The 57,671-nt window shown below is 31.2% G+C and carries 73 protein-coding genes (1 of these 73 running past the window's edge); 8 read left to right on the top strand and 65 right to left on the bottom strand.

Annotated features, from left to right (window positions below; genetic code table 11):
• Positions 1–3: 3 nt before the first annotated feature.
• Genes A500_RS22170 through A500_RS21270 form a run of 3 tightly spaced genes read left to right on the top strand, consistent with a single transcriptional unit; the run spans position 4 to position 922 of the window.
• Complete coding sequence (locus tag A500_RS22170; protein WP_479723490.1) at positions 4–237, top strand: DUF6198 family protein; 234 nt, start codon at positions 4–6, stop codon at positions 235–237.
• A 34-nt stretch (positions 238–271) separates the two neighbouring features.
• Complete coding sequence (locus A500_RS21720) at positions 272–406, top strand: hypothetical protein (protein ID WP_278245120.1); 135 nt, start codon at positions 272–274, stop codon at positions 404–406.
• A gap of 33 nt (positions 407–439) precedes the next feature.
• Positions 440–922: an HAD hydrolase-like protein gene (locus tag A500_RS21270; protein WP_341349951.1), complete on the top strand. Its 483-nt coding sequence runs from the start codon at positions 440–442 to the stop codon at positions 920–922.
• A gap of 48 nt (positions 923–970) precedes the next feature.
• On the opposite strand, the gene tnpA is transcribed toward A500_RS21270, so the two are convergent.
• Positions 971–1,399: an IS200/IS605 family transposase gene (gene tnpA, locus A500_RS09680; RefSeq protein ID WP_016207400.1), complete on the bottom strand. Its 429-nt coding sequence runs from the start codon at positions 1,397–1,399 to the stop codon at positions 971–973.
• A gap of 292 nt (positions 1,400–1,691) precedes the next feature.
• Between tnpA and A500_RS09685 the strand changes: the two genes are divergently transcribed.
• Positions 1,692–2,027, top strand: coding sequence for a hypothetical protein (locus A500_RS09685; protein ID WP_016207401.1), 336 nt, complete (start codon positions 1,692–1,694; stop codon positions 2,025–2,027).
• Positions 2,028–2,564: 537 nt separating this feature from the next.
• On the opposite strand, the gene A500_RS09690 is transcribed toward A500_RS09685, so the two are convergent.
• From A500_RS09690 to A500_RS09890, 43 genes are all read right to left on the bottom strand, one after another.
• Positions 2,565–3,170: a helix-turn-helix domain-containing protein gene (locus tag A500_RS09690; RefSeq protein ID WP_016207403.1), complete on the bottom strand. Its 606-nt coding sequence runs from the start codon at positions 3,168–3,170 to the stop codon at positions 2,565–2,567.
• A gap of 26 nt (positions 3,171–3,196) precedes the next feature.
• Positions 3,197–4,207 (bottom strand): hypothetical protein, encoded by a 1,011-nt coding sequence (locus A500_RS09695; RefSeq protein WP_016207404.1) that lies wholly within the window; start codon positions 4,205–4,207, stop codon positions 3,197–3,199.
• On the bottom strand, positions 4,182–4,346 hold the full coding sequence (locus A500_RS20770) for a hypothetical protein (RefSeq protein WP_016207405.1): 165 nt from the start codon (positions 4,344–4,346) through the stop codon (positions 4,182–4,184). The genes A500_RS09695 and A500_RS20770 overlap by 26 nt, the downstream gene beginning before the upstream one ends.
• Positions 4,347–4,365: 19 nt before the next feature.
• Positions 4,366–5,199, bottom strand: a complete 834-nt coding sequence (locus tag A500_RS09700; protein ID WP_016207406.1) for a C39 family peptidase — start codon at positions 5,197–5,199, stop codon at positions 4,366–4,368.
• A 65-nt stretch (positions 5,200–5,264) separates the two neighbouring features.
• Complete coding sequence (locus A500_RS09705; RefSeq protein WP_016207407.1) at positions 5,265–5,771, bottom strand: hypothetical protein; 507 nt, start codon at positions 5,769–5,771, stop codon at positions 5,265–5,267.
• Positions 5,750–6,331 (bottom strand): hypothetical protein, encoded by a 582-nt coding sequence (locus A500_RS09710; protein WP_016207408.1) that lies wholly within the window; start codon positions 6,329–6,331, stop codon positions 5,750–5,752. Before A500_RS09710 ends, A500_RS09705 begins: the two co-directional genes overlap by 22 nt.
• Before the next feature lie 62 nt (positions 6,332–6,393).
• The gene (locus A500_RS09715) at positions 6,394–6,585 is read right to left on the bottom strand and encodes a hypothetical protein (protein WP_016207409.1); all 192 of its coding nucleotides are present in this window, start codon (positions 6,583–6,585) and stop codon (positions 6,394–6,396) included.
• Positions 6,586–6,744: 159 nt separating this feature from the next.
• Positions 6,745–6,921 carry a hypothetical protein gene (locus A500_RS20405; RefSeq protein ID WP_157453643.1) on the bottom strand — a complete coding sequence of 59 codons (177 nt, stop codon included), beginning with the start codon at positions 6,919–6,921 and terminating at the stop codon, positions 6,745–6,747.
• Between the two features lie 260 nt (positions 6,922–7,181).
• Complete coding sequence (locus A500_RS09720) at positions 7,182–7,784, bottom strand: hypothetical protein (protein WP_016207410.1); 603 nt, start codon at positions 7,782–7,784, stop codon at positions 7,182–7,184.
• 105 nt (positions 7,785–7,889) lie between these two features.
• On the bottom strand, positions 7,890–9,728 hold the full coding sequence (locus A500_RS09725) for a VirB4 family type IV secretion system protein (RefSeq protein WP_016207411.1): 1,839 nt from the start codon (positions 9,726–9,728) through the stop codon (positions 7,890–7,892).
• 2 nt (positions 9,729–9,730) lie between these two features.
• A complete protein-coding gene (locus A500_RS09730; protein WP_016207412.1) occupies positions 9,731–9,931 on the bottom strand; it encodes a hypothetical protein in 201 nt (66 codons plus the stop codon).
• A gap of 20 nt (positions 9,932–9,951) precedes the next feature.
• Positions 9,952–10,626 (bottom strand): hypothetical protein, encoded by a 675-nt coding sequence (locus A500_RS09735; RefSeq protein ID WP_016207413.1) that lies wholly within the window; start codon positions 10,624–10,626, stop codon positions 9,952–9,954.
• A gap of 12 nt (positions 10,627–10,638) precedes the next feature.
• The gene (locus A500_RS09740; RefSeq protein ID WP_016207414.1) at positions 10,639–11,016 is read right to left on the bottom strand and encodes a DUF3846 domain-containing protein; all 378 of its coding nucleotides are present in this window, start codon (positions 11,014–11,016) and stop codon (positions 10,639–10,641) included.
• 18 nt (positions 11,017–11,034) lie between these two features.
• Entirely contained in the window at positions 11,035–12,762 is a 1,728-nt protein-coding gene (locus tag A500_RS09745; protein ID WP_016207415.1) for a DUF8193 domain-containing protein, read from the bottom strand.
• Between the two features lie 76 nt (positions 12,763–12,838).
• Positions 12,839–13,387 (bottom strand): DUF6550 family protein, encoded by a 549-nt coding sequence (locus A500_RS09750; protein WP_016207416.1) that lies wholly within the window; start codon positions 13,385–13,387, stop codon positions 12,839–12,841.
• Between the two features lie 147 nt (positions 13,388–13,534).
• On the bottom strand, positions 13,535–14,080 hold the full coding sequence (locus A500_RS09755) for a hypothetical protein (RefSeq protein ID WP_016207417.1): 546 nt from the start codon (positions 14,078–14,080) through the stop codon (positions 13,535–13,537).
• Positions 14,071–14,475 carry a DUF4320 family protein gene (locus A500_RS09760; RefSeq protein WP_016207418.1) on the bottom strand — a complete coding sequence of 135 codons (405 nt, stop codon included), beginning with the start codon at positions 14,473–14,475 and terminating at the stop codon, positions 14,071–14,073. Before A500_RS09760 ends, A500_RS09755 begins: the two co-directional genes overlap by 10 nt.
• Before the next feature lie 12 nt (positions 14,476–14,487).
• On the bottom strand, positions 14,488–15,360 hold the full coding sequence (locus tag A500_RS09765) for a hypothetical protein (protein WP_016207419.1): 873 nt from the start codon (positions 15,358–15,360) through the stop codon (positions 14,488–14,490).
• Between the two features lie 57 nt (positions 15,361–15,417).
• Positions 15,418–15,702 (bottom strand): helix-turn-helix domain-containing protein, encoded by a 285-nt coding sequence (locus tag A500_RS09770; RefSeq protein ID WP_016207420.1) that lies wholly within the window; start codon positions 15,700–15,702, stop codon positions 15,418–15,420.
• Positions 15,695–16,060 (bottom strand): type II toxin-antitoxin system RelE/ParE family toxin, encoded by a 366-nt coding sequence (locus tag A500_RS09775; protein ID WP_016207421.1) that lies wholly within the window; start codon positions 16,058–16,060, stop codon positions 15,695–15,697. Before A500_RS09775 ends, A500_RS09770 begins: the two co-directional genes overlap by 8 nt.
• Positions 16,061–16,136: 76 nt before the next feature.
• Positions 16,137–17,066 (bottom strand): type II secretion system F family protein, encoded by a 930-nt coding sequence (locus A500_RS09780; protein ID WP_016207422.1) that lies wholly within the window; start codon positions 17,064–17,066, stop codon positions 16,137–16,139.
• On the bottom strand, positions 17,063–18,427 hold the full coding sequence (locus A500_RS09785; protein ID WP_016207423.1) for a CpaF/VirB11 family protein: 1,365 nt from the start codon (positions 18,425–18,427) through the stop codon (positions 17,063–17,065). Before A500_RS09785 ends, A500_RS09780 begins: the two co-directional genes overlap by 4 nt.
• Positions 18,427–19,284, bottom strand: a complete 858-nt coding sequence (locus tag A500_RS09790) for a CpaE/TadZ family protein (RefSeq protein ID WP_016207424.1) — start codon at positions 19,282–19,284, stop codon at positions 18,427–18,429. The genes A500_RS09785 and A500_RS09790 overlap by 1 nt, the downstream gene beginning before the upstream one ends.
• A complete protein-coding gene (gene cpaB / locus A500_RS09795; RefSeq protein WP_016207425.1) occupies positions 19,274–20,089 on the bottom strand; it encodes a Flp pilus assembly protein CpaB in 816 nt (271 codons plus the stop codon). Before cpaB ends, A500_RS09790 begins: the two co-directional genes overlap by 11 nt.
• A 14-nt stretch (positions 20,090–20,103) precedes the next feature.
• Positions 20,104–20,547: a prepilin peptidase gene (locus A500_RS09800; protein ID WP_016207426.1), complete on the bottom strand. Its 444-nt coding sequence runs from the start codon at positions 20,545–20,547 to the stop codon at positions 20,104–20,106.
• The gene (locus A500_RS09805; protein WP_016207427.1) at positions 20,544–20,879 is read right to left on the bottom strand and encodes a hypothetical protein; all 336 of its coding nucleotides are present in this window, start codon (positions 20,877–20,879) and stop codon (positions 20,544–20,546) included. The genes A500_RS09800 and A500_RS09805 overlap by 4 nt, the downstream gene beginning before the upstream one ends.
• Before the next feature lie 19 nt (positions 20,880–20,898).
• The gene (locus A500_RS09810) at positions 20,899–21,108 is read right to left on the bottom strand and encodes a hypothetical protein (protein ID WP_016207428.1); all 210 of its coding nucleotides are present in this window, start codon (positions 21,106–21,108) and stop codon (positions 20,899–20,901) included.
• Positions 21,108–21,941, bottom strand: a complete 834-nt coding sequence (locus A500_RS09815; protein WP_016207429.1) for a conjugal transfer protein TrbL family protein — start codon at positions 21,939–21,941, stop codon at positions 21,108–21,110. The genes A500_RS09810 and A500_RS09815 overlap by 1 nt, the downstream gene beginning before the upstream one ends.
• 86 nt (positions 21,942–22,027) lie before the next feature.
• The gene (locus A500_RS09820) at positions 22,028–22,258 is read right to left on the bottom strand and encodes a DUF6133 family protein (protein WP_016207430.1); all 231 of its coding nucleotides are present in this window, start codon (positions 22,256–22,258) and stop codon (positions 22,028–22,030) included.
• 30 nt (positions 22,259–22,288) lie between these two features.
• Positions 22,289–22,519 carry a DUF6133 family protein gene (locus A500_RS09825; protein WP_016207431.1) on the bottom strand — a complete coding sequence of 77 codons (231 nt, stop codon included), beginning with the start codon at positions 22,517–22,519 and terminating at the stop codon, positions 22,289–22,291.
• A gap of 19 nt (positions 22,520–22,538) precedes the next feature.
• The gene (locus tag A500_RS09830) at positions 22,539–22,889 is read right to left on the bottom strand and encodes an Mbov_0395 family pilin-like conjugal transfer protein (RefSeq protein WP_016207432.1); all 351 of its coding nucleotides are present in this window, start codon (positions 22,887–22,889) and stop codon (positions 22,539–22,541) included.
• On the bottom strand, positions 22,876–25,038 hold the full coding sequence (locus A500_RS09835; protein WP_040436737.1) for a VirD4-like conjugal transfer protein, CD1115 family: 2,163 nt from the start codon (positions 25,036–25,038) through the stop codon (positions 22,876–22,878). Before A500_RS09835 ends, A500_RS09830 begins: the two co-directional genes overlap by 14 nt.
• A gap of 80 nt (positions 25,039–25,118) precedes the next feature.
• The gene (locus A500_RS09840) at positions 25,119–26,615 is read right to left on the bottom strand and encodes a P-loop ATPase, Sll1717 family (protein ID WP_016207434.1); all 1,497 of its coding nucleotides are present in this window, start codon (positions 26,613–26,615) and stop codon (positions 25,119–25,121) included.
• Positions 26,616–26,715: 100 nt separating this feature from the next.
• Positions 26,716–27,660, bottom strand: a complete 945-nt coding sequence (locus tag A500_RS09845) for a relaxase/mobilization nuclease domain-containing protein (protein ID WP_016207435.1) — start codon at positions 27,658–27,660, stop codon at positions 26,716–26,718.
• 156 nt (positions 27,661–27,816) lie between these two features.
• Positions 27,817–28,536 carry a hypothetical protein gene (locus A500_RS09850; protein WP_016207436.1) on the bottom strand — a complete coding sequence of 240 codons (720 nt, stop codon included), beginning with the start codon at positions 28,534–28,536 and terminating at the stop codon, positions 27,817–27,819.
• Positions 28,537–28,725: 189 nt separating this feature from the next.
• On the bottom strand, positions 28,726–29,028 hold the full coding sequence (locus A500_RS09855) for a plasmid mobilization protein (protein WP_016207437.1): 303 nt from the start codon (positions 29,026–29,028) through the stop codon (positions 28,726–28,728).
• A 143-nt stretch (positions 29,029–29,171) separates the two neighbouring features.
• Positions 29,172–29,588 carry a DUF6075 family protein gene (locus A500_RS09860; protein ID WP_016207438.1) on the bottom strand — a complete coding sequence of 139 codons (417 nt, stop codon included), beginning with the start codon at positions 29,586–29,588 and terminating at the stop codon, positions 29,172–29,174.
• A 21-nt stretch (positions 29,589–29,609) separates the two neighbouring features.
• Positions 29,610–30,593, bottom strand: coding sequence for a DUF3991 and toprim domain-containing protein (locus A500_RS09865; RefSeq protein ID WP_016207439.1), 984 nt, complete (start codon positions 30,591–30,593; stop codon positions 29,610–29,612).
• Positions 30,594–30,614: 21 nt separating this feature from the next.
• Positions 30,615–31,331 (bottom strand): JAB domain-containing protein, encoded by a 717-nt coding sequence (locus A500_RS09870; protein ID WP_016207440.1) that lies wholly within the window; start codon positions 31,329–31,331, stop codon positions 30,615–30,617.
• On the bottom strand, positions 31,331–31,582 hold the full coding sequence (locus tag A500_RS09875) for a hypothetical protein (RefSeq protein WP_016207441.1): 252 nt from the start codon (positions 31,580–31,582) through the stop codon (positions 31,331–31,333). Before A500_RS09875 ends, A500_RS09870 begins: the two co-directional genes overlap by 1 nt.
• 24 nt (positions 31,583–31,606) lie before the next feature.
• Positions 31,607–37,846, bottom strand: a complete 6,240-nt coding sequence (locus tag A500_RS09880; RefSeq protein WP_016207442.1) for a helicase-related protein — start codon at positions 37,844–37,846, stop codon at positions 31,607–31,609.
• On the bottom strand, positions 37,839–38,828 hold the full coding sequence (locus A500_RS09885) for a ParB N-terminal domain-containing protein (RefSeq protein WP_016207443.1): 990 nt from the start codon (positions 38,826–38,828) through the stop codon (positions 37,839–37,841). Before A500_RS09885 ends, A500_RS09880 begins: the two co-directional genes overlap by 8 nt.
• Positions 38,825–39,610: a ParA family protein gene (locus tag A500_RS09890; RefSeq protein ID WP_016207444.1), complete on the bottom strand. Its 786-nt coding sequence runs from the start codon at positions 39,608–39,610 to the stop codon at positions 38,825–38,827. The genes A500_RS09885 and A500_RS09890 overlap by 4 nt, the downstream gene beginning before the upstream one ends.
• A 170-nt stretch (positions 39,611–39,780) precedes the next feature.
• Between A500_RS09890 and A500_RS09895 the strand changes: the two genes are divergently transcribed.
• Positions 39,781–39,996, top strand: a complete 216-nt coding sequence (locus tag A500_RS09895) for a helix-turn-helix transcriptional regulator (protein ID WP_016207445.1) — start codon at positions 39,781–39,783, stop codon at positions 39,994–39,996.
• A gap of 21 nt (positions 39,997–40,017) precedes the next feature.
• On the opposite strand, the gene A500_RS19495 is transcribed toward A500_RS09895, so the two are convergent.
• Positions 40,018–40,920: a hypothetical protein gene (locus A500_RS19495; protein WP_016207446.1), complete on the bottom strand. Its 903-nt coding sequence runs from the start codon at positions 40,918–40,920 to the stop codon at positions 40,018–40,020.
• Positions 40,921–41,135: 215 nt separating this feature from the next.
• On the opposite strand from A500_RS19495, the gene A500_RS09910 reads away from it, so the two are divergent.
• A complete protein-coding gene (locus tag A500_RS09910; RefSeq protein WP_156174353.1) occupies positions 41,136–42,092 on the top strand; it encodes a Kiwa anti-phage protein KwaB-like domain-containing protein in 957 nt (318 codons plus the stop codon).
• On the opposite strand, the gene A500_RS09915 is transcribed toward A500_RS09910, so the two are convergent.
• From A500_RS09915 to A500_RS10010, 20 genes are all read right to left on the bottom strand, one after another.
• Entirely contained in the window at positions 42,085–42,645 is a 561-nt protein-coding gene (locus A500_RS09915) for a hypothetical protein (protein WP_016207448.1), read from the bottom strand. The two genes, A500_RS09910 and A500_RS09915, sit on opposite strands and share 8 nt — an antisense overlap.
• Positions 42,646–43,236: 591 nt before the next feature.
• Entirely contained in the window at positions 43,237–43,536 is a 300-nt protein-coding gene (locus tag A500_RS09920) for a hypothetical protein (protein ID WP_016207449.1), read from the bottom strand.
• Positions 43,537–43,638: 102 nt separating this feature from the next.
• A complete protein-coding gene (locus A500_RS09925) occupies positions 43,639–43,821 on the bottom strand; it encodes a hypothetical protein (RefSeq protein WP_016207450.1) in 183 nt (60 codons plus the stop codon).
• A 300-nt stretch (positions 43,822–44,121) separates the two neighbouring features.
• The gene (locus A500_RS09930) at positions 44,122–46,209 is read right to left on the bottom strand and encodes a hypothetical protein (protein ID WP_016207451.1); all 2,088 of its coding nucleotides are present in this window, start codon (positions 46,207–46,209) and stop codon (positions 44,122–44,124) included.
• A 137-nt stretch (positions 46,210–46,346) separates the two neighbouring features.
• Complete coding sequence (locus A500_RS09935) at positions 46,347–46,727, bottom strand: DUF2577 domain-containing protein (protein WP_016207452.1); 381 nt, start codon at positions 46,725–46,727, stop codon at positions 46,347–46,349.
• Positions 46,727–48,880 carry a tape measure protein gene (locus A500_RS09940; RefSeq protein WP_016207453.1) on the bottom strand — a complete coding sequence of 718 codons (2,154 nt, stop codon included), beginning with the start codon at positions 48,878–48,880 and terminating at the stop codon, positions 46,727–46,729. Before A500_RS09940 ends, A500_RS09935 begins: the two co-directional genes overlap by 1 nt.
• Position 48,881: 1 nt before the next feature.
• A complete protein-coding gene (locus A500_RS09945; RefSeq protein ID WP_157453644.1) occupies positions 48,882–49,352 on the bottom strand; it encodes a hypothetical protein in 471 nt (156 codons plus the stop codon).
• A 16-nt stretch (positions 49,353–49,368) separates the two neighbouring features.
• Positions 49,369–50,280: a sigma-70 family RNA polymerase sigma factor gene (locus tag A500_RS09950; protein ID WP_016207455.1), complete on the bottom strand. Its 912-nt coding sequence runs from the start codon at positions 50,278–50,280 to the stop codon at positions 49,369–49,371.
• A gap of 15 nt (positions 50,281–50,295) precedes the next feature.
• On the bottom strand, positions 50,296–50,712 hold the full coding sequence (locus A500_RS09955) for a hypothetical protein (RefSeq protein WP_016207456.1): 417 nt from the start codon (positions 50,710–50,712) through the stop codon (positions 50,296–50,298).
• A 73-nt stretch (positions 50,713–50,785) separates the two neighbouring features.
• Positions 50,786–51,529, bottom strand: a complete 744-nt coding sequence (locus A500_RS09960) for a hypothetical protein (protein ID WP_016207457.1) — start codon at positions 51,527–51,529, stop codon at positions 50,786–50,788.
• Position 51,530: 1 nt separating this feature from the next.
• Entirely contained in the window at positions 51,531–51,806 is a 276-nt protein-coding gene (locus A500_RS09965) for a hypothetical protein (protein ID WP_016207458.1), read from the bottom strand.
• A 16-nt stretch (positions 51,807–51,822) separates the two neighbouring features.
• Positions 51,823–52,374, bottom strand: coding sequence for a hypothetical protein (locus tag A500_RS09970; protein ID WP_016207459.1), 552 nt, complete (start codon positions 52,372–52,374; stop codon positions 51,823–51,825).
• 97 nt (positions 52,375–52,471) lie between these two features.
• Positions 52,472–52,837 carry a hypothetical protein gene (locus A500_RS09975; RefSeq protein WP_016207460.1) on the bottom strand — a complete coding sequence of 122 codons (366 nt, stop codon included), beginning with the start codon at positions 52,835–52,837 and terminating at the stop codon, positions 52,472–52,474.
• A 400-nt stretch (positions 52,838–53,237) separates the two neighbouring features.
• A complete protein-coding gene (locus A500_RS09980) occupies positions 53,238–53,480 on the bottom strand; it encodes a Mor transcription activator family protein (protein WP_016207461.1) in 243 nt (80 codons plus the stop codon).
• 2 nt (positions 53,481–53,482) lie between these two features.
• Positions 53,483–53,704: a hypothetical protein gene (locus A500_RS09985; RefSeq protein WP_016207462.1), complete on the bottom strand. Its 222-nt coding sequence runs from the start codon at positions 53,702–53,704 to the stop codon at positions 53,483–53,485.
• 112 nt (positions 53,705–53,816) lie between these two features.
• On the bottom strand, positions 53,817–54,146 hold the full coding sequence (locus A500_RS09990; RefSeq protein WP_016207463.1) for a hypothetical protein: 330 nt from the start codon (positions 54,144–54,146) through the stop codon (positions 53,817–53,819).
• Between the two features lie 286 nt (positions 54,147–54,432).
• The gene (locus A500_RS09995; protein WP_016207464.1) at positions 54,433–54,789 is read right to left on the bottom strand and encodes a hypothetical protein; all 357 of its coding nucleotides are present in this window, start codon (positions 54,787–54,789) and stop codon (positions 54,433–54,435) included.
• A gap of 136 nt (positions 54,790–54,925) precedes the next feature.
• Complete coding sequence (locus A500_RS10000) at positions 54,926–55,237, bottom strand: hypothetical protein (protein WP_016207465.1); 312 nt, start codon at positions 55,235–55,237, stop codon at positions 54,926–54,928.
• A 17-nt stretch (positions 55,238–55,254) separates the two neighbouring features.
• Positions 55,255–55,470: a helix-turn-helix domain-containing protein gene (locus A500_RS10005; RefSeq protein WP_016207466.1), complete on the bottom strand. Its 216-nt coding sequence runs from the start codon at positions 55,468–55,470 to the stop codon at positions 55,255–55,257.
• On the bottom strand, positions 55,471–55,716 hold the full coding sequence (locus tag A500_RS10010) for a helix-turn-helix domain-containing protein (RefSeq protein ID WP_016207467.1): 246 nt from the start codon (positions 55,714–55,716) through the stop codon (positions 55,471–55,473).
• 139 nt (positions 55,717–55,855) lie between these two features.
• Between A500_RS10010 and A500_RS19500 the strand changes: the two genes are divergently transcribed.
• Together A500_RS19500 and A500_RS10020 are read left to right on the top strand one after the other, a co-directional pair.
• Positions 55,856–56,434, top strand: coding sequence for a helix-turn-helix domain-containing protein (locus tag A500_RS19500; protein WP_016207468.1), 579 nt, complete (start codon positions 55,856–55,858; stop codon positions 56,432–56,434).
• A gap of 198 nt (positions 56,435–56,632) precedes the next feature.
• A protein-coding gene (locus tag A500_RS10020; RefSeq protein WP_016207469.1) for a site-specific integrase crosses the window boundary here: on the top strand, positions 56,633–57,671 show its 5' portion. The gene runs 254 nt beyond the window's last position; the window shows 1,039 of its 1,293 coding nt (coding positions 1–1,039); it begins with the start codon at positions 56,633–56,635; its stop codon lies beyond the right edge, outside the window.

Raw genomic sequence — 57,671 nt, forward strand, 5'->3', positions numbered from 1 at the left:
TCTATGGAAATCATCCAGTTTCCGCTTGAAAGTCTATGCATTATATTAGGAAAAAAGTTTGAACGTAGCCTAACGATAATAAGAATGAGGTTTGATATTTTCTTTATGATTGCTACATTAATACTAACTTTAATCACTAACCATACTCTTTATATAAGAGAAGGAACTATCATTAGTTTTTTACTACTCTCCCGATTAATGGGCTTCTCATATTATTATCACAAAAAACGTATATAGTGATGAGACAACAATTATGTATGATATTATTTTAATGGACTTAGACAATACTATTTTAGATTTTAATGTTGCTGAAAAAGACAGCTTCAAAGAAGTCATAGAAGAAACTGGTTTAACCTACACAGATGATTTATTACACCAATACAAAAAAATAAACAAATCTTTATGACATAGCCTTGAGCAAGGTAAAATTTTCAAAGAAATTGTTCTTAATACTCGCTTCAATGAGTTTTTTAAGCTTTATGGTATCCAAGTTGATGGTAAAGAAATAGAAAAAAAGTACAGCTTTTATCTAGATAATTCTTCTGATCTTATTCCTAATGCAGAATATACCTTAATAAAACTAAAGACAATGGGTAAAAAAATATATTCAGCATCTAATGGAGTATATTCAACTCAAATGAAACGTTTATCAAATACTGGCATAATAAACTTATTTGATGGTCATTTTATCTCTGAAACAATAAAACATGAAAAACCTTCACCTTATTTTTTTGACTTTTGTTTAAAAACTTCATCTAAAGTTCCTAAAAGTGCAATATTAATTGTTGGAGATAGCCCTACTTCTGATGTTCAAGGAGCAATTAACAGTGGAATTGATTCTTGTTTTTATAAATACACTCAACGACCACCTACTAAAAGTAGGTGGGTTGTTTTTAGGACTGAAAGTCCTGTTTCGGCTTAAGCCGACTTAAGTTTAATACTGAAAGTAGTCTAAAGTTTGAGAGTTAACTCACTCTGTAACTTTAAATGTATCTTCTTCGTCTTTACCTTGATTTGCTATATACTCTTTTATCATTTCTTCTGTTATACTTCCTACTGTCGCACAAAAATATCCTCTCGCCCACAAGTGCTGTCCCCAATATTTCTTTTTTAATTCTGGAAATTCATCTTGTATTAATTTTGATGATCTCCCTTTTAAGTATTGTACTACTTTTGATGGTGCTATACTTGGCGGACATGATAACAACATATGTACATGGTCTGTTCTAATATTTCCTTGTACTACTGATATTCCCATCGTCTCACACCCCTGCCTTAATAGATCTCTTAATCTATCTCCTATTGATCCTTTTAATATTGGATATCTATATTTTGTCACCCATACTATGTGATATTTTATATCATACACTGTATGCGCATCTTTTCTGTAATCTACCATTTTTATCACCCAATTTGATTTTACAACTTTATCATTTTCACTGCAACGCTAAAGCATTCTTCCTTTTCACGCTAAAAGCTAACCGACTGAAAGTCGGTGGTTTTAACCTTACGCATAGAAAATAAAAATACTACATGTACATATTCTAAATACACCATAAATGATATTTCAGAACAACTTTTGGATATAGTATAAGTTTATGGGAAAATATTATGCATAATTCGGCTAATACTCTCCCTTTAATTTCTGCATATTATAAAACAAAAAAATATTATTTTAAGGAAGTGTTTTTATGCAAAAATGGATTCAACACCCCAGTGACTCTTTGCTAATGCTGGGTGACTTCAATGCTAACTATTATGTTTTTCCCTATGAAGTGAATCCTGATATAGTGATTGTTATAAAAGGAAAATTTCCATATTCAAGATATATGTCCTTTACTTTAGCTGGCCAACTCGACAATGTCATAACTACCGCTTCGGATAAAATGTTAATTCCTGACTCTGGAAGTACAAATCCTTTTTTGCCATGTGCTGATTGGAATGCAGATAATCGTAATTACACTATAAAACTCCTTTCACCACTCGTATCTGTGGATATGCATCTACGACTCGAAAGAATGGATTAGGTGTATTGGATTATTTAACATAGTCAAAGTTCTCCTATTCTATAAGTTTGTTTGGGGAAATTCTACTTATATTTTAGGACTTGGCTATGTTTTTCTATACTTTTTTATTGGTAATTTAAACCTTTTGTAACTTGCCCTTTTTACTGTCTGTAGGTCAGACTGAATTAAATAATTCCTCTTGAGTAATCTCCCCCTAAGATATCTATAATATATATTCATTCCCCTGTGTTCTTTTAAAAAAATAATAGCAAGTCCTAGTTTTCAATGTTAATGATGCATATTCATTCATTTCTATATGTGCAATAGGATTAAAACCTGCTTAGACAAATCCATCCGAAAGTCCACCTTCTCCTGCAAATAAGTCTATAAAATTCATAAAAAAATCTCATCCTGCTTTCTAAATTGTTAATTATTTTTTATTTTTTCTGATGTATAATTACAATATCTTTAAATATTTTATCAATATTAAAACAATAAACTACAAGATATTCTTTATATGTTTCTTTCAATATCCATATAAACCTTAGTTTGTATAGTTCATGGAGGATGCAAATTGTCGCTCACCCCATGACATAATGAATTTATTGTTATTGTTTCACTGGTGATATTATCCTCATCAATTATATTGTGCCGTATAGGGTGACATTTTTGCTTATTTACGATTCTTTTATGTCCGAAACCTTTAGCTCTTGAAATATTAGCAAAACAGTTATTTTCTTTCTCTGAAATATCTAAAGTTGTTTCTTCAGATTCTTTATATTCATCAAAACTAATACTTTTAATGTTTTCATGGCTGCTTTTACTTCCTTTGTTCTCAATTAAATTTTCTTTTTTAATATCCTTATTCCCACTACCTTCATCATTATCATTTTCAAAATCTATTATTAACTTATAAAGATTAGATGTTTGTCCACCATTATCTCTATACCTTTCCTCTTTAGCAACAAATCCCTCCTCCATAAGAATCTTCATCGTTCTTTGAATAGTTCTTTCCGTTACTCCACAATCACTTGCTATAGTTTTTACAGAAGGAAAACAAGTTCCTTCTGCATTTGCCCTATTTATTAAATAAAACATCACCTGTTTTGCTCTGCTTGGTAAATTCGATTTATATACCTTATTCAATAAATCTCCTTTTTTCATTAACAAAAGCCCTCCTAGTTTCAGATTTAAATAATATATTCTTTTACTATACCTATATAAGCCTTTTCATTAGCTGCCCATTCAAATAGATCAGGTGAATAATTTTGAAAATAAATCCTGTTAATGTCTCTCTCATATTTTTTTCTTATATACAATTTATCTGCATCAGCTGTACAATTAAATATCAGGCTTAACTTAATATCCTCTATTAATTCCTTTATTTTCCCAATATTGGTTATTTCATAAGGCTTACTTCCACTGCATAAAACCCTAATATCACAACTTCTAAATGCAGCTATGGTCGATGCATTCAATATTCCTAAATCAAAAACATTAAAGTTATACCCTTCTGGAAATTGCTTATTGAGGTAATATTCTACGCATTTATATTTATAGTAATTTTCTACTTCATCAAATTTGTAATAGGCTGCTATTTGTCTTAGATGCTCATTACCACTAGCTTCTGTGTAGCTTACTTTTGAACCTATTTTAGATAAAAAATTAGCCATATTAAAAGCAGTTGTAGTTGTGCCAGCTTTTTCTGATACTCCTGCAACTGCTATTTTTATATTTTTATGATTAAACAAATATTTATTTTCAGAGCTTTCTTCTAAATATAAATATTTCTCTTCTTGGCTCATCCAATCTTCTTTTGTTTTCCCTACTTCACTAATGCATTTTGTAATTTCTTCCTTTATTCCACTTACTTCCGTAGCTAATATAATGTTATAAATCTTCTCTTCAAGCAGCTTAATTATAATTTCATCTTCTTTACAAAACCCTTCTGCAAATATAATAATCCTTGAATCATACATTGTTTTTAATGCCATTAACGCTTCAATTATTTCATTTTCATTATCCTTAATAGCTTTTAAGTCTATTGCAAAATATGAATAATGGTTCAAATTTCTCATATCATGAATAACAAATTTTTTTAAATAAAATTCTCCTGAAAGCTTCTTAATGACCATACCATTTTCCTTTGATATAAAGTCAAAAACACCTACATTTTCATTGCTCGTTAGATATAATAGCATTAACTTCACCTCTTGATATTTTATAATCTGATGGCACATCTATTGGTTTTTGCTTAGGTTTATAAGTAAATAAAAATATGAAAGCTACTATTACAATAGCTACATATATAAATAATTCTATCAACATTTTCTTTTTCAATTCTCTCTACCTCCAATGTTTATGATTTGCTTATAATCCAAAACGGGCCTCCTGCATCTGCACCTTTATTAGCTTCTTCAAGAATAATTGATAAATCCCATTTCTCTTCACTCCTTGTCCTACTTACTGGATCAGCAACTAAAATCTTTTTATCTGCTGTTACTCCTCTAAGAACAATGAAATGTCCACAGCTAGTAAAATGACCTTTTGCCATAATTGCAATTATAAGTTTTCCTGCTGAAAGTGCATCTATAATTCTTTGTGGTTCACTCGAAGTACAACCTTCTACCGAAAGTCCAAAATGTTTAGCTCCTTCTGGGATTAAAGTGTGATATGAACCTACCCCTTCACAGTAATAACCATTTTCATAAGCCCATCTACTCATTTGAACTGGATCAACTTTTTTATCTGTTAGACTTGAAACTACTATTGCAAGAGAAGTCGGACCACAACCACTTCTTCCTATAGTTCCAGTCATTCCATAAGGTTCATCTTTCCATCTGGAATCAGCTTGATTATAATAAACAACTTCAGTAGAGCCATCTTTAAAAGATAACCCTGAAAAATCTAATCCACTGCTCTCTAAGTAACTCTTATCATTAGCATTTATTAATTGTTCATATCCATACTGACTTCTTATATTCTTAATTTGACTTAACTCATTTCCAAAGAAAATGCTACTTAACATTTCAAGTGGATTTGTAAGAATATATACAATAAAAGCCAAAATTAAAAGCACCGAAATAATCGGTGCCATTGATATAAATATTATTTTGTTTCTAGTTTCATCATCTTTTACAGCTTGGATTGCTATTTTAGCAATGGTGGCTGCTGATTTTGGATCTAGTGCCATGGTATTTACCTCCTTTGAATTTTATGAGTAAATCAGCACTTACTTAATAAGAATATTATTATTAATTACGGTTTTGCCTTATCCATATTTAATAACTCCAATGTTAATTGGTTAGTTAGTTTGTCCAATTTATTCATATGATCAATAGAATCCATATTTTTTAACATTTGAATTCTAGAATTCCTCACTTCATCACTATTATATTTGTAGTAATATTCTTCATATACGTCTCTATACTTTTCTTTGATTTTGTCGCAATCAATAATTATATTAGGAACAAACTTACCATCTATCTCCGAGTTACTGTCACAGATCAATAATTCCGAAATTTTTGCAAGAGCTTTATCTTTTGTTACCAAAACATAATTTTTACAGTCTATGTCTTCTATCTCTTTTGATAAATACCTTCCTGTTAATTCATTTATATACCTTAAATATGTCAAGTCCCAACTAATATTAAATACTTTTTTAACAAGTTCTAACTTCTTATTCACTTTCATCAAATTTTGAGAATTTGTAAATTCATCATCAGAAGAGAAAAGATAAAATATTATTGCCGAGAATTCATACAATGAAATTGCTTTAATCTCATAATGTGCAAATTCAAGTAACTCACTATATATTTTTCCTTATTTCTTTCACCATATAAATTAAGTAATATAAAAAATTTTGCAAGTATTACATATGCATAATTAAGTGCCATTAATGTATTTTTTATGATATTAGCCATATCAGGATTTTCAGGAAAATCTACAAAAGAATTATTATTAGAAATCACTCTATTAGAATATAATACATGTTTTCTAAGCTTCTTTAATGGCATGTTCATTATCTTATTCAATCCACTTTGTAATCTTCTATATTTCTCTTCAATAACACCTCCATTTACTCTATCAGTGGAAAGTTCAGTCAATGCATATTTAGCATCATATTCAATTCCTTCTTCTCTAATATAATTAATAAGGTTTAATAATGCATATTTAGATTCAATATCTAAGCTGGTAGGCTTATAATATAATTTCCCAATGTCTACTACAATATTAGAATCAAATATATATACTATTGGTAAATCTATTTTATTGAAATAAATGTTCTTTATCTTATAAATGTCTTTATCATTTATAACTTCCATAAATACCCTCTCCTTTTTAGTTTTTTAATTAATATTCATTCTCTGCTATAATAACAAGTTTATTACTTTGCAATTTTCAAAATCGGTGAGTTAATTTCACTCAATACTTCTTTAGTAACTTTTTGTGTTATTTTTTCAACAATTTTTTCATGGTATAAATCCCACCCTCCCTCTTGACTTATTTTGTGTAATTGAGCCGCAGTACCATACAATACTTTATTATCCTTCACAATTCTCAAACTACATTTTTTCATATTACTTCCTCCATTCACTATTAAATGATATAATAATAGCAAGCTTATTTTTTTAATGATATTTCAGAAATTATATTTTGTGTTTGCTTACACTAATCTAGAATAAAATATAATCTTGCGATCATCTACTATTAATTATAGTATTAGTTATTATTTTTACTAAGTACGAATTTTAGGATTTTCTACTTCTTTATAAAAATTATTAAATAAGTTTCTAGCTATCCTAATTTTTTTGTTATCCCAATGCTTTTCTTCATTTATAGAAAATAAAGGATAATTCTTATACAAAATTTTTATCAATTCATCTCTATTACTTTCAAGAATTGTTTTTTTCATGTCTATTTCTTTATTCAATATACTTTTTAAATATAATATATTAATTAATTTTTCTGTCTCTTCACATATCCCTTCTTTGTTTAATTTTGGCGATATAATGTCATCTATATATAAGTGCCTATGTGCTAAAAATCTATTTTCACAACTAAATATATTAGTCTTATTAATCGGATAATTAAAAGTAAATAATAATCCAAATTTAGTTAAATCAAATTCTTCTTCTACTCCGTTTTCAATTAATTTTGCTGCAATTTTATATATTATTTCAGTTGAATAATTTTTTCTATTTCATAAAAATCAATCATATTTTTTATTCGTTTTTGAGTAACATCTTCTTGCTTTAGATTAAAATAATATTTATCTATTTCATTATATAATTCAACAAATTTTGCATTTTTAACCTTCTTAACATAACAAATTTTTTTACTAATTATAGTCTTTAAAAGTTCATATTTATTAATATTATCTAATTGCATAAAATGAAATTCATTTAACCTATACCCCTCTATACGTTTATCTATAGTACTCATATCCGCAAGTTCTAGCCCTTTTAATTCTTGTATTTTATTCTCACTAAATTTGTATTCTAACTCCTGAATTAAATGTGTTTTATAGTAATTCGTATATTTTATTGTCCTTTTAAATGACTGATATTCCAATTCCTTATTGTAATCAATTAACCATTGTCTCAACGACTTTGTTTGATAACTCTCATACATATTATCCTTTAATACTTCAAGTGAAACCTGCATAATAAAATCATTTAATGATATATGACCTGAAAACAGATAATTCATTTTTTTGAAATCAATAATATTAAACATTTTTTCTAGAATTATATTTTTTATTTTATCAACACTCATAGTATCCCTCCTAATTTCTTTTGATTTATTTCTTAATTTTAACATTTATACAAATTTCATTCTATGGCAAGTTACTTATGCCTTATTAAAACTTTAAATATAATTTTACCTTCCCCCAGCCTTCCCCATATACTCAAATTTATATTCAGGTATCTCAAACACCACGTGAAGCCTCTTAGAACCTATCATTAATAAAGCATTTCCTCTCTTTTTACTAGCAAGTAGCTCTTCCTCTGCATCTGTTAAATTATAGAGTTCCTTTGTTTCTTGTAGATTTCTGCCATCTGTACCCATTATGATTTTAAAGCAAGGTATATCAAGCAGTGCCTGTCCATACATTTTTATTTGTGGATCAAGAAAATCTACAACTGAATGGCTTATTATAGCAACTCCTGCTTCGTATTTTCTTGCTCTCTTTTCAACATTTCTTAAAAAGACTAGGCTTTGAGGTACATTGTTGTCAATCATAAGATAAGCTTCATCGCAGATTAACAGTACTCTTTCATTTCTGTCTTTACTCATTTCCTGCCAACACCAGGTAAGAATATTAAAATATTGAGTTCTTTTAATATTATCATTAGTATTTTGTAAATCATGGGTGTCAAGACAAATGCATCTTGTATTGGTCTTAATAGAGCTATATCCATTCCAAAAAAAAGAATCACTTCCCATTGCTATATCTTTTAAAAGCAGAGCAAGGTCATCATAAATATTAGCTTCACTTTCTTTTCTTGTTTTTTCTTTTTCTTTTGCTTTTTTACCTATCAAATTATATAAGTCTAAAAACATAGGGAAATCTTCATTACTAAGTTTGGTTATATCTGTATCCCAAGTTATGCTAAAGTTATTATATAGCTCAATTAAGCAATCTTTAAGAATAGCTCTTTCTCTATCTGTTAAGGATGGAATGTATAAGCTAAAGAATATCTCTAAATTCTTAATGTAAAGAGCCATATCTCCCATTCCCTGACCCTCATCTTTATAAACTTCATCATTATCATCTACTGGTGTTGGTCTTATTTGAAGTGGATTTATTCTTCCATTGCTGCCTCCACCTGCGTTAATCCAATCTCCATTCAAAGCTTCGCATAGCTCTTTGTATTCTCTTTCTGGATCTACAAATATAATTTTACTGCCTTTCATATATTCAGATAAGGCTATATGCTTAACTGCTGTAGACTTTCCAACTCCTGCTACGCCCATTATAACCATGTTAGTATTGGTTCTATCATTTCCTCTTTTCCAAGTATCCAGTATAATTAATCCTCCACTAGAATCTCTTGCAAAATAGTAACCTGTTCCATCATTATAACCGCTCGATGAAAAAGGAAATCCACCTACAAAGGTGGATAGAGGAACTATTCTGCTTACAATCTGCTCAATATTTTCATCTGAAGTATAAAAAGGTGAACAGTTTTTAAATGCATGTTCTTGCAAGTTCGATAGGTTTCTTGGCTTACATTTACTCATGGCACAGGTACTTTCCGTTTTTCTGCAAACCTTATTAAAACTTTCATCTTCTCTTGATATTGGCATAATAGTAATTCCCATAAATCCAACTGTTTCACCATTTTGGTCTATTTGCACCATTATCTTTTCTCCATCTAAAGCTGACCTTTCTGCCCTTTTCTGAGCTAGTGGATCTTTAGCACTTTCAGCTGCTCCACGACTTTGTATTACATTTCTTGAAAGACTTTCGATAAAAGAAGAATTATCAATTGGCTTAAAGGTTATACTGACAATTGTACTTGGTATATTGGTAATTTTAGAAAGCCACCCATAATCAACTTTTTGAGGATATTTAACTATTCCATATACTTTTCCCGTATTTTCACCTATAACTAAGCTGTTTCTTTTTATTTCTAGCCCCATTGGAGTAATTATATTTAGCAAGGATTTATTTAACAAAATTTCTTGATTTAAGTTATTTTTATTTTTTATCATTTTCACATCTCCATTTCATCTTCAAATTCATCCTTTATAAACTGATTTTCAGGCAATCTCTGAGGATTAATAGGCCTTCCTATCTCGTAGCTATCCATTATTTCTTTTCTATAAGCTTCTTCTGTTTCATAATAAATTGTCTCCATAACCTTACCTGTCATGGAGTAAAATTCAATCTTCCCATAATACTGTTTCTTTGCCATTTATAACTCGCCCTTTTCTCTTAAAAAATAGGGATAGTGGCTTCAAACTCACTATCCTCAATATTTGTATAAGCTGGATTATTAATAAGATTACATAGCCTTACTATATCCTGCTGCTTTAATATTTCACATTGTATATTTCCACTTTCAAGCTTTGACTTAAATTCATAGCATCTTTTAGATATTTCTCTTTCAATATCTTCTTCATACTTTTCCCAAAGCATTATATAAAACTGCCTTTCAACAACTTCTCCCGATAGAGCATAATTACTCATTACAAGCATTTCATTTCTTAGCAAATCCTTTTGCTTTTGATCTGCGCTATTTGAAATAATGCCAGTATACTCATTTATAAGTGGGGAAATATCTACTGGTCTTGATACCGCTAAAAACTTGTAAGACTTTTGTTCACTTGAAAGTTCTGCTGTAAGAGTTTTGCATAAAAGCTTTTTTTCTCTTTCTGATAACAAATCAATACTTATAGGATTAATTTTTATATACATGATAATGTGACTATCTCGTGTATATAAATATCGTTCTTTAATATCTTTTACATTTACAAACTCATTAGCAGTTTTTTGTTCTTCATCTTCTGCATTTTTAGCCTTCCTACTGCTTTTCTTTAGAAAAAATAATATTATCCCACCAACTACTAAACAAAGTAATATTATTAGAATAGGTATAATACGCTGCATTTTAAAGCCCTCCTATAATCCCATTTCATCTTCATAGTCTGGTATATAGACATCCATAAAAGCTGAATCCTCTACTTCTTCCTGCGAATAATGCTCTGGTTCCCTAAACCTTTCATAGTACTTTGAAATCTGTTCATCACTTAATGACACTGATTCCCCTTCCTCATTAAATCCGTAAAGAAAAAACGTACCAGCAATTATATCTCTGCCGATACGCCTATTTCCTTCAAGCCCTTGTATTTTACCTTCTTCATTACAAACAAGACTTGTATTATCATCTAAATCTACCATTTCTATTGAACCGCCAACTAATTCCTGCATGGGTTCCAACCCACTTTCTATTTCAGCAACATAAGGTCTTGCTTTAGGTGGTACTATTAATACTCTCATATTTTTTCAACTCCCTCTTTAAAATTGTGGGCCTATATGCCAATCATCATATAAGCTTCCCTTTATATTTACATAATCATTTACATTTGTTGAAAGCATTCCATCTGGTGTCCATACATCTATAACTTCTGCATATACAGAATATGTTCCATCTGGATACCATATTGGCGTGAAATGTGTTCTATTGTTGTAAGTAGAGTACTTATTTTTTCTAAGCTGAAAACTTGAATAATAGCCGCTATTTATCATATCAAGTACTCTATCATAAGTTTGATAATTAAACTCTGGATAATAAGATATTACATTTTGAGCTCCAGTTATTGCTGAAGCTGGTGCATTTGAATTTAAATTAGTAACTACATTCAAATTTATCCCATATCCTGACTTCATAGTTTTTGAATAGGCGGTAGGAGCTTTACTATCTGGCTTAACATTCATAGTAGCTGAAAAATTAGCATAGTATGCTATCCACCTGTATTTCCAATCTCCCCTGTCAACCCACTCTCCATTATCTTCCCAATGCCCTGAATCATCACCATCACTGACCCAATCCCAATCAGATTCCCACACCCATTTTGGCTCCCAATAGCAATCCCATTCTCCCCAAGTTGCAGATGTTTTTTCTACTTTACTTGGAATATTTGATTGAGAAAAATTATTATTTTTATCGTTTGCTGTTGGATTTGGTGGCGTTTTTTCTTTTAATTCAACAATATTAGCAGTAATAGAAGAACTTTTTGCAGCTGCTCCGCTTACACTTACTGCAATACTTAATGTTTGTGGTGTTTTAGGCGTATGCCATTTAAACCAAACTTTTTGTGATTCTCCTTCAGGAATATAAATATTATTTAATGTATAGTTTTGTCCGTTTACACTAAAGGTTACTGAAATAGGATTATCAGGTGTTCTTCTCTTATCCGTTTTTACAGTTATTGAACTGATAACATCTGTATCGCATCTATATTCATAGGTATTACTATCAACATCTACACCTTTATCCGCATCAGAAAATCTTACAATTCCAATTCCTAGATAACTTTTTATCTCTTCATCAGATACCTTTTGATCACTTCCTCCTGACCATGCTGGAAATCCCATATCAGAAGTTTGTAAATATAAAGCTAAAGGTAAATTTTTATGAGTTAAACTTACCATATAAGCTCTAAGCTGTCCTCCTAAAGCTTCATCGTATAAAGCTGCTTCATGTGCAGTCATTGCCATATATGCACCTTGAAAAGTGAAATAAGCTATAGGTTCAAGTAAAACTTTATAATCTCCATTTATAAGATTTTCATAGCTCATTCCTGTTATATCAGAAATCAATTTTAATGCATATTCTGAACAGAAATATTTTTTAGTTGCTTCTATATTTATTGAATAACTGCTTGAAGCAATTATTCTAGGCAAAGGTTCTGAAGGTTGATATGAAACGTATCTATTTACTTGTGGACTTAGACTATCTCCATTTCTATATTGAATTTTAGATACTTTGCCAAAATGCACAATAGATGATGGCTGATTCTGATTAGAAAAATCAATCGGTTCTGTAACTGGCATTTGATCCTTTGTTCTTATTATAGTTACTCTAACTCCATCATTACCTGGATTCCAGAAATTTTGAGAAGAGCCATTTCCCATTCCGCCTCCTCCACCATCAAAATTTCCATCTCCTACTGCATAAGCATTGCTAGGAATTGAAAACAACACCATAAGCAAACAAATTAGAAATGCTGTTATTTTCTTCATTTAGTTTCACCTCCAAAAAATTAGAGAGTACAGTTTTATCTATACTCTCTTCACAAATTAAAATATTCAGTTTTATTTAATCCATTTTTCCTACTTGTTTATTTATATCTCCTGATGAGTTTACTTTAACACTACTATTAGAGCCACTATCCTTTACCCATCCAAAACCTGGGACATATACCTGACCACTGCTATTTTTCTCCCCACCCTTTGGTGTTGTATCAGCATTGGGCTTTACTTCCTTTTCTGTGTATGTTGGTACTTTATTTTTATCTGTAATATTATCTTGCGTTTTAGGTTTTTCTTTTGGGGGATCTGGCTTTTTAGGTGTTTCTTCTTTTTTTGCTGATTCATTGCTTACAACCTGTGGACTTATAGCATCCGAATTATTTTGAGTTTTCTTTTCTGCACTATCATCAATAGCAGGAGTTACTTCTTTTTTATCATCAGCATTTGTAACCTCATTAACATTAACTTTTTTATTTTCCTCTGTTAAAACTTTATTATCTTTCGCTACACTGCCTTTATTAGTATAAGCTATTAATCCTATTCCAAGTCCTAAGGCAATAATAAGCAATACTGATACTGTCATATTCTTCTTTAAATTAAAATTAAGTTTTCTCATTCTCGTTTCCTCCCTTAATTTTTTTACATAAGCAGTTTTTTTACGCTTGTTAAAAAATAAACATATTTTTTGTACTTTGTCCAGATATTTTTTATAAAATTTTATCCACATTTTACCCACACGCTCTTTTGTGGATATGTTTATAACTTAGAATTTTTCCGTATAACCTGCATCAACTTTTAATGTGATTTGCAATGTAGGCAGTTTATTCCATCCAAAAGATGAAGGTACCTCTAAATCAATTATAGCCTGAGCTTTAAACTTTTTAGCATTCTCTGGATCTGATGGTGCTAATGGAGCATTTACAAAACTTATCTTTAAATTTGAAAGCTTATACTCCTCTTCCTTTGAAGTGTATTTAGTATGGTAATCTCCTTGCTTTTCTAATCCTAAAAGCTTATCAAGATATCCATAAACATCTCCTGTATCAATCTTACTTTCCCATAAATTCGAAGAAGATAAAGTATAATCTCCGCTATATCCTTCACGTAGTCCATTGTAAATTTCATCATAGTTTTGAGAGGCTATAGATATTATAGAAGTTTGAAGTGCATCACGAACTCCCTTAGCTATAAGCTGTAGCCTCATATATTCTGATACAGCACTAAATATTATCATAAGAGCTAAAACCAATGCACAAGCAAGTGGTAGTGCATTTCCTCTTTTTTCTTTCAATATCCTTTTTACTTCCAATACACTTCACTCCTTCCTGTAGCCTTTGAATTGATCTCTATAGGAAAAGATCCAAAACTAAAAAATCCTATATCAACTGTACTTGATACATTGACAGTCATTTCATCATTTAACTGCACTTTATTTGTTCCACTAATGTAATCTGCTTGCCATGTTATTTTAGGGCTTATACCAGTTTGTTCATTTAAGCTTTCTGCCTTTACACTAATTTCTGTTCCAACCCTTCCTGTTATTTCTGCTGTTCTCATAATTTCCGTCGCATAAGTATTTAATTGATTTTTAGCTACAAATACAGGAAATAATTTAACTGCAAAGGCAATTACAAGCATAGCAGCTAAAACAATTACTACTGTATCCACATAACCTTCACCTTTCTTCTCTTTTAATAATCTCACTGCTACCACCCCCTAGAACAATTTTCCCATTGTATTCATTATCTGAATTCCCATTACTGCTAAATACATAAAAACAAAACACATAAGCATTGCAAATGAATATTTTCTTATTTTAGCTGGCTGTTTTGCTGCTATGGTTTTAAGTCTTTGAAGTTCTAATTGCTTTAAATCATGAGCTAGCATTTGAAAATATACAACCCCATCATCACCACGAAGCACACTTATAAGACCTCTTACAACTTCAGACAATGCCGAACTTCCTAATCTTGTTTCAAATCTTGTCAAAGCTCCCTCAAAACTTCCTGATTTCATATCTGCTACAGTTATCTCAAGTTCTCTTTTCATTGAAGCTCCTGCATTTTGTTTGTAGGATTCAAGAATCGATAGTATATCTCTACTTGCCTTCAATTCTTGAGTAAGAGTAGCTGCAAACCTTGGAAGTTCGTATTCTATTTCTTCTCTTTTATTTTTAACCTTATCCTCAGCGGTTTTTATTTCTTTAAAATATACCGCAACTGATAGAAACACTGTTACTGGTGCTATTATTGGAAAAATAAATAAAGCAGGAATAATACTCAAAAGTACTAAACCTGCTTTAACATAAGCTTTTGCTATATATGTTTCTGGTGTAAGATTTATTTCTGCTGACTTTAGTGTTGCTATAATCTTTCTTCTTTTGTAATCATTAAGCTTTATCATTTTTGAAAGCTTTACTGACATCCTGAGAATGTATACTTCAAAATTATGAGTTTTTTTCTTTTCTCTCCTGCTAATACTTAATATTGCCCTTGAAGCTTTAATCTCTGGAAACTTTAATATATCTGCAATTATCATGTAAATTCCAAAAGAAAATAGACAGGAGAATATAAAAAATATAGTTAACATTTTTTCACCTCGCAAAAACACGCAGTGCTTTTGCTCTGCGTGTAAAATTATTAAATATTATCTTAGTTCTATATGAATTTCTTTTCCTAGCCCTTTTGCAAGCTTACTTAAAAAATCTAAAGAAGGATTGTAATTTCCACTTTCAAGCCTGCTAATATTTGATTTTTGAGTTCCCATTCTGGAAGCTAATTCTTCTTGTGTTAAATTTAATTCTCTTCTTGCTCTTATTACTTCAGAAATCAACTCATATCGTGGCTTTAGCTTATTATATTCTTCTTTGAATTCGCTATCCTCCATAAGCTCTTCTTTAATAATAGAGAAATCAACACTTGCTTTACTCATCTTCACACCTCTTTTCAAAATCTTCTTTATATCTTTTTGCTTTTTCAAGTTCTAGCTTTGGCGTTTTATCTGTCTTTTTAAGAAATCCATTCAGCAATACAAAAGTATCTCTATGATAAGTGAAGTAAAATATTCTTGATGCATCTGATCCCAATTTTATTCTTAATTCATATATTCCCTTGTATTGTTCCCCTTTAATCGGTTTTACATAAGGTTCTTTTAAATAAATGCCATGCTCTTGTAAAAGTTCTATTTCACTATATGCTTTTGCTCTCATTTTAGGTGAGAGTGACGATAAAAACTCCATTACAGGGATGTTACCATTTTCTCTTTGGTAGAATTCAACCTTCCAATCCACATTTATATCTCCCTCTTATTTAATATATGCATTTATTAATTGTATGTTATCATATATGATAACATCAGTCAATGTTTTATCTCCTGTACTCTACAGGCTTGGTCAACTTTATTACAGCTGCTAATGATACAAATATTACAGTAGTACAAATAGCAAGTATTGCTTTACCAAAACTTGTAAACATCAAAGTCTGGTACCATTCTTTATTTAGAAAATACATTAATGGTATATTTCCTATCAAAAGAATAGTCATAGTTATAAATTCTTTCATTGGCTCATAAAGAAGATAATCTAGCTCTGCTCCTACTATTCTCATATCTGAAAGCTTAGATACAATAGGTGTTAAAGTATTTTTCAAATTTTTATCTTCCTGACAGGCAATTACTGCATCTATCCATTCTCTAAATACATCATTATCTATTTTTACTTTCAAACTTTCCAGTGCCAATTTAATGTTTGAGTTTATAAGCTTTGTTTGTGTCAAAAAGCTTTTAAAAACATCTGAAACTGGTGGATTTATATAAGTTATATTTTCATCTACTGCGGTTAATATACTTTCACTTCGCATATAGGATGTAGTTATTACTGAGAGAGCTGTTTCAAGTTCTGCATTAAGCTGCTTTTTAAAAAAGTTTGCTGTGAACTTTATATACCAGAAAGGTATTAATGCGAATCCTATACCAAGTACTGGAACTAAGAAAAAGTTATTCATAGAAACTGCTATAATTATTCCCATTACAAATAAGAAAAAAGAAATAACACAAAGACTTGAAAACTTTTCTGTTTTCCCTGTAATCTTTAGTATTTCTTTTGTTTCCATTATGAGAAGTTTTATTCCCTTAGGCTTTTTCTTATTATTTGCTTCCGTAATCATTGCCTTCATTGATTTTTTCTTTCCCTTAAACTTACCTGCAATTGTTTCTAGAAATTCAAATGGCGATAGTTCTAATAATACAAAACTTCCTGCAATAATTCCTAAAAAAGCTATAATCTTTAGCAATGTCATTTTGATTCACCTTCTTCTACTTTTGTTTTAGTAATAATACTTTCAAGCACATTTAATGGCATACCATTTTCAAGAAGTCTTTTTTGTAAACTGCTTGATATGTTACCTACTTTTTCGTAATCTCCTATTATTTTTAGCTTTCCACTTACCACTTTATTTTCTTTAATGTTATAACGAAAAAGAGTATGAATTTGTCTTTTACCATTAGGCATTATTTCACACTCTGTTATTTCCATTATTTTTCTTGAATTATCTTCGAGCTTTTTTGTAAATAGAACAATTGGAAAAGCTTCTGTAACCAAAGAATATAATGTATCGTCATTTATATCATATTTCATTTTACATAAGGTCATCATACGAAAATAAGTAGCTTCACAGGAATTTGCATGAGTAGTAGTTATTACAGCATGTCCAGTTCTTGCTGCTTCCTGAGCTGAAAAAGATTCTTCACCCTTCATTTCTGCTACACATATATAGTCAGGGTTAAAGGTCAAAGCACTTTCTAAAAGTTTTTCCTGATCTATATTTTGACTTTTATCTTCACTATATCTTGTTACTGTATGAACAACATTATTTATAACATTTCCACTTTCATCAGTCTTTACAAGATCAAATTCTCTTGTGCCATTTTCTATAGTAAATATTCTTTTATCATCTGGAATAGTTGATAATAACCAGCTCATTAAAGTTGTTTTTCCTGAAGATGTAGCACCTGTAGCACACATACTTATGCCATATCTTAAACATATGCTTAAAAAATCAAGCATTTCTCCTGTGGCTGTGCCATTATTAACAAAATCCTCTTTTGATAATTTCTGTGGATTTACTATACGAATAGATGCAGAAACTCCTTTATCATCATCTATTACTCCAGTTCCAAATACAGTTATTCTTATTTTATTTGATAAATGACCTCTTACTATTGGTTGTGAATTATCTAAAATCATTCCTGACTTATGAAGCAATCTCCTTAATACGTCTATAGCATGTTCAGGAGAATTAAATTTATCTTCTGTTGGCAGTATATCTCCATTAGTATAGGTTATTTTTATGTCCTGCCATTGGTTTATATTTATTTCTTCTACATCTTTTCTAAATAAATATTTTGTAAGGAATGAGAACTCAACCATTTCAGAATATAGCTTTTCTATTAATTCATCAAAGGATAATCCTTCAACTCCTAAAGAATTATCTAAAATGTATTTTGATATATAAGAATTTATCTGTTCTTTTTGCTCTTCTGGATTATCTGAGATGAGCATAGAATATTTGCTAGAAATATATTCTTGAGCTTCTTGTAATATTGTTTGAAACTCTTTTTTATTTTTTCCTGTATTAAAAAATAATGCTGCATTGTTCACTACTTAGCTCCTCCTTTCCCATACGCAATTACTTTTTTAAATAATGAGATTTTCTCTTCATTCATTTTTGCTTTTCTAACTATTGGTGCTTTTTCTCTACTGATTTTTTCAGATGTTTCTCCCATAAGAAATGAAGCTAACCTTCTTATAGCTTCTTTATATTCTTGGCTATCCTTAGAATTCAAATCATTAAATAGTTCTCTGCTTAAAAATTTATTTTCTAGTTCTTCTACAAAAGGAAGTTCGTAGCTTATACCTTTATATAACTCTTTTATCTGCTCTACAGGCTCATTTACTTTCATATTTGATAAAACCTTTATATGCTTATCTAAGTTAAATTTTCTGTCTGCAAGAAGTGGCAAATAGGAATTGAAATAAGAAACTGCTTTTAAATTACTGCTACAAAATCTTACTACACTATCTGCCATTTCAAGAGATACTGCCGATAATATGTCGTAAGCAAAAACACTTGAACAATCTATAACAACATAATCTGCTAAATGCCTTAAAAGTATTAAAAAATCTACTGCTCTTTCCTTTGAGTATTCAGCATAAGTAAATATGTTTTCTCCTTGTGTATATCCTAATAAGCTTATATACTTGTTTTTATCTAAGGTAATGCATTTTGAAAGTATGGTTTCTTGGTTAATCTCTGGTGCTGAAAGAATACTTCCAAGGGATTTTTCTTCACCTTTTACACTTGGTAGCAATGTCATAATCATAGGAGAAAATATATCGCAAAATACCAATATTACATTTTTCTTCTTTAAAGATATTTCTTTCGCTATTCTTATAGCTCCAGTGGTTTTACCACTGGATGGATTCCCCCATACTGCAATAATTTGATTATTTTTCATTCACATTTGCCCCCTGACCTAAGGATTTATCTAAAGTATTACCACTTGTCTTATTGTCTGTTTTTTCATTAAAAATATTATTCTGTGCATCTAAAAACTTTTGGGCATTTTCTTCTGTTCCTCTATAGACTAAGGATACATAAATTTTACTTTGATTTTCTAATTTAGCAAGGAGTTTAGCTTGAACTTTATTTACTAAAAGTGTAACTGTTGATGGCAGTTGATTTTCTGTATCATTACTGTTATCCTTGTTATTCTTGTTATTTTGTGAGTAAACATTATCTGAACCTTTGCTTGTAGTTACTGCCAATACCTTAACATATTGAAGCTCATTTGGTACTATAGTTTCTCTTAAATCACCATAATCAGAAGCAATTATAGAAATAATATCTCCTGCCTGAAGCTTACCTGAAAGTCCAGCTGCAAAACTCTTTATTGTTATAGAAATAGCTTCGCTATTACCATCAAGACTATAAAGATATTTATTTTCTGCTAATGGACTACTGGAAACTTTACTGTTTAAAATATAGTCACCTTTACTTAAATCTGCTGTAGCATATTTTCCTACAACACTTTCTTTATCTCTTAATACATCCTTCGGCAGATTATATCCACCTATTTCAACAGTTTCAAGCTTATCTGAACTTATGATATCTCCCTTTGAAACATCTTTTGCTATTCTTATAATCTTAACCTTTGATTGTAAGGCGTTGTTATATAATGGAGTAACAGCAAAGCATATGATAAGTGATAGTATAATTGATGAAAGTCCTACAATAGTTCTATTTTTTAATAAATTTTTCATTTTGAAATGCCTCCTTAAAATAATAAATAAGTTAAAAAGCACCCTATTGAAAGATACGGTGCAAGTGGGAATGATATTTCTTTATCCTTATTTTTAATTTTGTAATAAGCTATGTTAATTAATACAGCAAGTGTAAGTCCAATAAAACTTCCGATAAAGCCTCCTTTCAGTCCCAAAAAAAGTCCATTAGCAGCCATAAATTTAATATCACCGCCTCCTATTCCATCACCTTTTATAAATGCAGTTATTAAAAATGGTATTGGAACAATTAAAAATCCTAAAATAGAGTTAAAAGAATTTAAACTGCATAAACTCAGAAGTATTATAAGTACATGAACCTTATCTGGAATTATCTTATTTCTAATATCTACAATACTTGCATAAGTTAAAATTAAGGCATAAAAAAAGCCTCTCAAAACAATCAAATTCCAAAAGGCTATTTTAAATGCATCCTTCATCTTTTATCTATCCCCCATTCATCTAAATATTTGTACCTATAAATCTTCTGAGATTTATAGAACTTAACCATAAATTTCATCTGATCTACAACTGAAATATTTGTTTGATCTTTTGTTAGCATCATCACTGAACCTGCTATTGAAGACAAAATAAATACTACACAAAATGCTGTACTCTTTGAAATAAAATATATTACTGCATCTATAATTGCTGAAACTAAAGACGCAATTATGGCTTTTAAAAGTTCCTCCTTCCCAAAGCCATCAAAAATCTCTGTTCTAGTTTTTAATCCAAGTGGAATATATAAAGTTTCTTTTTCTTCTAGTTCCATTAAACTCACTTCTTTCTATTCAAGAATAATATCCTAATATTAATTCTTTAATCTGCCATATGCTTTCAGCTAGAATGTAGAAAAGCACTGTATTCTTAGCTCTTCTCTTATACATAGAAAACTCTTCCTCAGAAGTTCCCATTTTTATAAAACAATAAATAATCCTTAGTACCGCACCAGCTCTTATTAGCATAATGAAAGCATCTGCCATTTCTTTAATTAAATCCACTATTTAAAAGCTCCTTTCGCTATCTGTACCAATCTTACGGATTGATATATGGTTCCCATAACTCCTGAACCTTGACCACCAGATATAATAATAAATTCTTGAAGGAACCTAGGTGTTTTAATTGCAAGTATCAAAGCTGCTATTCCCCAAAACACATGTGTATTTAGCATTAATGCAACTCCTGCTTTTGCTAGTACTATTTGAACCATAACTGCAATGGTTGATTGAAAAAACTTCTGTATATAAGTTCTAAAAACACCTCTATCTGCATCTAACATTCCAACACAAGCTAATGGAAGTCCTATACGTAATATTAATATTTCCATACCTCTCATTAAAAATTGAAGATATAGTAAGAAAAAGCATATGAAAAATATCAAAGATACGATAGCAGTAAATAGACCAGCACTTGATATACCTGTGATTACTGCTGAAAAATCTGTTTTCATTCCTTTGCTTATCAAATTAATGACTTTATTGGTTAAATCCTCAACTACAGTAGTTAACCACAGATATAATGTTGGGAAACTTACAGCTATTGCAAGAGCTTTAAAAAATCCTGTAAGAAAAACTAAAGGGTCAGCATCTGCATCCCCTTCTGTCCATAATATATACTGTTCAAAGCCTTTCTTTAAGAACTTTAGAACTATAAGTGAGATTCCAAATCCTAAGAAAATATTAAATACCTCTGTAAATCCATTAGTTCCTATTAAAGTATCCATATATCTTTCTGCGTGAAGAGCTATTGGTACAAGATCATTTAAAAGTGAGTTTACATATACCAAACAACCACTAAGAATAGCTGCTATAAGCATTACAAACAAGGCTTCCAAAAATACTCACCTCCATTTTTTAAGGCTTGCGGTTAAAATATCGCAAGCCTTAATAGAAATTTATTTTTCTGTATATTCATCAATTGTTAACCTTTAAAATTGAACATTTCAGTTATTCTTTGAGTTAAAGTTGGCAATACAGTATCTTTAAATAAAAGATATAAGCCTGAAAGCACCAGTGCCCCAATTACTACTGACATAAGTATTTTTACTGCTGTGTCAACAAAGCCTTCTCCACTCTTGCTTTTTAAAACTTGCTTTATTGAATTAACCTTATTTATTGATCTTATTTGCATTATTAACATTAAATTTTTCATTGAACATTCCTCCAAAATTATATTCTACAATTAGCCTTTAAAATTAAACATTTCAGTTATTCTTTGTACTAAAGTTGGTAATACAGTATCTTTAAATAAAAGATATAACCCTGAAAGCACCAGTGCCCCGATTACTACTGACATAAGTATTTTTACTGCTGTGTCAACAAAACCTTCTCCACTTTTACTTTTTAAAGCTCCCTTTACTGAATTCATCTTATTTACCATATTCCTTTGTGTGCTTAATACTAATTTTCTCATTACTGATACCTCCGTTAATTTATTTATAATATCCAATTATCAAATTTAAAGTAGCTGAAGCTATAACCGCTCCAATACATGAAACTATAGCAACAACAATTCTGTTGTTCCATTTCTTTTGATCCATTTCATCAGCAGCACTTCTTCTTATAAAAAAATATATAATTAGAACTCCTGCCGCAACTGGTGAAAGAATCATCAGCCAAGTAGTTGCATCATTAATAAGTTTTTCTGTCCCTTTTGCTAAATTACTATCTCCTATACCTTCTGCATAAGCTGTTGTACTATTCATAAGCAGAAAATACATAGATGTAGCAATTAAGCAAATCTTTTCTTTAAGATTTTTGATCTTACTTTTAATTTTCCTCATTATAAAGTCCTCCTGAATTCTTACTTTCCTCATAGAAATATCCTGATTGAACCTTTGAAAATTGTGATTTCATTTCTCTTTGGGTATTCTTTATTAAATTCAGTTCTTCATTTGCTGCATAATAAAGCCATATACCCCATAAGTCCATATCAAGCATAGTGATGTTTCTCGCTATTCTTCTACCCTGTCTTAATTCTCTAACCTTTCTGTTATGTTCCTTATCTCCAAGTCCAAACATTTTATTGAAATTCCAAGCTGCTAAATCTGGTGAATACATAATTGAAGGATTATTTCTTGAAGTAATTAAACTGTAAGGTCTTGAAATTTTTCTTATTTCATCTGCTGCAAGTAAGGCCCTATGAGTTAAATTAATACTTTGTGAACTAGATGGAGTAGAAAATTTTGCATGAGATGAACTTAAAGAATAAGTAGACACTGTATAATTCCCAAGTTTTTTTGATATTTCCTCAAGAGTTTCAATATCATCTGCCTGTAGGTAAATCCAATTTTCACAGTTTCCTTTAATGGTTTTAGCCACCTCCTTTCCATACTTTTCATCAAGCTGAGCAAAACTCTGTAGAAATAAATTAAACCTGATCCCTCTTCCACCACCAACGGTAAGCTTATTAGAGAAATCAGGTATTTTAGCAAAGTTTCCAAATTCATCAAGTAAGAAGTTAACTCTATTTTTTAATCTACCACCTCTTTCATCTGCGCTTTTAACTAGCTCTGCATAGTGTTGTGAAACAAAAAGGCTTGCTAAAGAGTAATAAGTAGTTTTCTCATCTGGAAGTATTATGAATATAGCTCTTTTTTTACTTCCAGTTTCTTTTGGATTATATTCACTTAGATTTGTCATTGAATTAATTAATGGATTTGTAAAAAGTCTTAGAGTTGTAAGCGCTGCTGTGTAAAAGCTTCCTCTTGTTTTACTTGGAGCTACCTCAGATATAGCAAGGAGTGCTTTTGCAGGATGAGATGCATTTAGCTTTTTAACATATTCTATAATTGGCATAGTTGTCCCAACCATTTTACACATCTCACTTATGAAATAATAAACATTGGTCATATTTTGATATTTTCTATTGTTACCTTCCTTGTTGTCATAAACTACACTCATTATGCTGCTTGCAATAATTGAAGCTTCTCCATCAGTCCATATCCTCTCGCCTTTAGCTTCACCTACAAGCTGCGATGTTAAGTCCCAGGTTGCATCAATAGCTCTTGCAATATCATTATTATCTATAGCATCAATTACAGGCTGAAGAAAATTATATCTGCTACTTTTCTGTGGATTTTTAAAATCAATAGCTATAATCTCATATCCCAATCTTTCTAAATAAGGATAAGTGTATTCGTAAAGCTCACCCTTAGGATCACTTAAAACCATGCTTTCACCTGATAGTGCAATAATCCCTATGCTTTGCAGCACTATAGTCCTTGTTTTTCCTGAACGTGTAGCTCCAATGCATAATGTGTGGACATCATCTCCTATATAATATATTTTTTCACTTCCCTTCTGCTTTTTATAGCCTAAGACTACCCCACCCTGCGATAAAAGAATTTTGTCTGATTGTACTGAACCTGCTGCGGTTTTATCTTTCCTTTGAATATTTCCTTTCTGTTCTTCCACTGCAAGTTCTTCTTGTGCTTCTTTACCTTTTTCTTGTTCTTTTTCATTTTCATTGTTTACTTCACACCTTTCATTAATTTCTTTTAAATCATCGTATCCTTGTTCTATTAATGCCTTTACCCTGCTGTCATCTGTATTTAGAATAAAGCTATCAAAAGCTGAATCCTTCTCATTTTCTGCAAGCCACTCAGCAGAACCAAATTGCTTTTGACCTGCTGGCACTGGTGTTGAAATTTTAGGAGTTATCTCCCTTAACTCACTCTGATACGGCTTATCATTGGCAAAATAATAAAATATTGAAAATAGAATATTAAATCCATTAAGGCATAAAAAAAGCATCAAGTGCTGTTTACTTGACGCTATACTCTGGATACAAGTTATTAAGTTTGGAATTTTTAGTATTGTCATTTGCTTTGAAAGCAGCTGATGAACTATAGTTGAAAAATAAATGTTTAGAAAAAGCCCACTCAATAGGATGAGCAGACTTATAATAAGCTTTTTGGTTTTATATTTCATTGGGCAATTCTCCTTTGTTAATTGAATTTTGTGGATAAAAATAAGACCTACAATTAGATAGATCTTGTTCTTATGTATAATTATTTTAATTCTTTAATACTATTATCTATTAAATAAACTAATTTAGGATCTATTACTATATATTCTTTGGGAACACTAACAATTTGTTCATTATCGCATATTAGTCCATAATCCTTCATAATCTTAATATATGAATTTGCAGACTGTGTACTAAATTTAAATTCTGATACTAAATCACTGCTTTTAAATGTCGTTTTTCCAACTTTAAGTATTTTCTTAACGATGCTTACAATGTCTTCTTTAGTTCCAATTTTGGAAGGGAATACTGAGTAATAATCATATTGTCTACAATATTTAATTTCTGCTTTATGAATATTATCCATCTGAAACACTTTACTTTGAGGATTACTTATTGATTGTTCATCATAAATAGCTGAAAATAAACGTATTAAATCTCTTGGTGACTTATTTACTAAATATATTAGATCTTCTAAGCACTCTTCCTTTTCTAACAAGTTTTTATAATCATAAGGCTTATTAATAGCAAAGTGTGCCAATCTTTTTTGCAATATATTAATTGTATCCTCGTTATTCCAAGATACATCAATAGGTTTAAATTTATCAAACCGTATCCCATCTTCATTTAGCTTTCTTTTTATGTCATTCCATATACTAAATACTAATGATAATTCTTTCGTATATAATAAGTCCGTATCCTTTAACATTTGCACAGTGAAATCTACAATATTATTTATTTTTCCACCTAGCGCTTTAAATTCATCAATTCTATCAAAAAATATTACTGTATTTTTAAACCCAAGTTTTTTTATAATAAAAATTAACTCTAGTAACATATCTTTTAGTAACTTATAATTTGATAAAAAATACTCTTCCTTTTGTTTTTTATTAATTTCTTCTAACTTTAAGTCAGGTATGTATTTCTTATAAAAATCCAAATTCCCAGTTTTAGGCAGATTGAAGCTTTTACACACGAGATCAGAAGTTATTTCTATTCCTGATGATATCGCAATATTTATTGGTTTATTTAAAATAGTGTTAAATATATTTTTTATTGTATTTTTAGCCTTTACCTTTGATATCTTATTAAATGAATCTTCATATTCTCGTCTACTCATGCTATTATAGAAATCTCTAATAAATATAGCTAATTTTTCTTTGTCATACTTGTCCAATTTCTTAATTAGAAATGAATTTTTTGAAAGTACAACAACTAGTTTTTTTAACAATTCCTGTATCATCAAATATATCATGTGTTTATCATTATTTTTTAGTGGAATATCATCATAATTTTGAATTATTATTGCAAATATATTATTTTTTTCTAGTTCTTTTTTTAGTTCTATTATTAATGCTGATTTTCCGCTTCCTCTGTCGCCAAATATAAACCTACTAGCTCCATTACTTAAGTCATTTATTAAAGTGTCGAAATACCTAGGTTTAATATATATATCAGATAAATAATCAATTTCTTCTTCTGCTGAAAATCTCGAAAAAGGATTCTCACTAAATCCTAAACTTTGATATAACTCCCCCATATATCTTACCCCTTTTGGATATAACCAAAATATCATTAATTTACATATTACAATTATAGTATTTTTTTGCTTTAGTTACAAGAACAACCCTTTTTCGATCTCAAATTTCTTTTTCCCAATCTAATCCTCTTCCTTTGCTTTCCTCAATTGCTCTTTCCTTCTTTGCTTGACCCTCAAGTGTAGTTAAAGGTAAAAGATAATTATAATTATTAGTATTATCTTTACAAATCATTTCAATTGCTGTCAATAGCAATTCCCTCCTTGCTTCAAGCTGCTTTTTATCCGCCTTCTGTTTATTTAATTCAAAAGCTTTAAGAAGTGCATCTTTTGTAAATTGTTCTGGGGGATATAATTTGCTATTCCTGCACTTCTTTCCATCAGGAATCGTAAAAGTTATATATTTTCTTTCATCTATCCAATCAACTTTATAGCCAAGCTTATTTATATTTTCTATAAACTCATCCTTACTTCTGCTACACCATTTACAATACTTTACAGCAAGATACAACTCATATTTCCAACTTTGCTTTTTATCAGTTGACCTATATTCCCCCCTATTTTTGTGCTTTCCTTTTTCTCCATCAACAACAATAAGCTCATATTCTTTGCATAACTCATCTGAATATTCCTTAAGACTTTCTAATTGTTCCTTAGATAGCTGCCACTTACATCCTTTTGAAAAACCAACTGAATTTACAATAAAATGAGTATGAAGATGTTCTTTATCTGTATGAGTTGCATATATTACCTGAAAATCATTAAATACTTCATGTTCCAAAAGCTTTTTACCTATTTCATTTATAATTTCCGGTGTAGCTTTATCATTGGGAGAAAAGGATTGAATAAAATGTATAAACTGTCTCCCCTTTTCTTTATTAAAATTCTGCTTAATCATAACAAACTCTTCATAAGCTGTATCTGATGAACAATCTTTTCCTCCAGTTAAATGTTCTGATGTCTTTAGAGGATTCTTTATATAATTTATAGCTCTTTTCATACCTTTATAGGTATTATTTGATGCATTTATAAACTCTATTACCGCCATAAATTCACCACACTTTATATAAATTGAAGTAAAATAAAAACACATATTATTTTAAAATAACAAATGTTCTTATAATTTTAATACCTTATAGAATGCACAATTTAATTTCGATGAATTGAAATTTGTAATCTAAATACTATGACCATTCTATTTCTTTCATTTGCATTCAGATAATAACTTAAATAGGTAATCTTTGCGTACTTGAGATATGTTAATTTTTTCAAGGTCGTTCTTCAAACTTTTTACAACTTCTTTTTTTGTGATGGAATCATTATCAGAAAGAAATAGATTATAATCTTTAAGGTGCTTATTTTTTCTCTCGTAATCAACATCCTTTTTTGATAGTATATCAGGAACTAAATTTTTACATATTACCACATATTCTCTTGCAGAACGTGCTAAACTTAAAGCTCCCCATCTACTTGGAACTAAGGTATTTATTAACGGAAATTCTTTTCGTGCGTAATTGACGTTATTTATAGTAATTGGGAGACAATAATTTTTATTTTCACTTACATTATAAATGGCTAAATCTATCCAATCCGACAATCTAAAAATCGGTTTAATAAATAGAACATTTTCATTATTTATTAATAATGCAGAAGTTTCATCTGAAATTTCTAAATCTATATATCCGATTTTATTATATGTCATAGAATATTCTTCTATAAATCTACAAGCTACATCTATATCATCTGTGAATGAAAAAATAATTCTATTCTTATTTGCTTTATTCAACTTATGTGTAGGGATTATCTGACTGTATATTTCATTTAAAACACAAATATTACTGATAACATTTTGACCCTTGGAAAAGACTCTTTTATGGCTATTTAGTATTTTTTCATTCATGGGCATGGCTCTATATAACCGCATCCAACAATCCTCCAATTATAAAAAATTTTAATGATAAATTCTGATTTATACATTTCATTGTCTACAAATATTCTACATAATTTATAAACAACTAGATAAAATCTCTATTTTTCTTGTAAATATATTGATTCATTATACAGAATTATATTCCTCTTCTATTGAATTCTCAATAATTCCAAAAATTTTATCTTATTTTCTAATTCCTATAAGTTTTTCCCATATCTCTTTCAACATTTTATTTACAGAATTTATATCAGGACAATTTATCTTACCTTGGTGGCAAAGCATAGTTAATTGGTTAAGATTTGTACCTACTTTAGAAAGTTGGTGAGTAAAATCTTTTATTCCATCAATAACTACAATTTCTTCATTAAGTGCAGAAGCTATAACATAATTGCTAAAGGTCATATTAGCTTTTTTAGCTTTCTTTTTTATTTGCTCTATTTCATCTTCTGTCATTCTAATATTAGTTTGAACATTTCTTTTTCTCATACCATCCCTTCTTTCTAAGTTACTTTTAAAGGGGCTTGGGGATTTCCCCATTCTTAACAAGCTATTGGATATACCAATAGGAAGCTTGCCTTCACCTCAAACCTATGGTTTTCGCTCAGTCCTCTTGGATATTGAAAAAAGAACTAAATTTCCAATTCCTCATCATTTTCCTGTTCCATGTAACAAATTTTTTCACTTTCAATACCCCTTCCAAACCTTATATCTATTGAATTCATTGCAAGACTATAATTTTTATCATCCAAACTATAAAAAATATCAATAGGCGTTGTATATTTATCTTCATAACTGTTGAACAAATTAAAAGCTAATCTTACAAGAGCTTTGGCACTGCTTGAAAGATCAGCATTACCATCATCAAGGCAGTTAGCTTTAATACCATTACTTTCAAAGTCATATAGAAATTTTCTCTTTCTAAACAAATCCTCATTACCTGCAATAATATAAAATAAAGAATACCTTTCAGTATCCCTAGGATGTGTATTATCTTTCTGTATTAGCTCATTAAAATTAACTGCATGTTCCTTATTTAAAAATTGCATTTCAAATCACCCTTTGCCTTTCTAAATACTCATATCATCAAACTCATTTGAGTAGTCGCCACTTCCATAAATAGCATCATTTTCACTTATTTTTGTTACCTTTGACTCCTTAATTAATGCTATTAAATCCTCATTAAAATCCTTTCCTTTAGGTTTATGCCTTACAATTTCATATCTATCTTTATATTTATTGAAAATCTGATTACAAGCAAAATGCCCTGCCTCATCATTATCAAGGCAGAGCATTATTTTATTTATATTAGGATTTTCTTTTAAGTAATATTCAAGAGCTCTATCAGCAACACCCCCAAGAGAAATACAGTGATTTTCAAAATTTTCTATATTGTGCTTCTTAATTAAGGTAAGATAACTCATAAGATCAATAGGAGCTTCAAATACACATACTGTATTATTCTTTCCAGGCTTGCAAAATGGATAAGCTTTATCTGAATTTTTCACATCACATCTAAAAGAATTACCTGTAGCATTTGTACTTCTTATACTTCCATATTGGGGATTATTCTCCTTATCAAAACCTATAAATACGCAGCTTCCATGTGTATTTTCATACAGCTTATGATCTTTAACAAAATCTCTTACAATTTCACTATCAATACCCCTTGAATTAATTAGATATGCAAAGATATGTTTATACGTAATATTTTTTTCTGGAAGAATAAATTCTCCTTTTATTTCTTCTTCAATAACTTCTGGAGGCTTATATCGTAAAATTTCATCTGTTTTTCCTATTAAAGTTTTTACTGCATCTACCCAAGACTTATTCTCCATTTCCATTACAAATTGAATAGCTCCTCCACCTTTATTTTGAGAAAACCAATTCCATTTATGACCATCACTATGAATATATAACCCACCATAACCATCTATTTTAAAGGAGCGAGAAGTAACTTGTTTTACTGGATATCCTGCACTTAAAGCATAGCTTATTATATTTGTTTTATCAGCTTTAGATATTTCTTCATCAGTAAATCTTAGCTTTTCCATTACCTTCTACCTCCAATAAAATTAAAGCTCCAATTCCTCATCTAGTTCAGAATTGAAGCTTTGATTTTCCTCTAATAAATTTTTATCTTCTATTTTTATTGGTTCATAACTTGCTAATTCATCTATTGCTTGTGGCATATAGCCCTTCTCAGCCATTGAACAATTATTAATTCCTGCAACTATTATGTGATCTAGTATTTTGATTTCTAAAGGATTAAAAATATTAACTAGCTTCTGAGTTAAAGCCTTGTCTTCATTGGAAGGAAAATTAGCGCCTCCAGGGTGATTATGAGCTAGAATCATAGCTCTGCAATCACAAGCTAGAGCTTCTTTTAATATTTCTCTTGGATAAACTACTGCTTGAGATATATTACCTTCCGACATAGTCTTGGTTTGAATTATGTTATTTCCATTATCTAAAAAAGCTACCATAAACTTTTCTTTATCCTTTACACCGCTTAATAAAGGTACAAAATATTCTGCTGCTTCCTTTGGTGTAGAAAATTTAATTTTATTTTCATTTTCATGAGCTTTCAATAAATTATAAGAAGCTATAAACTCTTTGAGCATTGATATTTTTTCTAGCTGCTTATCATTTGGTTCAATAACCTTTGGATGCTCTAAAATATTGAACGGATTATTTTCTTTTGCATAGTCTTCTATTTTTTTAATAGAAATTCCTGTTAAGGTATTTAAGCCTTTTAAAAAGCTATAAGTATATGGCTTATTCTTTTCCATTAGAGTGCACCTCCAATACTTTCCTCAAGAGTTTTATCACTTAAAGTTTCTAATACGAGCTGCAAACCTTCGAGTTTTTCATATACCTCATAAGGAAGCTCCATTTTTTCATAATCCTTAAAAAAATTATCCACTCCATGATTTTCAATGTATTCTTTTATTCTTTCCTCTGTATCTACATCTAGTTCTAAAAGCTGTGCCATTAAAGAACATAAATACTTATAATTATCTCTATTAATTTTCTTATTCACTTACCTCACCTCAATCATATTTTTCTAGATTGCCATTTCATCACAATCTTCAACTTTAACTACTTCCACATCATCTACTTCATTATTTGAAGCATCTTCATCTAACATAACTTCAGCTTCTTTTTTATTTAAATCAAGCAGAGAGTTAAGTTCAAATTGTCGTGATAACTTTTCTTTTAAAGCTTCTTCATAAGGAAAAGGTTTCTCATATTCTATTTTTGACTGTTCCATGTTTCTTTTGTATTCCTCGATTTTTTCTTCTATGCATTCCATCTTTCCTTCGAGATTATTTAACATATTCTCAATTCTTAGCATATTTCCATGAGCACTATCTCCAAGCTCTACAGTGTATTTTAAATTACCATGGATTAAGAGTTCATGCTTTTCAAAGAATAAATTTTTCCTAAGTTTTAAATCAAAACCTCTATAGTTTCCTACATGAAGCTCATCACCTTTTGGTATCTTCTCATAAAGACTTTGAAGCATTGTTCCTGCCTTTTCTCTTTCATCAAATAACTTGCCATTTATAGTTATTAAAAACTCCTTACCATCTTCCATATTTCTTTTATCAATATCCTTGATAATACACTCTAGCTTACTTTCAGCTTCATTAATAAGTTTTGGATACTTAAAAGTAAAATTATCCTGCATGGTATATTTTTGACTATCATAAGCAGCTTTTAAAACTTTAAGTCTTGCTACTTCATTATCAACATCCATTTTTTCTTTTATTAATGGATTTCCCGTAGCTAAAGCTTTAACTTCTGCATAGGATAGTACCGTTTCATCCACATCTTCACAGTTTCTTGCAACAGATTTGGAAGTCATTATCTGAGATATGAATTTTTGCTTCTGCTCTACAATCTGCCAAAGGTATGAATCAAAAGTATCTTTGGTAACATACCTATAAATATTTACTTCTGGGTTTATATTTCCTTGCCTTAAAATTCTTCCTTCTCGCTGCTCTATATCACTTGGTCTGTAAGGGCAATCTAAATGATGAAGTGCAATTAGTCTATCTTGAATATTTGTACCTGTTCCCATTTTAGGAGTACTTCCTATGATTACTCTTTTATTCCCTGACCTCATATCTGAAAATAGTTCTTCCCTTTGTATTTCATTTTTCGCATCATGGATAAAGCATATTTCATTTTCAAGAATTCCTTTATTTATTAGTTCTGCTTTAATTGAATCATAAACAGAAAAACGCCCATCTGAATTAGGCGTTCCCACATCGCAAAATACTATTTGAGTTCCTTTTACAGTTTCTGATTTTTTATATTCCTCATAAATATTTTCAATACATCTATTAACCTTTGAATCGGGCTCATTTATTGCTTCTTTGTTAATAAGCCTTGAATCTGTACCTAAAAGTCTTGCTTCATTGGTTATCTTAAGCATATTATCTACAGAAGGATCAACCATTCCATTTCTAATTCTTTCAGCTCTTTCAACATAGTTTTCCATTTCATGTTTTATAAACTCGCTTGGCTCCGAAGATACTAAAATGTATTTATCATTCTTAAGTTTTGGCACTGGCAGTTTTAGCATATCTGAGGTTTGAACATCTGCTATATTTTTAAATAAGGTCATTAGTTCTGGAAGGTTTGTAAACTTTGAAAACCTACTTCTAAACCTATAACCTGTACCTTCTGGAGCAAGTTCCAATGAAGAAACTACTTCACCAAAGCTAGCTGCCCAAGCATCAAAATGCTGAATACCTCTCCTTTCAAGTTCATGGTTTTGAAGATACCTTTGCATTACATACATTTCTGTCATAGAATTTGAAATAGGGGTTCCTGTAGCAAATATTACTCCCCTGCCTTCATTTATCTCATGGATATATTGGCATTTCATAAGCATATCACTGGCTTTTTTAGCTCTCGTATTGGATATTCCAGCCACATTTCTCATTTTAGAAAATACTGCACAGTTTTTATAATAATGTGCTTCATCTACAAACATAGTGTCAATACCAAGCTCTTCAAAGTTTATAACATCATCCTTTCTTGATTCATCAAGAAGTCTTTTAAGTTCACTCTCTAAACTCTTTTTAAATTTCTCCATCTGCTTTATAGACCAGTTTTCTCCTCGCTCTCTTTTAGTAGCTTCTATGGCATAGGTCATTTGCTCAATCTGATAATTTAACATTCTTTCTTGTCTTTCCTTTGAAATTGGTATTTTTTCAAATTGCGTATGCCCTATAATTATTGCATCATAAGCACCTGTAGCAATTCTACTTACAAATCTTCTTCTATTTTGTTTTTCAAAGTCTTTCTTTGTAGTAACTAAAATATTAGCTGAAGGATATAATCTTAAAAACTCTGCTCCCATCTGCTCTGTTAAATGATTAGGAACTACAAATATGCTTTTCTTAGAAAGACCTAATCTCTTCAGTTCCATACCGCTTTCTATCATTTCAAAGCTCTTTCCAGCACCAACACAATGAGCAAGAAGTGTACTTCCACCATATAAAATTCTAGCTATAGCATTTACTTGATGCTGTCTAAGTTTAATATCTGGATTCATTCCTGGAAAGGTTAAATGAGATCCATCATATTCTCTAAGCCTTATGTTATTAAAGTTTTCATTATAGAATTCAACATACTTCTTTCTTCTGTCAGGATCTCTGAATATCCAGTTCTTGAATTCTTCCTTAATCTGATTTTGCTTTTCTCTTGCCAACATAGTTTCCTTTTGATTAAGGACGTATCTTACAGTATCGATTTCTTCTATTCTGTCTTTTACAGTAACAGTTCTAAGGTTTAAAGTTTCTTCAACAATATAGTAGGCATTAAGCCTTTTAGTTCCAAAAGTTTCTGTTGCTGCCACAGAATATCCATCTACCCCCTTATTTTCAATAACCCAAGATGCATTAAAATTATTATAATGAACTTTTATTTCATTGCTGCTATAACGAGAACCTGAGTTTTGTGCATACTTTGGAGTTCCTAAGGTTTCATAAATAAATTTTTCTATATCTCCTTCTTCAATCCATGTTATTCCAAGCCTTATATCAATTTCACTTGCTTCTAGATTTATTGGCTGAACTTTTTCTAAGGCTTCTACATTTTGTGTAAAAAGCTCTGGATTAGTTTCAGCATAAAGTTTTGCCAATTTTAATTTATGTCTCACATTGCCACTTAAATATTCATCTTGAGTTTCCCAGCCTTGAAGTAAATCATCTTTGCTATATTTTTCAGGATTTAAAAATATCAGACCTTTAAGTTCATTTATAATATTTTCTCTTGTGCTATCATAAATTTCTAGCATTAGAGATAAATCTACTGTTCCTTTTTCATTTAAACTTACTGTAAGAGCTTCAATGGCTGTATCTACTTCTGTTATCTTTTCAAGCGGCCGTATAGTTTGTTTAGTGAACATATCAGCTTTAGTAACATTTTTGTTTTCATCTACTACTTCAAGGGAACATAAGAGAGGATAATCATTGTCATCTCTAAAAGCTGTATTATTGGTTCTTGCTGTTATATACCCATGATTTTTAACAAAGGTATCATACCGTTTATTTAATATTTCCTGTTTTTCTTTTAGCTCTTCTTGAGTGCAGCCATTTGTTTGAATATCTATTATTTCTCTAGTGATTTCTCTTATAGCATGGAGACCTTTTATCCTTTCTAAAGTCTTTCCTGTAGCTTCAATTTTTCTCATTACAGCATTTTCTCTATAATAAAGCTGATTATCTATAAAAGTATAAGTGTAGTTTCTCACATTAGGATCAGCAGGAATAAAATCTTCTGTAGCAGCTTCTTCTCTTTCAAAACTTACTATATTAGCATTTAGATTTTCAACTACTCTAGCTAAAGCTTCACTTAAATCAAAATTCTCATCTTCATTAACTAAGGCTGTGTATTTACTACCTTCACCAAACATTCTCTGATCAAAAACCATTTTCCCAAGAAGCATTTCTGGATTATCAAGGAAGTATTCATTTATAGGAACTCCATCTTCTGTTTTTGCTACATGAAGCCAATTTTCTTCTGTAACCTGTACCCTTTCTCTCTTTTGAAGAAATATAATATCCGCAGTAACATCTGTATTTGCATTTGATTTAAAGGCAGTATTAGGAAGTCTTATTGCTCCAATTAATTCTGCACGCTCTGCAATGTACTTTCTTACACTATTGTTTTCTTTATCCATAGTCCCTTTTGAAGTTATAAAACCTATGATTCCACCTGGTCTTACTTTATCTAAAGCCTTAGCAAAAAAGTAATCGTGTATTAAAAAATTATGTTTATCATATTTAGGATCATGAAGCTTATAATCTCCAAAGGGAACATTACCTATAGCAACATCAAAGAAATTATCTGGATAGTTATTTTCTTCAAATCCTTGTATTTTAATATCTGCCTTTTGATAGAGCTGCTTTGCTATTCTCCCTGAAATATCATCAAGTTCTACTCCATATAACTTAGAGTCTTTCATGCTGTCTGGAAGCATAGAAAAGAAATTTCCAACTCCCATAGAAGGTTCTAAAATGTTACCTATTTTAAATCCAAAGCTTTCAAGTGCTTTATATATTCCTTCAATAACTGTAGGTGAAGTATAATGAGCATTAGGCGTTGATGCTCTTGCAGATACATAGTCTTCAGTAGTAAGTAGTGCTTTTAGCTCTGTATATTCGCTATTCCATCCTGTACTATTAATATCAAAAGCTTGAGCCATACCTCCCCAGCCTACATATTTAGCAAGTATTTTTTGTTCTTCTGCTGTTGCAAATCTATTTTCTTCTTCAATAACCTTTAAAGTTTTAATGGCTTCTATATTGTTTCTAAATTTAGTTTTAAGTCCTCCAACTCCAATTTCATCTTCTGGACTATAGTTGTAATTTATTTTCTCAGCTTTTTCTTTTGCATTTGTTTTTTCTTTAGTTTCAGATTTTCTATTAACTTCATTGTTATTTAGCCAGCCTAAAATATTAGCTTCATAATTTTCTAATGTCCTGTTTTTATACTCTTCCCATTTAGAATTTTTGTTTTCAGATTTAATTTCATTATCTTTATCTGAAATATCAACTCTTTCCTCTTTGGTATCCGCTACATTTAGTGCTTCTTTATCCTTATTTTCAGGCATTAAAAAAGAGCCACTTTGTTGTGACTCAAAAATATCTATTTGCTTTATCTCATTTTGTAAACTATCTCGTGAAGAACTATCTCCTCTGCTGTTTCCTTTATTTTCTCCCTGTGTTTGAAGCTCTCCATGGTGTTTTCTGGATTCATTATCGGATCTGTCTTCAACATTTGCTCTATTAATATTTCTAGCCTCTGATGTGCTTCCTCGTTCACTTGATGCATTTTCTCCATCAGCTCCCCTTGTGCTAGAAGTAAGCTGTATCTGTTCTGATGATTGTTCTTTAGATAATTCAACGCCATCTGACCGTATTTTCCTAATGGCGTCTGATCCATTTCCTTGTTCTTTGATATTTGTATCTCTGGATAAAGTATTCCGTCTATCTCCTTGTAATTGAGATTTAAGTTCTCTTTCATAATTTTTTTCGCTCCTTTGCTCTCTCATAATTTTATATATTTCACTTTCAAATTCTCTAAGAATTTGCTGAGATATACTGCACACAGAATTTCCAAGTCTAAAAGTTAATGGTAGCGTATTAAAATGATTTATTACCATAAATGTATTTTCATCATTAAAGCTTGAGTCTTCTATTCCGCATCTTTTCGCCACCAAATAATTAACACTTTCTATAATGGTTTGGGTAAAATAATTTATAAATCCTTCTTTCGGCAAATCTTCAAGCCAAGTTTCTTTAATATCTTCCTCATAACCATCAATTATATTATCAAATTCCTCGTTAACTTTAATATCTGTAACACTTGATATTAGTTTCTCTATAGAATTACTATCTAAATTATACTTTTCATTTATGTTTTTTAAAAGCTTTATACTGATTCCATCATCAAGCTTCCATAACTTAGGAATAGTGTGTTGTTCTCCATTGGTATCTTTGATATCAAATAAGTATGTTAATTTGAGTGTTGGCATAGAGGTATCAAAAACTGCTATACTTCTTGTTCCTTTATTTACATATCTTCCGACTTTTCTGTTCCATATCTCCATTGTAGCAACCATTGAAGCATCTGGTCTTTGAGCATAAATCAAAACTGCATTATCGAAGTTATACTTATAAATTCTTGCTGAAAAATCCAAGAATTCTTTCCATTCTTTCTTGTTAGATCTTACTATGCTTGTAATCTTCTCATATACTTCTTTAACCTCTGTTATTCTACTCATCTAATACCTCCTTCCCCTGACTATCAAAATATAACTTTAGAGCTTTATCAATAATCTCTTCAATTTCTGTCTGCTTAACTTCTGGTTTGAAATATTTGCTTATTAGCTTAGGCTTCAATTTTATAGTCGCAGGCTTGTTTGACTTTGCCTTTTTATTAATTTCTCCTGAAAGAATTGAATGAGCTGTTTCTTCATCAAGTTTATTTTTTTCTGAATAATCCCTTAAGACTTGTGATTTCTTCAAATCAATTTTAAATTTATTTTCAATAAGTATAGCTTCAATAATATTTTGTTCATCTTCTTTTAAATATGAAAGTTCAACAGCTGCAAAGAATGGTATTTCTTCTATATCAAGTCTATCTTTTAATTCTTTTATAAGGTGACAAATCCTTAAATATCTTGATACTGTTCTTCCTGATAAATTAAAACTTCTTCCTGTTTCATCTGCACTTGTTAACTTCTCGCCTAATAGTCGAGAAGTTTCTTCAACCTTCATTTCATCAGCTTTTAGCATAGTTTCAATTTCTTTTAAAAGGTCTGTTCTTTTGCCTTGAGATGTTAGTGCTTTATGATGTTCTGATAAAGCAGCAGCTCTTTCTGAAAACAGCATATCAGTAAAGGACCTCTGCATAAGATTGGTTTCAGTTACTATAAGAATAGCTTCTTCATCGTCTATGTTTTCTTTTATAGATACAGGAACTTTGTTAAGTCCTGCAACCTTTGCAGCATTAACCCTATTATGTCCAGACAATATCTCATAATTGTCTCCCTTTTTTCTTACTATAACAGGCACAATTATTCCTAACTCTTTGATGCTTCTAACCATATTATCAAATCTTTCACCCTCATATAATTTGAAAGGATGATTTAAAAAAGGTATCAGTCTATCAATTTCAACTTCTATAACGCCAGAATTAGTATCACCTTTAACTTCACTGTCTCCAAACATATCATCTAAGCTCATCAGCTTTCTCTCACTCATATTGCAGCCACCTCCTTAGCAAATTCTCTATATGCAATAGATACTTTATTTTTAGAATCATATTCTATGGTACTCTTGCTTTTCATATTAGCCTCGCCAACCTTAACTGAAGTTGGTATCTTATTTTCAAAAATATTTATTCTGCTTCCATAAGCATCCTGAATTATTGATAACACTTCTTTTGAAAGCTTCATTCTTTCTGCATACATAGTTAAAAGTATTCCATCAACCTCAATCTTAGGATTTATTCTTTTCTTAACTCTTATAATATTTCTAAGAAGTAACTCCAAGCCTTTAGCTGAAAGATATTGAGGAGTAACAGGAATAATCACACTATCACAAGCAGCAAGTGCATTTATAGTAAGCATCCCTAGTGATGGAGAGCAATCAATAATTACATAGTCATAATCATTTTTTATTTCGTCAACAATAGATTTTAAAACAAGTTCTCTGCTCATAACATTAACAAGGGCTATTTCGATTGCTGATAGCTCTAAGCTACATGGAATAATATCAATATTTCCTGCCGAAATAATATATTCTTCCTTTTTAGGTAAGCTTTTTTCTTCAATAGCTAGCGACATCAAGTTATATATTGTCGTTTTTATACTGTCCGTATTGTCATATCCAAAGCATACTGTTAAACTGCTCTGCGGATCGAAGTCTATAAGTAATACCTTCTTTCCCATTTCTGCTAATGCATATCCTAAATTTAAAGTTGTTACAGTTTTGGCTACACCTCCTTTTTGATTCACTATTGAAATTACTTTATTACTAATCATAAGATTCGCCTCCTTATTATTTTGTACACTTTTAAGTTTCCTTATAAACTTAATTATATCTTATGTCAATATTTTTGTAAACTGAATAGTTTCTATAAATCCAATAAAGTTGCTATTGTAAATTTTTTAGTGTATATTTGTATATATAATATCTAAAGGTGTGAATATTTATGGCATTAACTATGGGTGAAAAAATTAGAATACTATTAAGGCGTAAAAAAATAACCATATCAGACTTAGCCGATATGGTTGGTACTTCTCGTCAAAATTTAACTAATAAATTGAATCGTGACAACTTTTCTGAGCAGGAATTAATTGAAATTGCTACAGCTCTTGGCTGCAAATTTGAAGGATTTTTTATTTTTGATGATGGGGAGAAAATATAGTATTTTCTCCCTAAATTTTAACTAACTTAATTCATCTATTACATTTTGAATACTATGTAATGTTCCATTATTTAAACCATTATAATACTTTACATGTTCTTTTGTTGCTTCAAGAGCCTTTTTAAATTGCTCTTCTCCAAATTCCAATTTGATCTTTTCTAATAAATAGCGAGTAGCATATGTATTCATTGTTCTTGTATAACGTTGACCTTCCATCATTGCAAGAAAATTAGTAACATAATCACCTGCTGATCCAGCATTCATACCTGTTTCATCTGCAATTTTGTATTTTGCTTCATTACGAGTCAAGTTCCCATGATAAACCATTTTAACTATCTCATATGCTCTATGTGTCATTTCATTTGTTATTTTCATAGTTTCACGCCCCTCACTATTGCTGTTTAGAAAAGAATCTCTATATTTCCTCAATGTATCAAGAACCTCACTCCATATTTCTACCTTATCTCCTTCCACTATAAATACCTTCCCATGAGAATTACTAGCATCTGTTTTCATCTGTGCGAAATTACCTCTAAAATCACTTACATAAGTGTCAGGATATTTTGTAGAATTCGAACATCTTTCCATTAATTCCTCATAACTTACTACCCCTTGTTCCTCTTCAATTTTTAAAAATGCCTTAATTAATTTATGGTTATTTTGTTTTTCTCGATTTGCCCATACTGGAATCTTTCTGTTTGCTTTAGCATAATTGTTATCTTCAACTGTTTTAATTGCAGGAGTTGTTGTTTTTACAGTGTTAGAAGATAACTCTTTAGCGGCTTTTAAGAAACTATCACTAATGTAATTAGAAAGTAGTTTTTCTATAATTTCCTCTTTATTTTCTTTGTTTAATGTTACTGCGAAATTAAATTTTTCTAAAATTTCAGCGTTAATTAAGCAACTGAATGTACTCTTATCCATATATACATACTCCCTTTTTCTCTTTGATTCAATTATACATATCAAACACTAATTTGTAAATATGTAATTGCAAATTATCATATTTGCAAATTAAAAAATGCAATATATATTTTTTATATAAAATAAAAAATCACCCCTTAAAGCGGTGAAATCAAGAAAAGTATTAGCATTTATCAAAAATGTATCTTATGGTATAATATTGATATTAATTCTAATTGAGGGAGGATATTATGTCTTATACAATAATTGAAGAAGGAATAGCTAAAGCAAAAGAGATTCCAACTTGGAGTTCTGTTTTAGTTGAATATAATCATTCTAAACACCCTAATGAATATATTTGCTACGATATGAATTTTTCATCTGTTGATTTATTGTCTACAACAATTACAGGTATGTGCGATGCTTTCTTATCTATTGTAAAAAAATATGATAAAAAAGTTATAGATTATACTGGAGAAAATCCTAAAAATGTAGTAGACAAGCTTTCAACTAACAATACTGTAATTTCAACCTGCTGGAATTTTTTAATTGAACATATAAATAATAGCGATGATACAACTAACTTCAAACATATAAAAGCCAATGCATATGTTTTTATTGGTTCATATACCTTAAGTGATGGTACTTCTGAAAATATATATCTAATAACAAGAAAAAATCCACTCCTTACATATAAAAAAGGACGTACTCCGATCTTTACATCTCAAAACAACACCATTGCTAAAGCAGATGAACCACTAGTTCAATTTAGTAAATCATTTGATGCCATTGTTTACAAAAACACTATGTATATGATTAATAACAATTGTGAAAGCATATTTAACATGGAATACACTCATAAAATCCTATGTAAAAAGCACTTATCAGAACTAGAAGCCGCTAATATTATTGCTAATTTTGAGAATTATGATTCTTTTGCCTCTTCAGGACAAAATCCAAAAAAATTTATAACCTATGATGCTTCCATTGTTGAAAAACTGACGCAAACAAAATGGAAAAACAAGTTAGCTAAGGACTTGAAAATCCCACTTGATTCTACAACAAAAAAATTTGATTTGCACGAAGAAGCAAATGCACGAAAATTTACTTTAGCAATTTGCGGTAAAACAAAATTAAATATGTTTGATGATGGTATTTGTGAAGTACCTAGCTCAACACCATTAATTATTTAACTAAATAAAAAGGCTTATTTAATGGGGCTATTTCAATGGTATTACCTTTATTTGCACATAGATTTTTACAACTTATAGCTAATACTTGTATAGACTTTGTTCCTGGTTCTGGTACCCATACAAGTTCACATGTATAAAATTTATAATTTTTTAATTCAAATAACAAATTGGCATATACATTATTATTTCGAATGCACAGGAATGCAAGTATTCCAAAGTATATTATAAATTGTATAACACTATCCCACTTAGTAAAATCAAAAACAAATAAAGGTAGTATGTATGAAAGTAAAAATTCTGAAGTAATTCCTTTTTCTTGAGTTGCCTCAACTACTTTATACTTTCTATAATCAGAATTTTTTATATTTTTCATAGAAAACCAAATTATAATTATTGAACATAATATTCCTATTAAAATGCAGCATACCACAATATATTCAGTATAGATATATACTTTATTACTGATTAGACTCTTTATATCTATAAACAGTACTGTTATCCAAAGTGGTAAAAAAGATGTAAAAAACATTGCACTTTTAAAAAGTTTATTCATCTTACTTCTCCTCTTTTTTCCTCATTATATCATAATCTATGCTTCTAGTAACACTAAAATTCCCATTTAAACATATACACTTTTCTTAAAATCATCTCTCCTCCCATTAGTCATTCATAATTAGTATATTTTTTGCACTTAATAAATAATTCGTATTCTAAAACAAAAAGTTCAAATTTTTCAATTTGAACTTTTTAGTAATAATTTTATTAAAGATTATTTTATTGTTTTACATATCTACTTTCACCATATCAAATCCCCACTCTAACCTTAACGCCCTGAATAAATTCTTTATTTCTAAAATCATCACCATTTGTGTTGAAGTTATAAAATCTTGCAAAGTGAGTAAATTCAATGATTATAACAAATCCTTGCGACGTATTCCTACTACGCACTCCACATGCGCAGTATCATGACACCATTTTATTTTTCATTACTAATCATTATTTATGATTATTCAGAACCCCAGTGAAATCAAGGGTTTTAAAGGAAACACAAATATTTTTTATTACTTATCATTACTCATTATTATACTAAAAAACTTCTGCGTGGTGGACATATCGTGGACACTGACCACCAAAGCAGAAGTTTTTATTTGTTTTCAGGTGTATATCCAACATATTCATAGAACTTCTTGGGTGAAATGTAATAGGAATATTTGTTGGACATTTTAAAAGCTGTACCGAAGGGAAGCAATCCCCTTTGAAGACCAACCCTGACAAATTGCTGTGATTTACCCATGATCTTTGCAGCTTCTTTGACTGTGATTATATTTCCATCCTGGTATTTGTCCAACAGATCCTTCTTGGTCTGTTCCAGGAATTCTTCAATTGTCATTCCAGTGAAGGTTTGGATCACTTTTATTGTTTCATCTGATATTTCTATATTCATAAGCAACAAAACCCCTTCCCATTACTCATATAATCTTCATATAAAGGTTTTTATTATGATTTGGTGTATTTGTTCATTGAAGATATTAAAGGGGCATACCAATCAAATTTGAAGGGTGTTTTCATACCTGGTTATTTTCCCATCTTTATCAGGTTCAGGATCAACCATTTTGAAAAACTCTTTGAATTCTTTCTTTACCCATTCAGGGGAATTGTTTTTAATATGCCATTGTTCATCTTCACCAATGTATGAATATCCTTCTTTCATGAATTTAGGTTCTTCCATGCCATCAAATCCCCTTCCTAAAACTCATATAATCATCATATAAGCATTTTATATTATTCATTGAAGTATTTTACCCTTTACACAAGGAAGTTCTTCAAAAGTCTTATTCTGCTTGATGTAATAGGTTCATTTTGTTCAAACAAGTTCAATTTTATAATACCACCAATAATTACCATTGTAAATCTAAATTATCTGAAAATTTCTAAGTCATATATTGCCCATATAACCGTTTCAATAAAGGTCTTGATGTAATATATCCCTTGAAAAAGCACCTTGCAAGATGCAAAGTGCCTGATCAATCTATTTTGCTATTGGTCTTCTGAAAACACAAATGAAGATCCCAAACAGAAGACAGATCTTCACCAATTCAACCCAAGTGATATTGGATGCTGCTGATCTTGGATCTGCTTCAACATTTGATGATGCAACTTCCATTGCTTGTGGTTCAGCTTCATCTTCTTTCTTTTCATTCGTGTCAACATTCACATTGACATTGATAGTTATATTCTTTCCATCTTCCTGAACTTTGATTCCATCTGCAATGCTGCCATAGTCAACTGTGATGGTCTGATGCTGACTTGCAGAAGCTTGACCACCTTTTTCACCACTGCCATCATTGGAAGGGGGAAGGTATGTATTTTCTGTTGTGGTATGGGTTGAATGATCATAGGAATTGTTGTTCACTGTGGAACTGTCATCCCTTGAATCTGAATTATGGGTGGTTAAATTATTGGTTGTGTTGTTGGTGGTATTTGATGTATTATTGCTATTGGTTGTATTATTTGTTGTTGAAGTGGGTGGTGTATTGGATTCCTGATCAGGATCTTCATCTTCCACTTCTTCATTTTTGGGTTCTTCCTGGTCAACTGGATCTTTGGGTTCTTCTTCATCAGTTGGTGGATCGGTCGGTTCTTCTTCATCAATCGGTTCTTCAATTGGATCTTCTTCATCAGGATCTGTGGGTTCAGTTCCTGGATCAGTAGGTTCTTCTTCAACTGGTGGAATATATTCTTCAACCAAATAGGTCACACCATTGATCAATCCAACAATTTCTGTTCCTGTCAGTGCTTCTGCTTCTGCTTCATTGGATGTCAATGTTCCATCAGTCTTGGTATAGTTGGTTGTTCCATCCACTGAAACCTTATACATTTTATCTGCTGAAAGACCAGTGATTTTTCCACTGTCTGCTGTTCCCAATGATGCAGAATCAAGCAGCACTGTTATTGGTGTAGGTGTGAATTCTTCAACCATATATGTTTCACCATTAGTCAAACCAATGATTTCAATTCCAATAAGTGGGGAAGCTTCTGATTCTGTTGTTGTCAATGATCCATCTGCTTTGGAATAGCTTACAACATCATTTGATGTGATCTTGTAATACTTTCCTGATTCAAGTCCAATGATCTTTCCATCTGATGCTGATCCCAGGGATGAAGGAAAAAGGGTCACTTCTGTTGGTGCAAGGTCATAGTCCAATTTCAGTAAAGTATTAGGTACAGATGGGTCAATATCAGGAATATAAATACCTGCTTCAAAGTCATAGTCATTGATCCAAGCTTTTGGAATAATACCATCATCCTTGAACAGTTCAATCAGTTGTTCAATTGAATCAGCAAGGTTCAAATTGCCAGTATTTCCAATGTCAGCACCACCATTTGGTGCTGTATTATCATATAACTTTGTTCCTGAAAATATCATTGTTCCTTTGTTAGAAAGTCCACCACCATAATCACCTGCTGAATTGTTAGTAATAAGACTTGATGTGATGGTAGTGGTTGAATCACTTGAAGCATTCCAAATTGCACCACCATTAGACCATGCATAACCATCTTTAAGTATGCTATTAGCAATTATTGTAGATCCTGAACCTTTTACTGCTATATGACCACCTGATAATGCAGTATTATCTTCAAATAGACAATTCTTGAAGGTTGCTGTTCCAAAGTTTACACTTACTGCACCACCTGTTGATTTATTATTTACTGAATTCCTAAAAGTCACATTATCAAAGGTAACATCATAGTTAATCATAGCCATTGAATACATTGCAGGAAATCCACCACCATCTAATGTCACATTCTGAAATAAAATATTACCTGTCTTAATGTCTAAAAAACTGGTGTCACTTAATCTTTTCAAGGTTATGTGCTTATTTGGATCACCAATGACTACATCGGAATAAATTGTAAGTCCACTCCTAAAAGTAATCACATCACCATCTTGTGCATTTTCAATTGCAGTCTTTAATTCAGATAGATTCTTAACTTCAACTATGGTTTGTCCTGTTGAAGTTGCCATTGCCTGCATCATCTGACTGGTAATCATTACCCCCATCAATAAAACAATCAGCAGTATCATTTTGAAGCTTCTTTTCTTTGTTATGTTCATCTTGTGAACCCCCTTAAATATAAAATTTTGCAGATATGCTGCAATACTTATATTATAAGGGGTTATGTCGAATTTTGTTATCTTCATTAAATGGAAAAAGACCCCTGAACTTTTTATGTCCAAGGGTCTTCAATATGTTATAGCTTATCTATTACAAGGAATTTTTGACCACCTTGCATCTGAATCATAATCACTTCATCACCAACAACCAAGCCATTGTGAATGGTAAATTCTTTCTTTCCTTTGTAGGCATGATTATGTGATTCAAAGGATGCATCACCTGATCCACCACTTTTGTATTCAGTAGCATGATCCACTGTCATGAAAACTTTGTGATCCTTGACATTTCTCGTGAGAATAAGGAATTCTTTTGTTAAAGTCATCTTTTGATCAACTTGTATCTTCAAAGGGGCAATGCTGATGACCTTACCATAAACAATTGCAGTTGGATTTGATGCATTCACTGCACCAATTGCTTGACTTCTTATAAGCATAATTAAATCACTTGAATTAGCCATTAGTTATGCACCCCCTCTGTTGCAATGGCATCTGCTGCTTCATTTACCTTTTCAACCATGTATTCAACCACACCATCAAGATCCATTTCATTATTTACAATGTTCTGCATTCCACTCATATCCACCTTAATTTCAGCAGTGGTGAATCTGTTCACTGTTTCCATTTCTGCCAGGTCACGCATATATTTAAGGTCATCTGAACTGATGTCAACTGCATCTTTCATTGCCCCAGTATTACTTGCAGTATCTGCTATGTTACCAGGAACTGATGCTGCATCATAACCACTTGCATAATCACTTGGATCAGGTATGTCCATATTGAATAAGTTGGATGGATCAAAGTTTGAAACTGCTTCATCAATACCTTCACCCATTGAATACCCTGCATCCCATGCACCACTATATTCAATTCTTGAATCAATGGTTGGGGCATTTCTGTCAAGGGTTATTGCATTATCATTCTTACCCCAAGCAAGAACACTATCCTGCAAGGAAGAAAGTCCTGCTGTCCAACTTGTACCAAAGATTGCATCTATAATTTTAGTAACCACTTTTCCAAGTGATAAAAACCATGAAATGATTTGACCAAGTAGGTTTGCGACTGCATCACCAAAACTATTGAAACCACCATTGAATGCATTCAGAACCCATTCAATTATTCCAATCCAAGGTTCAGCAAATCGTGTCCACAAGAATTGAATTACTGCATTTATTACACCTACAACAGTATTCCAAATGAAAGCACCTAAAACTGCAAATGCACCCATTATAATTCCTGTTGCACTGACTGATGTTCCTGCAAATTTGTTGAATGCAGCCACTGCCATGTAAATAATAGCAATGATTGCAATAATACCAATGATGATCCATGTTATTGGTGAAGCTAACATTGCACTGTTTAATGCCCATTGTGCCACTGTCAGATTGTTTGTTGCTGCTGCATCTGCTATGGTTGCCCCTGTCTTCACTGCAATAGCAATTGCATGTGCTGTCTGAATGCCAGTGCTGATCAGTTGGACTGCATTTGATATAATCATATAACCTGTATAGATTCCAAGTGCAGCAGCTACCCCATAGATCAAAGGTGCAATGATTGACCAATTGTCAGCCAGGAATGCCCCTGCTTGGGTGATCAGATCCAATGCCCCCACTGCAACCCCTGATGCAAAGACAAATGCATTGGTCAAACCTGTTGCTATAGTGTTGAAGCTTTCACTGTTTGCAATATCATTCAGCTTTTCCAGTAGTGGATCAAAAGCAAATAGTGCCTGATTCTTCAAACTGGTTGCTACTTGTCCAAATGTTTTGGGCATGTTTTCAAATTGTTCATTGACCTGATCAGATGCATTGAACATTGCTGCCTTTATTACATCAGCAGTCAGCATTCCTTCTGATGCCCAATCTTTCATTGATCCTGTTGCCCCTTGAACATTGGTCATATAATCTTCAATTGACTTTGCCAACATTGGGGCATTCTCAATGATACTTCTGTACTCATCCCCTTGAAGCTTTCCTGATCCCATTGCTTGGGTCAACTGATACATTGCTGATGCTTGTTCTGCTGCTGATGCACCACCAACAACAAAGTTCTTGTTCATTAGTTCAGTGAATGCAATTAGTTCATCATTGTTTGTGAATGCATCACCTGCCATCATTCCAAGTTTTGCAATAGTAGCAGAAACATCAGAATATGCTGCCCTTGAATTTTGTGCTGATGCAAAGATTTTGTTTTGAAGTTCTTCAACAGATCCACCATCATCAACGATCAGTGAAAGCCTGGATTCTGTCAATGTAGCTGTATCTGATAAGTTCAACAACTTTTGAACCCCTTGAAGTGAAGCATATGTTGCAGCCACACCAAGAAGTTTTCTTTCCAGTCCACTTGCTGATCTTGTTCCCTGGTTAAGTGAATTATTCATTTCTTGCTGTTGCTGATCAGCTTCATTGATATTCTGAACCATTTCATCAAGTTCCATATTTGCTGCATTTAGATGTTCCCTGACCCCATCAAAATTGGATGAATCAAAGGAACTGTTTGCAGCTGCATCCATTGATTCAAATGCACTGACTGTCATATTCAATGCACTGGTTATGTTCATCAATGGTGATGTGATTCTATCCATAAGTTCAATTTGTGTTCTTATACTTGCCATATTATTTTCTCACCCCTTTCTTTTTAAATATTTTCTTGATTTTATCTATACCAGTGGGTTTCTTGATACCCTTGATATATTCAGCATGGATGATCCTTCTGTTCTTTTCTATATTCGATATATCATTGAATTGTTTTTGAACTGCATCCAATTGACTTGATTGAACAAATTTTTCAAATGCTTCATCAGTCAGATTGTCTGCCTTTGGAATAAAGATTCTTAAAAAGAAGTGGAAACCTTGAACTGTTCCAAGCTGTTCTTCTTTGAATCTCATGATAATTTTTAGATACTTGATAATATCTTCATGGTATGGTTTGTTTTTATTTATGACGATCTTTCCATCATGGGTAAAGCACATATAATCTGATGGTTTTGGATTGTTAAAGGATAGATCTTTGACCCAACCTTGTTTGATATATTCAAAGTCAACTGCCCAAAGATTTTCATTTATTACACTTATGTTTGGATTCATTTTCTTCACCTTCCTTTCAAATGTATTGTTTAAGTAAATTGTCAATGCTTTCTATCCTATCAACCACCTTTTCAGGGGAACTGTATTTATTGATCATTTGTTTCCTGAATAGAAGTTCATCAACATAATCAACTTCATATTTGGTCATAAAGTCCTTTCCTTGTTCACTTTTTCTTATTCTTTTGATACCTGCAAATTCAATCTGTTCAATTCTGCTTCCAGTCAGTCCAACTTGTTTTCCAATCTCTTTGAAACTCATTTCTTTTCCAAACAATCCATAGTGTAGAAGTAGAACTTCTTTTGCAGTGATACCATCACGCACTTTGTGGAATAATGAATTAATATTATCAACCCCCTTGAAGTCAATTCCATTGAACTGAAATTCACCCCCAAAAACTGAATCAAGCATTTGGATCAGGTCTTTTCTTAATAGCTTATTGTCAAAGTCTTCTTCAATATCTTTGAAGGATTCCATTGATCCTTCATCAGGAAGCAATTCTTCAAGGGTAGTGTCATCAGATCCAGGAAGAAATGCATTTACACTGTTGACCATAATTGGTTCACTATATGTATCACTTTTCTTTTTCCTTGGAATGGATCTGTTGATTGCCCTTAATATATTATTTTGAATTGCTCTACCTGCATATGATGAAAACATGACTGCTTTGTTTTCTTCTTCATCTTCCAAACATATTGGTTCAGCTTCTTCTTTTTCCAGTGGTTTATTTGGATCATATTTCTGTGCTGCATCAACAAATCCCATCCAACCTTCTTGAAGTAAATCTTCCATGTCCATTGTTGCCTTTGGGCAAATGGGAAGGTATTTGTTAGCAAAATAATATACAAGTCCATTGTTCTGATTTATAAGATCATCCAGTGCTTGATGGTTGCCATTTTGATATTCTTGAACTAATTCTTCATTGGTCATCCGATCAACCACCTTTCAATAAAATATTTCTGACAAGGACACATCAGGGTGAAGGAAGATGGACAACTTGTGAATGCACCTGGTCAATGCTCTTTTCACTGTTCCTTCATCAATTCCATAATTTGCAGCAATGGATCTTATACTTTCATTTTGCATATTGTGTTGACAAAAGATAATGTAATCTTGTTCATGCACTTGGTCTTTCAACCATTTAATTGAACTTTGTATATCCATCATTTGAACTGCAAGCTGCTTCTTAAATTCTGTTGGAACTTGTTCATCTGAAAGCATCTTCAATCCAATCTTGAAGCCTTTGACATCATTCTTGGTTCTTTCAAATGCAGTAGGTTGAAGTTGTAGCATTCCTTTTTTATATAATTCATTAATCAGTGCATTTGCTGTCATATATGATATTTCTTTTAGGTCATACATTTGAATCAACCCCCTTTTAGAAGTGAAGGGAACAAGGTTTCAATATATCCCTGTTCCCTTGTGTTTTTGAATATTATTCTTCAACAATTGGATCTGTCTGATCTGTTACCTGGTCAATTCCAGGGATCTTATTTGCATATTCTTCAATGGTTTCTGCATGTCCTATAATGCTTTCTTCACCTGCATCCTGCTCATATGAATCAATTGGAACACTGTAAGCCTGACCATTCACAATATACATTTCTCCATCTTCCCTTGGATATATGAACAGCATTTTAGCAATAGCATCCATGTCATTGATGGTGTTTAATATCATTTCAACTTGGTTCAGCTTACCAAATGTTATTGGAAAGTTAGATTTTCCAGTCCAGTCATTTACTACTTCAACATGTTTTCCAATAACATGTTTGAAAATCTTCATTTGTTCAACGTCATCAATGAAGTCTTTCAAGAACATAAAAGCTGTTTCATCAGTAATGTCTTTACCTTCATTATTCAAATATTGTAATGCAATATTGATTCTTACTGCATAGTCAACAGGTTTTGATATTTTAGTTGTTAATGTAGGAAGCACCTTCTTCTTTGCTTCATCCAGGATGACATTCAACTGTTGATTAAATAACTTATTGATCTTTTCAGCATCAGATCTTGCAGCAGCAACTTCATTCCTGATCTGCTCTTTGATATAGTCCATCTTGTAGGCATTTACTTCTGCACCCCATTCTTCAACTATTCTTTTAATTTCCTTTGCTAACTGTTCATTGTTTTCATGGTAGGCATCAATGATTGCCTGGATCTTCTTTACTAATTCAAACATTTTATTTTTCCCCTTTCATATTTTGATATGGATTTTCTAATTCTTCCAAACCTGCTTCTTTAAGTTTCAGGTTCATCTTGATATAAACTGCATTGATCTTTGCTTCATACAGTTTTCTTGTTCTTTCAATCTGTATGTCCTTTTCTTCCTTGGTGATCGATAGGATATGACTTCCTTTCCTTTTGGTTCTTATGGTCTTGATCCTTTTAATCACCTGGTTCTTTTCCTGATTCAGTTGAAGAACCTTGTCCAGTTGTTGTGTAATATAATCATTCAATATGCTTCACCACCAATCATGGTTTATCATAAGCAGAACAATATTTGTATTCCAATGTATCTGCCAAAGTGATGATCTGATCCAACCTATCAAGTGCAGCATTCTTCATGATTGTCTTTGTTTCCATCCTTGGAACTGTAATTGTTTTACCATCAGCATCCAGTTCTTCAACAAGGACTTCTTCCTGAATTGTTACTTCAACCAGGTCATTCATTATAGAATTAAATCCCCTGGACTTATATTCAGTGATCTGATCTTCAATCTGTTTTAAAATAGATCTGCTTTCTGAATATTTAGCATTTAATTTGCTTCCTGGATGATATTCTTTATTGCAGCAGATCAAGTCAAGCATTAAGGATGATCTTGATTGAATGAAATCATATTTCAAATTTAATAAATAGGAATTATAGTCATGTCTGTGTGATTCAACCATCCTATCAATAAGTTCTTTCCTTCCTTCACTATCCAGTAATTCATCCAATTTAACTTTCTGATAGTGCTTGATCTGTCTGTCTAAATACTTTCTTTCATTGTTCAAATAGTTCAATACATAATCTTTTAAGTTCAATTCTGTTCACCTTTCCTTTCTTCAAATTATTAAGTAATATTGTTTAAGTGTCTGTTTATAAGGGTTCTTTAATGATTTTGTTACTAACATGTCACTATCAAAGCTTCCAATCAGTCAAATCAAGTGTATATCCTAATGTTCTATACTTGGTTGATTCAATGTTACTTGCAATCATTTGATACTTGATTTTCTCTGAAACTGTTCTGTTTGTGCATTGGATCGTCTGCCTTAAACCATCTTCAAATCTGTATTCAGCAACCCTTTCAATTAGATGGCAGCATGGACAACATACATAATAAAATCCATTGTTATAAGCAAATGGTTTGACCTGCTGAAAATCAATAGTTCTTTGATCCAGGTACAGTGTTTTATACTTTCTACCACATAGAACATTGATTGCAATTACATGCTTCAAATTTGCTTCTGATGCAGCACCTAAAATGTTGTTAAGATCCAAAATCATTTTCCATTCACTCCTTTGATAAAAAATTGTAAGGTTTTGACATGTTTTATATAACTAATTCAGGTCAACATTTGTCAACATTAACACCTTGTTAGACTTCATATTTTCGTTATATACAAGCTTTCTTTTGTTTCTTGTGTATTTCTTCACCTGGTCACCCAAATGGCAAATTTGAATGACCAGGTAAGAAATGAAAGGAAGAAAAGAAAGTGAATCAATAAACATTTCAGGAAGCTGAATGCATATGACAAAGAAAGGGGGTTTTCACCTGCCTTTCATTTTATATTGTTTATTGATATATCCATTATACCAAGATAATTCTGAAAAATCTCACCAAAACACAACATATGGTTACTTACTGAAAAATAACCACTATATGTAGTGGTTATTCAGCTAATTATTATTCATTTATGATCTTTCTAACTCTGTCAATACTCAATCCAAATCTGTCAGCTATTTCATTGACCGACTTTGCAGAATTAAAGAATAAGTTCTTGATATATTGATTCCTGGTTTCATTGTCAGGAAATTCAGGCATCCTGTTTGGTATGTAAATATTGGTACATGGGAATGCTTCCATCATCTTTTGTGCAGCTTCTTCACCAATCACTTCCTTAACTTCATAAAATGGTATTGATGCCAATATTATTCACCCCCTTGCAGATAGAATTCAACTTCATCTTTCAACTTGATGGTTTCCCAACCAAGATATTTTCTTAATATGTTCATTGCATCAATCAATGCTTTGACTTCCGTATAATATGGGTTTTCAGAAAACTTCTTGTATTTATCTGATCTATGTTCTTCAATGAACTGATCCAATGTCACTTCATAAAATGGTTGTAATGAATTTATTGCATGATCCATGTCTGATCCTTCCTTTCATGCTTAATTTTTTCAACTTTAAAATAATGACTTAACATGGTATAATTCAGTTGATTGTGTTTTCAACCAGTGAAGCCATTGTGTAAATTAAATTTTATGCAGTGGCTTTTCTCTTTGTTTTAATCAAATGCATGCAATAATCAATGAAAAGGTCATACTGTGCAAAGTTTACAAATTCAACTGTGATCCCCAAATCAAATGATCTTAATACCTGATTGACTGCAACAATTTCTTCTGCTGTTGTCACCTTCATCAAATAGTTCACCATATTTTCCTGATCATCTTCAACCAAGATTGAAACTGTTGGTATTCCATCATCTGACATGAGCAGCATATCAATCACACTGTCAACTGTTACTGCTTCCATTACTTCACTTAACATCACTGTTCCTGCATCTTCATTGTTTATAAATTTTCTTATCATTATGTTTTCCACCTTTCAATTTCTGTTATTTTATATGTTTTCGTAAATTCACATTGAACCGTGAACCGTACCACGAACCGATTCAACCCCTTGATATAACTGGATTTCAGAACAACGGTTCAAGCAGTTCATGGTAATTCTCTATATTCTTTATTTTTAGAGTATATATTTAAGTAAATTAGATATTTATTATTATTTTTTTATAAACTACTTAATAAATTACATTCACATTGAACTGCTTGAACCGATAACTGCAACCCCTTATGTATCAAGGGGTTGCTTCGGTTCAAAGCTTATATGTTCGCCCTGAACCATCTTGAACCATCTTGAACCGTCTGAATACCCTGAATTTCTTTCCAAATGCTTTCTTATCCTTGACTTCAATGTTGAAGTTGTTGACCACAAACAGTGAAAAGCTGATCTGATTCAAAGGGGTAACATCATAGTGTTCACAAAGTTTCATGTATCTTTCATGTGCAGAAAATGTTGACCAGTCCACCAATCCACCATTATCAATCAATGCTGCAATGAACTGAATAGATAGATACTTATTAGCACCTACCTTGTCAATAGGATATTTGTTTGCCATTTTGATTTGTTCAATTTTTTCTGAACCAATTTGAATATCATTTAATTTTGCCATTTTCTTTTCTTCCTTTCTTCTTCTAAATTTTATTTGCTGCTTTCAAGAATGACATTGATGTCACCCTGGATCTTGTCAAGTAACCTTTGAATAATTGCTTGTAGGCACTTTTCATTCATCCTTTTTCACCTGCCTTTCATATTGCAAATTCGCTGAATGTATCTTGATTCAATAATCTTTGCATACTGACAGTTTCACACCCTGATAGATCAGGGAAATCATGTTGTAGTTTTCTTCTGCATCTTCCAACTGTTTCATATTGTGGAAGACCATATTCTTTGATTGATAAGAACAGATCCTTGAATCCAATCTTGTCAATATCAATTCCTTTGCTTCCAAGGATCTTCCTTGCTACCAGGTAGAACAAATAATTGTCACTGTTCCTGGAATGCTTGTCATTGATCAGGAAGAACTTGACCAATTCAATTGTAGTTGTGATTTCATCCATTGTTTCCACCAACCTTTCTATTCAGGGAATTCCAACTTCTTGACTTCTTTGGGTTCAGTTAGATCCATACCTTCATATTTTTCAAGGAATTCAAGAAGGGAACTTCTTCTGATCTTGATGCTGCCAAGCTTGATCACTGGGATCAGACCTGCATTGATCAGTTTATACACATAAGCAGGGTTAGTTTTAATTAGCTTGGATGCTTCTGTTACTGTATAAAGAATATCTTCCAACTATTTCACCCCTTCCATTTCATCACCATTTGGTGATAGGGAAGGTAAAAAAATTTGAATGTATTCTTCAATACTCAAAGACAGTACCTTCACAATTGCATTGCAATCTTCAATGTCAGGAATCATTTCACCTTTTAAAATCCTGCCAATCTTGTTCTGTGACCAACCAATGGTTTTTGTAAATTCATTTTGTGACTTGAATTTACTGTAAATTGTACCCCTTAATAACTGTGTGTTTATTTTCATTGTTTCACATCCTTTCTATCACCATTTGGTTACAAATACATTTTATCACCAATTTGAATATAAATCAACTACTTTTTGAATATTTTTATTGCATTTGGTGATAATATGATTTATAATGACATTGAAAGGTGGTGAATAAATGAAAAATGAATTATCATTATTTGCTCAAAGATTAAAGGATCTACGTTCAGAAGGAAATTACACATTAGAAGAATTTTCAAAGAAGTTGGATCTTCCTGCACAAACCATCAACAGATATGAATTGGATCAAAGAACACCAAAGATTGATACTGTGGATCAGATAGCAAGCAAGCTTAATGTGTCCAGTGATTACCTATTAGGAAAGACAGATTATAAGAATTGGGAAGAATTAGCTTCAAATATTACACAATTGGAATCTTTGGAAAGTTATATTTCTTCTTTGGGATATAAAATAGAACCTGCATATCAAGGTGCTGTTTCAGGATCTTCCCAAGAAGAATCAGAAAGACTTGCAATGGAAGCCGATTCAGATCCAAATTTTCCAACCTGGAAGGTAACAACCAAACAGGGTAATACCTTTATTGTTTCACTTGCTGAACACGAACAACTGACTAATAGAGTTAAGAACATGATTGAATATGAACTTCAAAACATTGAAACAAATGGTTATTTTATCAAGGAAGAAAAAAAGACCCCTGGTGCAGCGAACACCAAGGATCTTGATTGTAATCAATAATTTAGGTTGGAATGGTTACTGATGACAGTTCAATGAAAATAAAAACAGCCCCTTATGCAGCGAACATAAGAAGCTGTTAACATTTACCTATTGACCCAAAGGATCAATATAGTACCTACAAGCAATGGTATTATATCACAAATCCTTGGGATCTTAAAGAGTTTGTTTTTACTCAATTTTAAGAAAGGATGATGCTTTATGGCAGAAATAAACACAAGAAAACGTGGTGATAAATGGGAATACCGTTTTGAAGCTGCAAAGATAGATGGAAAAAGAAATCAAATATCCAAAGGTGGATTCAAGACCAAGAAAGAAGCATTGGAAGCAGGAACAAAAGCACTTTCTGAATATAACCATGCAGGGATGCACTTTGAACCAACTGAAATTTCCTTTGCTGATTATCTTGATTATTGGTTTGAAAATTATGTGAAGGTCAATTTGAAGTACAACACACAACTTGCTTATTTGAACATCATTGAAAATCACTTGAAACCTGAACTTGGAATGTATAAGTTGAAATCTTTAACACCAACAGTGATCCAGGAATTTGTGAATAAAAAGTTCATCTATGGTGGATATAAAAAATCACACCTGGTGAATATCACTGCAACATTATCAGGATCATTGAAGTATGCTGTTATCCCTGCAAAGCTAATCAAGGATAGTCCTGCAAATTACATTAAATATCCAAAATATGAGCATTCAAAAGCTGAAACAAATAGAACAGTCATATCAATCAATGACTTCACTACAATCACTGACAGGTTCAAGGGAACACCATATTATTATGCTTTAATGATAGGGTTTTACACTGGTTTAAGAATTGGTGAAGTTTATGGTTTAACTTGGGATAATATAGACTTTAAGAATAAGACCCTGACAGTTGAAAAGATTGCATATAAAAGAAATTATGGGGTTGATGTCAGAAAGGTCTTGAAAGAAAAGGGGAAGAAAGAAGAAAAGTCAGCATGGTATTTTGGAACACCTAAAACTGAAACTTCTAACCGTACAATCAAGATAGGTGATACCTTGGTGAATGAATTGAAACAATATAGAAAGTGGCAGATGGAACAAGAATTGTCCTATGGTGAATATTATACTAATCATTATTTGAAGGATGAAATGGATGAAAAGAACAACACCATCCAAAGGATCATTCCAATTGAAAAAAGTGTATCTTGTGCATTACCAATTGCCAACCTGGTTATGAGAAAAGAAAACGGTCAGTTTTCATCAC

The sequence above is a fragment of the Clostridium sartagoforme AAU1 genome (assembly GCF_000401215.1).
Lineage (GTDB): Bacteria > Bacillota > Clostridia > Clostridiales > Clostridiaceae > Clostridium > Clostridium sartagoforme.

Bases quoted from the DNA above. Each gene is read 5' to 3' on its own strand.
- A500_RS22170 (WP_479723490.1), top strand. From the start codon at position 4: ATGGAAATCATCCAGTTTCCGCTTGAAAGTCTATGCATTATATTAGGA.
- A500_RS21720 (WP_278245120.1), top strand. From the start codon at position 272: ATGGACTTAGACAATACTATTTTAGATTTTAATGTTGCTGAAAAAGAC.
- tnpA (WP_016207400.1), bottom strand. From the start codon at position 1,399: ATGGTAGATTACAGAAAAGATGCGCATACAGTGTATGATATAAAATAT.
- A500_RS09685 (WP_016207401.1), top strand. From the start codon at position 1,692: ATGCAAAAATGGATTCAACACCCCAGTGACTCTTTGCTAATGCTGGGT.
- A500_RS09690 (WP_016207403.1), bottom strand. From the start codon at position 3,170: ATGAAAAAAGGAGATTTATTGAATAAGGTATATAAATCGAATTTACCA.
- A500_RS09695 (WP_016207404.1), bottom strand. From the start codon at position 4,207: ATGCTATTATATCTAACGAGCAATGAAAATGTAGGTGTTTTTGACTTT.
- A500_RS09700 (WP_016207406.1), bottom strand. From the start codon at position 5,199: ATGGCACTAGATCCAAAATCAGCAGCCACCATTGCTAAAATAGCAATC.
- A500_RS09710 (WP_016207408.1), bottom strand. From the start codon at position 6,331: ATGGAAGTTATAAATGATAAAGACATTTATAAGATAAAGAACATTTAT.
- A500_RS09715 (WP_016207409.1), bottom strand. From the start codon at position 6,585: ATGAAAAAATGTAGTTTGAGAATTGTGAAGGATAATAAAGTATTGTAT.
- A500_RS20405 (WP_157453643.1), bottom strand. From the start codon at position 6,921: ATGAAAAAAACAATTCTTGAAAGTAATAGAGATGAATTGATAAAAATT.
- A500_RS09720 (WP_016207410.1), bottom strand. From the start codon at position 7,784: ATGAGTGTTGATAAAATAAAAAATATAATTCTAGAAAAAATGTTTAAT.
- A500_RS09725 (WP_016207411.1), bottom strand. From the start codon at position 9,728: ATGATAAAAAATAAAAATAACTTAAATCAAGAAATTTTGTTAAATAAA.
- A500_RS09730 (WP_016207412.1), bottom strand. From the start codon at position 9,931: ATGGCAAAGAAACAGTATTATGGGAAGATTGAATTTTACTCCATGACA.
- A500_RS09735 (WP_016207413.1), bottom strand. From the start codon at position 10,626: ATGCAGCGTATTATACCTATTCTAATAATATTACTTTGTTTAGTAGTT.
- A500_RS09740 (WP_016207414.1), bottom strand. From the start codon at position 11,016: ATGAGAGTATTAATAGTACCACCTAAAGCAAGACCTTATGTTGCTGAA.
- A500_RS09745 (WP_016207415.1), bottom strand. From the start codon at position 12,762: ATGAAGAAAATAACAGCATTTCTAATTTGTTTGCTTATGGTGTTGTTT.
- A500_RS09750 (WP_016207416.1), bottom strand. From the start codon at position 13,387: ATGAGAAAACTTAATTTTAATTTAAAGAAGAATATGACAGTATCAGTA.
- A500_RS09765 (WP_016207419.1), bottom strand. From the start codon at position 15,360: ATGTTAACTATATTTTTTATATTCTCCTGTCTATTTTCTTTTGGAATT.
- A500_RS09770 (WP_016207420.1), bottom strand. From the start codon at position 15,702: ATGAGTAAAGCAAGTGTTGATTTCTCTATTATTAAAGAAGAGCTTATG.
- A500_RS09780 (WP_016207422.1), bottom strand. From the start codon at position 17,066: ATGACATTGCTAAAGATTATAGCTTTTTTAGGAATTATTGCAGGAAGT.
- A500_RS09790 (WP_016207424.1), bottom strand. From the start codon at position 19,284: ATGAAAAATAATCAAATTATTGCAGTATGGGGGAATCCATCCAGTGGT.
- cpaB (WP_016207425.1), bottom strand. From the start codon at position 20,089: ATGAAAAATTTATTAAAAAATAGAACTATTGTAGGACTTTCATCAATT.
- A500_RS09800 (WP_016207426.1), bottom strand. From the start codon at position 20,547: ATGAAGGATGCATTTAAAATAGCCTTTTGGAATTTGATTGTTTTGAGA.
- A500_RS09805 (WP_016207427.1), bottom strand. From the start codon at position 20,879: ATGGAACTAGAAGAAAAAGAAACTTTATATATTCCACTTGGATTAAAA.
- A500_RS09820 (WP_016207430.1), bottom strand. From the start codon at position 22,258: ATGAAAAATTTAATGTTAATAATGCAAATAAGATCAATAAATAAGGTT.
- A500_RS09825 (WP_016207431.1), bottom strand. From the start codon at position 22,519: ATGAGAAAATTAGTATTAAGCACACAAAGGAATATGGTAAATAAGATG.
- A500_RS09830 (WP_016207432.1), bottom strand. From the start codon at position 22,889: ATGAGGAAAATTAAAAGTAAGATCAAAAATCTTAAAGAAAAGATTTGC.
- A500_RS09835 (WP_040436737.1), bottom strand. From the start codon at position 25,038: ATGAAATATAAAACCAAAAAGCTTATTATAAGTCTGCTCATCCTATTG.
- A500_RS09840 (WP_016207434.1), bottom strand. From the start codon at position 26,615: ATGGGGGAGTTATATCAAAGTTTAGGATTTAGTGAGAATCCTTTTTCG.
- A500_RS09845 (WP_016207435.1), bottom strand. From the start codon at position 27,660: ATGGCGGTAATAGAGTTTATAAATGCATCAAATAATACCTATAAAGGT.
- A500_RS09850 (WP_016207436.1), bottom strand. From the start codon at position 28,536: ATGCGGTTATATAGAGCCATGCCCATGAATGAAAAAATACTAAATAGC.
- A500_RS09855 (WP_016207437.1), bottom strand. From the start codon at position 29,028: ATGAGAAAAAGAAATGTTCAAACTAATATTAGAATGACAGAAGATGAA.
- A500_RS09860 (WP_016207438.1), bottom strand. From the start codon at position 29,588: ATGCAATTTTTAAATAAGGAACATGCAGTTAATTTTAATGAGCTAATA.
- A500_RS09865 (WP_016207439.1), bottom strand. From the start codon at position 30,593: ATGGAAAAGCTAAGATTTACTGATGAAGAAATATCTAAAGCTGATAAA.
- A500_RS09870 (WP_016207440.1), bottom strand. From the start codon at position 31,331: ATGGAAAAGAATAAGCCATATACTTATAGCTTTTTAAAAGGCTTAAAT.
- A500_RS09880 (WP_016207442.1), bottom strand. From the start codon at position 37,846: ATGAGTAGAATAACAGAGGTTAAAGAAGTATATGAGAAGATTACAAGC.
- A500_RS09885 (WP_016207443.1), bottom strand. From the start codon at position 38,828: ATGAGTGAGAGAAAGCTGATGAGCTTAGATGATATGTTTGGAGACAGT.
- A500_RS09890 (WP_016207444.1), bottom strand. From the start codon at position 39,610: ATGATTAGTAATAAAGTAATTTCAATAGTGAATCAAAAAGGAGGTGTA.
- A500_RS09895 (WP_016207445.1), top strand. From the start codon at position 39,781: ATGGCATTAACTATGGGTGAAAAAATTAGAATACTATTAAGGCGTAAA.
- A500_RS19495 (WP_016207446.1), bottom strand. From the start codon at position 40,920: ATGGATAAGAGTACATTCAGTTGCTTAATTAACGCTGAAATTTTAGAA.
- A500_RS09915 (WP_016207448.1), bottom strand. From the start codon at position 42,645: ATGAATAAACTTTTTAAAAGTGCAATGTTTTTTACATCTTTTTTACCA.
- A500_RS09920 (WP_016207449.1), bottom strand. From the start codon at position 43,536: ATGAATATAGAAATATCAGATGAAACAATAAAAGTGATCCAAACCTTC.
- A500_RS09925 (WP_016207450.1), bottom strand. From the start codon at position 43,821: ATGGAAGAACCTAAATTCATGAAAGAAGGATATTCATACATTGGTGAA.
- A500_RS09930 (WP_016207451.1), bottom strand. From the start codon at position 46,209: ATGAACATAACAAAGAAAAGAAGCTTCAAAATGATACTGCTGATTGTT.
- A500_RS09935 (WP_016207452.1), bottom strand. From the start codon at position 46,727: ATGGCTAATTCAAGTGATTTAATTATGCTTATAAGAAGTCAAGCAATT.
- A500_RS09940 (WP_016207453.1), bottom strand. From the start codon at position 48,880: ATGGCAAGTATAAGAACACAAATTGAACTTATGGATAGAATCACATCA.
- A500_RS09945 (WP_157453644.1), bottom strand. From the start codon at position 49,352: ATGAATCCAAACATAAGTGTAATAAATGAAAATCTTTGGGCAGTTGAC.
- A500_RS09950 (WP_016207455.1), bottom strand. From the start codon at position 50,280: ATGACCAATGAAGAATTAGTTCAAGAATATCAAAATGGCAACCATCAA.
- A500_RS09955 (WP_016207456.1), bottom strand. From the start codon at position 50,712: ATGTATGACCTAAAAGAAATATCATATATGACAGCAAATGCACTGATT.
- A500_RS09960 (WP_016207457.1), bottom strand. From the start codon at position 51,529: ATGTTTGAATTAGTAAAGAAGATCCAGGCAATCATTGATGCCTACCAT.
- A500_RS09975 (WP_016207460.1), bottom strand. From the start codon at position 52,837: ATGATTTTGGATCTTAACAACATTTTAGGTGCTGCATCAGAAGCAAAT.
- A500_RS09985 (WP_016207462.1), bottom strand. From the start codon at position 53,704: ATGGATCATGCAATAAATTCATTACAACCATTTTATGAAGTGACATTG.
- A500_RS09990 (WP_016207463.1), bottom strand. From the start codon at position 54,146: ATGATAAGAAAATTTATAAACAATGAAGATGCAGGAACAGTGATGTTA.
- A500_RS09995 (WP_016207464.1), bottom strand. From the start codon at position 54,789: ATGGCAAAATTAAATGATATTCAAATTGGTTCAGAAAAAATTGAACAA.
- A500_RS10000 (WP_016207465.1), bottom strand. From the start codon at position 55,237: ATGGATGAAATCACAACTACAATTGAATTGGTCAAGTTCTTCCTGATC.
- A500_RS10010 (WP_016207467.1), bottom strand. From the start codon at position 55,716: ATGAAAATAAACACACAGTTATTAAGGGGTACAATTTACAGTAAATTC.
- A500_RS19500 (WP_016207468.1), top strand. From the start codon at position 55,856: ATGAAAAATGAATTATCATTATTTGCTCAAAGATTAAAGGATCTACGT.